Origin of the sequence: Herpetosiphon sp. (genome assembly GCF_003512625.1) — a bacterium.
GTDB lineage: Bacteria > Chloroflexota > Chloroflexia > Chloroflexales > Herpetosiphonaceae > Herpetosiphon > Herpetosiphon aurantiacus.
Genome location: NZ_DOPT01000105.1, coordinates 1 through 57,671, shown reverse-complemented (window position 1 = coordinate 57,671; position 57,671 = coordinate 1). Strand labels below are relative to the sequence as shown.

The window sequence follows — 57,671 nt, the reverse complement described above, 5'->3', positions numbered from 1 at the left end:
GTTTTACTTGGAGAATAGAATGAGCACAACTGCGAAGGCAATATTTAGCATTTTAGAATGGGATGAAAAATCGTTTCATGAGCAAGCAGGCGAAGGCAAAATGACTCGTGCCCATGTGCGCTATCGCTATGAAGGCGATTTAGCTGGCGAAAGCACGGTTGAATATTTAATGGCTTACCCTGAAGTTGGCGATGCCAGTTATGTTGGCCTACAGCGTTTTGTTGGCACGCTGGCGGGTAAAACTGGTAGTTTTGTGTTGCAACATATCGGCACTGCCAATCAGGTCGATGTTTTTGATCAGATTGAGGTTGTAGCTGGCTCAGCTACCGGCGAATTAGCAGGTTTGCGCGGCCATGGCAAACTGGCGATCAGCGGCCATGCCGAGGGTTATCCATTTGCAATTGAATATGAATTTGTTTAATTACTTGCAACCTTGCTGAACCACGCTGCGTACTGTGTTCCAGAAGGATTGATATTCAATCAAAAGCAGTGCCTTGCATAGTTCTTTTGGCAAGGCGAAAGGAACATAAGGTCATGGATTGTGCAGCATGTGGCCGTCACAACGAAACAGCAGCGGTATTTTGTGTCTATTGTGGTATTCGGCTTGAAACCGCCAATCAGCGCAAGCCAGTTCAGCCAGCCCTCGGCAAGACAATAGATTTACGCCGTGAGTCTGGGCCTGCTGTGCAATCAATTCCGGTTACGCCCAAGCTTGAGCCAGTTGTGCCACCAATGCCTGTCGCCCAGCCAATCGTCCAGCGAGAACGCTCAGGCAAATCGTCAAATGATGGGTTGGTCGTGCTTGGCTTGCTTGTGCTCGGCTTGCTTATGTTTAGCAATGTTGCAATTGAAAGTTGGCAGCTGATTATGATGGGCTTTGGGGTGCTTGTATCGCGCCAATCACACCAAGCAGCAGTGTGGCTAATTGGGATTCCAATTCTGGCAATCACTAATTGGTGGTGGGGCATCGTACTACTCGTTATTTTCAGCAATCATAAATCGCATGGTTGTGGGATGAAACATTCCTACAAACATTAATCAACGAGAACCCTGCGGTATCAACCAAGCGCTCTGCCTGCGGGCAGGGCGCTTGTTTTTAATTTGGCGGCGATCTATACTCACTAGGTTTGTTAGCAACTTAGAGGAGTGAACAATGGCCCAATATCTGTATGGCGATCGCATCGCTGCCCAAGGCCGCTTGATGCTTGGTTGCTCGGCAACCCTCTTCGATGCGACGCGCAGCAAGCTTTTATTGACCCGCCGCACCGATAACGGACGCTGGTGTTTGCCTGGCGGAGCGGTCGATGCTGGCGAATCGGTTAGCGAGGCCTGCGTTCGCGAGGTGTTTGAGGAAACTGGGCTGACGGTGCAAGTTGTGCGCTTGCTGGGAGTCTATAGCAACCCACATCGCATGGTGCGCTACGCCGATGGCAATCAATATCATGTGATTAGCATGAATTTTGAGGTGAGCTTGATTAGCGGCGAACTTGGGCTAAGCAACGAAACCACCGAAGTGGGATATTTCAGCCAAGCCGAAATTGATACTATGGATCTGATTGATCCGCACCGTGAGCGCATGCCAGCGATTTGGAGCAACGATCCAATTCCAACAATTGCTTAAATGAAATGGCCCCGCAGCCTAGGATAAAGCTATGGGGCCATTGTTAACCATGCAGGTTATTAGCCAACTTGTTTATGTAAACCTTCGCCTAATTCTTCAATAAATTTGCGATTGAAGGCCGGAATATCTTGGGGATTGCGGCTAGTCACCAGGCCATTATCGACCACGACTTCGCGATCAACCCACTCGGCTCCAGCATTTTTCAGGTCGTTTTGCAAGGTTGGGTACGATGTGAGCATGCGGCCTTTGGCGATTCCAGCATCGATCAGCGTCCATGGGCCATGGCAAATGGCGGCAATTGGCTTGCCAGCTTCAGCCATGGCTCGTACAAAATTCAAAACGCTGGTTTCGCGCCGCAGTTTATCGGGGTTCATCACGCCACCAGGCAACAACAACCCATCATAATCAGCAGGGTTGACTTGTTCAAGCGTGTAATCGACAGCAACCTCGCTGCCCCAATCTTGCTCTTTCCAGCCGCGAATCGTGCCAGCCTTGAGCGAAATGACATGGGTTTTGGCTCCGGCTTGCTCTAAGGCCGCTTTGGGTTCTTCAAGCTCGCTCTGCTCAAAGCCATCAGTTGCAATAATCGCTACCCGTTTACCATTTAAATGCTGACTCATCCGTTGCATACCTCCTGTTACACCACTATTCTATGCCTAGGTTAAGGCAAGAATCAGGCCACAGAAGCTATGCTACGCCTCAATCAACCGTGATCAAGGCGCATAGTTGGTTATTTATCGGGCGCTGCTGGCACGCTACTTGGTGGTTGCGAACGGAAAAAGCGCGAGGCGGCAATCAATACGTTGGGCGTAAATAAGCTCGCAGCTGAGCCGATCATATGAATCGCGCCAACCATCGCGTTGGTAGCAGCGCGATTGCCTGCCGCTGCTAAATTCACTTTATCGCTATACCATTGCAGCACGCGAATTGGCAAAATTGGGCGATAGGTCGGCGTATCAGCCAGCCGTGAATCCTCGCTTATGGTGGTGAGCCAGCCCGATTTGTTGCGGCGAGCCAAGGCTTTTTGGAAGATCAAGGCCCAGGGGGCGCTGCCAATGCCCTCGCGTTGCAGATGCTTGGCTAAAACCTGAACGCTCATGGCAGTATTGGTAATGCCTTGGCCATAAATTGGATTCAAGGCACACACGCTGTCGGCAATGGCAATCAGGCCAGCGGGCATTACTGGTAGTCGTTCGTAATGAACCCAACGATTTTCGGTTTTGGCATAACCATACACTTGGCTGGCAGGCGTAAATTTTTGGGTAATTTCAGCAATCAATGGTGTGCGCATCCGTGCCAACCAAGCTTCAAACTCGGCGCTATCGGTTGGTGGGCGTTGGCTGCCAACTCCGCCAATTGTCAAGAGCCATTGATCGTTTTCAACTTTAAGGAAGGTCGCGCCATGGCGAATATGCGGCGGCATCGGCATCACAAAGATCGCTGGCCAGCCTTGCCAATCGGCTGGCGCAGTGTACATTCTGGTGGCATAGCCCACATCCGATTTGTAAATGGTCTCTTTGACGCGCCCAAATTGATGCTGTTCCAGCCATTCGGGCAGCTTGGATGGACGGCCTGCTGCATCGACAACCAAGTTGGCGTTGAGTTCATGCTGCTCACCAGTATCACGATTGCGCAGCTTGACCCCGACAACTTGCCGCCCGTGAAAGAGCAAATCCGTCACTTCTTGGCGCGTTTGAATTTCAATATTGGGAATTTGGCGAATCCGCCCAAGAATCGCTGCATCGAACAAGGGGCGGGTGGCGATGATGCTGCGATAATCCGAGGGTCGTGGTTCGGCCCAACCCGCTGCAAATAAATAGCGACAATCGTTCATCAGATCCAGCTCGTTGCCGCCAAGCGCCTTCATATCTTCGCGCAATTTGGGGAACAGTTTTTCTAATTCGAGTAAGCCGCGCATCAGTAGTAAGTGTAATTGACGACCTTGCGGCACGCCCGCGCGAAATTGCACCCCATCGGGCAGTGTATCGCGCTCCAAAATCGTCACTTTGGTATACACCTCGCTCAACACACGGGCGCTCAATAATCCACCGATGCTGGACCCGATCACAATCGCATGGTCTCGTCTCATAGCACACCTCCCAAATCTGAAATGTACTCCTGCCTATTCTAGTAGTATAGCAGGGCTTGATTCAGTTGCCTATGCTATACGTTGACCTGCAAGGGCAAGTTTGGCACTGCATCGGAATATTTAGGCCGAATTTTGCTCAGCAGCACGGGAATAAATACCCGTGGATGAAACAATGCATTCGGATTGCCGATCATATGAATTGTTTTGATAAACTCGCTAAACACCACGTTGCTATTCAAGCTGGCCTGATTAATTTGATCAAAATAGGGTGCAATCAGCTTGCTGAAAAATGGGCGTTTGAACGATGAATCGTAACGCGAATCCTCGCCGCTCGCCATTTCCCAAGGAAATTGATTGTTCTTGGCTAAGGCTTGTTGGAAACGCTGGCCCCATGCTGCCGAGCCACGATCTTGCTCTTTTAAATGGGTACCAAGCAAGATTGCCCCCAAGGTGGCGGTGCTAATACCTTGCCCATACACCGGATTAAAGGCACAAACGGCATCGCCTAAGGCAATTACTCCGGCTGGCAGTTGCATACGATCGTAGTGGCGTTGGCGATTTTCGGTACGCCCATAGCCACTGGTTGGGCTAAGCGGCTGCGATTTACTCAATAAATCGGCCAAAATTGGCGATGGCAATTCGCGCAGCCATTGCATAAAACCGTCTTCATCGGTTGGTGGTTTGGCATGATTGACCCCGCCGCCAGTCACAATCCAGCGATTGCCCTCAACTTCGAGCAAAATCGCACCTTTGGGAATGGTCGGTGGCTGTTGCATCACAAACAGGCCTTTCCATTCGTTCCAACCTTCGGGTTTGGCATAGAGCCGCGACGTATAGCCAAGTTTGGCATCAAGCACGGTTTCGCTTACCTTGCCACAACCAAGCTCGACCAACCATTCCGCCAATTTGGAATTACGCCCGCTGGTATCGACAACCAGATCAGCATGCAAGCTCTGTTCGCTACCATCTTGGCGATTGCGCACCTGCACCCCTTGAATATGACGGCTATTGCCAATCAGATTCAGGGCATCGTGTTGGGCTAAAAACTGAATCTTGGGGTTTTGCAATAAGCGCCGCCGAATTGCCCAATCAAATAAAGGGCGAGTTGCCGAGAGCGTTTTCAAATCGGTTGGCTGAGGCACTGTCCAGCCATTTTTGAGGTAATAGCGACAATCGTTGATCATATCGACGGCTTGCGCCCCAAGATCTTGCAGTTCTTGGTTGATGCCTGGAAAGAGCGTTTCCAGCTCGCGTGCACCGCGAATGAGCAGCAAATGCACATGGCGACCTTGCGGCACACCCGCCCGAAAATCGCCAGCCTCGGGCAAGCTATCGCGTTCAAGCACACTAACTCGGCCATAATGGTGGCTCAGCATGTGGGCGGTAATCAGGCCACTAATACTGGCTCCAATCACAATTGCATGATCTTGCAGCATGGTTAAGCTCCTTGGCTAGCGCTGAGAATGCTAGGGATCGAGGGCGTTGGGTTGGGAGTTGCTGATCGCAAGCGACCTTTGATAACATTCCAGATCATCGCTGGGTGCAGTAAACCACTGGGATTACCAGTCATATGCACAATCGGCGTGAAGCGGTTGAGCACAACTGGATTACTGCTTGATGCTAGGTTAATTTGGTCGAAGTAGTTGCGTAGCAGGGTTGCGCCAAACGAACGCTTAACGCTGGTGTTATAGCGGGCATCTTCGCCCACCGCAATGCTCCAAGGGAATTGATTGCTTTTAGCGAGTGCTTGTTGGAAGCGCTGACCCCACGCTGCTGAAGCCCGATCTTGTTCTTTTAAATGCTGGCTCAGCAAGATCGCGCCCAAGGTGGCATTGCTAATGCCTTGCCCATAAATTGGATTAAAGGCACAAACGGCATCACCCAATGCCACTACTCCCGCAGGCAAGCTAATTCGCTCATAGTGGCGTTGGCGATTCTCGGTGCGGCCAAAGCCCACCAATGGGCTAATTGGCTGAGCCTTACTCAATAATTCATACAAAATTGGCGAGCGCAATTGGTTGAGCCAATTCAGCCATTCGCTCTCATCAAGTGGTGGCTTGGCCTCGTTGAATCCACCACAGGTCACCATCCAGCGATTACCCTCGATCTCAGTTAAAATCGCGCCGCGTGGATTAACCAACGGTCGCTGGCGCACAAATAAGCCCTTCCATTCATTCCAGCCTTCGGGCTTGGCATAGAGCCGCGAGCAATAGCCTACATTCGAGGCAATCACAGTTTCGGGCACTGCTTGGCAACCCAGCGCTTGCAGCCATTGATCAAGCTTGGATGAACGCCCGCTGCAATCAACCAAGAGTTCAGCTAAAAATTGTTGCTCAACCCCAGTATCACGGCGCTTGGTGTTGATGCCCCGCACATGGCGCAAATCCCCAACCAAGCCAAGCACATCAGTTTGGGTTTCGATCCGAATCTTGGGGTTTTGGCGCAAGCGCTGTAACAGCACCCAATCGTAGAGCGGGCGGCTAGCCGAAATTGTGCGATGGGTTGATTGATGCGGTTTGGCCCAGCCACCAGCCATCAAATAGCGATAATCATTCATCAAATCGACCGACTGTGCGCCGTGAGCCACGAGTTCCTGCCCAATGCCAGGAAAGAGCGTTTCAAGCTCACGCGCTCCGCGCATCAACAACAGATGTAGGTGGCGAGCTTGCGGCAAACCAGATCGAACCTCAATCGAGTCGGGCAAACTATCACGTTCGATAATCGTTACTTGAGCAAAATAGTGGCTGAGGATCTGCGCGGTTGCTAAACCGCTAATGCTTGCGCCGATAACCAGCGCATGATCGTGGCCCATCGTAGCTCCTTCCATACCAAATGGAATTCAACTCACACAACAATTGTGGCTACTAACGTTTGATTCTCTAGCAAACGTAGCAGATTGAAGCATGCTGCTGTGGTTGATGGAGCAATTGATGGGTAGAGTGTGTGGGTGCTTTTGACTCCATGCAGCAGCCAAAAATTTGATTGCTGCATCTTAGCATAATTCAGGTTTTTTGCTAGCGTGGTTGCCAAAATGGGCGATTGGGCCAGCGCTGTTCTTGGGCATAGATCTGCTGGCGCAGTTGGCGATAGGCTTGCCAAGCCTGCTCTAGCTGGTGGCCATAGCCATGCAGCGCAGCCACTGAGCCTTGGTTGGCAGCGATTAAAGATTGGGCGGCATCGCGAGCGCTAGTTAATCCAACCGTAATCCCATGCGCCGCCAGCGGATCATAGCTCATGGCCGCGTCACCGATCGCCAACCAACCATTGCCATAGCAGCGATCCAAACGGCTGCTGCTGGCATCGACCCAATACGGTTGGGCACAAAGCTGATGTTGATCGAGCCATTGTTTGGCCCAGGTGCTACGCTTGAGCGCTTGCCACCAACCCTCGGCCAGAGCAAGCTTTTGGCGTTGGGCAGCGGTTGGTTGACCAATAAAAATTGTTGCCATTTGGGATTGCGGCACTCGCGCCACATACCACCAACCATCAGCCACCGCCTCAACCAAACTCCGCTGATCAGGCCATGGTTGGGCTTGTGGCTCCAGCATCGCCACCAAACCAAGCTGTTTGGGTCCATCAATCTGGGTTTGTGCGCCCAATCGCCGTGCTAGCCAACGTGCTCGGCCAGTGGATTCAATCAGCCAGCGCGTTTGAAATAATTGCTCTCCAACGCCAATAATCCAGCGCTCAGGCTGGCGTTCGAGGTAGCCGATTGACACTGAACTGAACGTTACGCCCAATTCAAGGCAGCGCTGGCGGAGCTGCTGCTCAAAGTGAGGTCGATTGAGATGCCAGCCATGACCATAGGGCGTTGCCAAAAAATCATGATGATAGATCGCATCTGATCCCCAAGCTGCTAGATTGCCCGGGCAAATCGAATGCTCCCGATCAAGATCGAGCCCAAGCTCGTGCACCAACGGACGAGCGGCAGGCGCTAAACTTTCGCCAAAGCGCTGTGGCCGCACAGGCGGGCGTTCGAGCACAAGCACCTGCCACCCATGCCGTGCGAGATGCACGGCACAGGCGCAGCCAGCAATTCCGCCGCCAACGATCAAACAATCAATCGTTATTGGCTTCGGCGGCATTTTTGCGTCCTCGCTTGAGGCGTTGTTGCGGCCAATTGAGGTCGCTATCAACTAGATCAGTTTCTGGCTCGGCGGCTAGGCTACGGGTTAATTGGGGAGCCTCGGATTCAACGTGTCGGCCTGTTTCAACCCAAAGCGTTTGCGGGAAGCTAGCGCTATGTTCAGGCCCAGTTTGGGCGATGATAATGCCCACGGTATCCCATTCGTTGGTAAATTTAGTAATTGCTGGCACGGTTGGAATGTGGCCTGGTGGAATGCTCTCGGTGTAGACCATGCCGCGCAGCCACTTGCGGCGGGCCGTCGGCGCGAAGGCTTGGGCACGCTCTTCAGGCGTAGCATCAGGGTTCATAATAATCTGGTAGCTCTCTTGGCTAAGCACATCGTTGGGCACACGAGCGGGCCAAAAAGTTGGCAGATAGGTTCCGGCATAGCCCATATAGGCCGAGAGACAGCTTGAGGTATCGGTTTGCCAAGGCACGGCCATCCAACGGGTGATCGCGCCCGCATCGCTGGCATACAACATCCCATCGGGTGCTAAGGCGGTAGCCGCATCGAGCGTATCGCCCCAATCTGGCTCAGGGCTAGTACGACGTTTGAGCCGAAATGGTGCTGCATACATCGAGGTATGGCGTAGCGGCCAAGTGAATTCGCAGCCCGGGTGAAACGGCCCGCCCAAGGTTGCATCAAGCGCCGCCCGCGTTAGGTTGTAGGCCTGTTCAGCAGGATCAAGCTGCGCCCACGGCCTGACCACGGGCAAACCATCGGCAATAAAATCGCCATTGGCCCATTGCTCTAGCCAACGATATTGGCTGGGCAAAATTGCTTGCCACTCTTGGGGATCGGTGGTTTTGGTGTTGAGCGTAATCGCATCGCCATAAAACAATGGCAAGCCTTCGGGATCGATATAGGGATTGCTGGGATTGCGCATTTGAGCCAAAACCGCTTGGCGCAATGGTTCGCTCGCAGCACTAGGATCGCCCAAACGAGCGATCAACTCAGGATTATTGAAATCGCTGGGGCTGCCCCAACCAAAACTCCGCGCAAAGCCAGCATTAACCCATTGCAATTGGCTAAAACGTGAGAGCAACGGGTAAATTTCGCTGCTAAAACGGGGCTTAGCTGGCGCAAGCGTCGGATCAAGCTGCATCGCCACTTCAAACAGCAAATCGTAGCCTGTCATAATCGAATTTGTGCCTGGCGCATAATCAGGCGGCGCAACAATCACCCACGCATGAGTCGCCTGCAAAACACGTCCATCACTCAATTTGACCACGGCCTCAATCGGGCCATCGGCAGTATCATCATGCCAATCATCGTTATCGGCAAAGGTGGTTAAGGGCTTGCCATGGGCCGAAGCTGAGTGACCACGCCCGCCCAGCACAATCAAATTGCCCTGTTCGTCGGTGCGCAATTCGCCCAAATAAACGTGCTTACCAAAGAATGTGCCCTGATCAAAGGCATAGATCGCCTCTTGGCCCTGAGGGTTAACATTCAAACCACAAATGCTGCGTGTGCCACCATCGATCGTCAATTGATCGCGCTCGGTTACATCGGCATTGCGGCGCTTGCTAACAATTTTGCCATCAGCAGAGGCCGGAATATCCAGCGCTTGGATAAATTCATACCACGCGGCTTTTTGATTGGCGAGCTGCGCTGTCCAGACAATTTCTTGCAGATCAGGATTGGTTTGGTTTAACTCGCAAATCACCTCACCAGCGGCATTCAAGCCATAAACTCGAAACCGCGCCGCTTGGCGTTTGATCGCGCCACTAGGATCGCGAAACAAATCGGGGTCAACTTGGGGCGCACCCAGCACTTCGGGGCCATAAAAAAATTCATTTGGGCTATTTCCGACGCGGGCAAAGCCAACCGGAGGATAAATTGCGACGCTGACAATCTCAGCACCAGCCATAATCATATCTCCTTGTAAACCTTTTAATTAATATTTAGATGTACTGGTTTATTGCAGTAACAAACACCATTGTTTCCCCACCCCTAGCAATCTTCTTTCAGGGGTCGGTTATTAACCATCAAGGATCACCACCCTTCCGTCCCGCCTCTAGGCGGGAAACGCAGGGTGCTTTAATCCCCCTGCACCCCCTAAAGTTCATGAAATGGTGGGCAACCATCCACCGATAAACCATGGATTCCATGGTTTGCAGCAGAAACCCCTTATGCGCTAGGTTAAATCGTGACGAGGTTGACGTGGCTCCACAATCGGAATGCCATTGCGTTGGCGACGCAACTCCGCCGAAGCTTGATAGACCACTTTGCGAGCTTCACTGATGCTGCCAACTGGAGCGTGTTCGGGCAGCGCGTGCCAAGGATTGAAGGCCAGATTTTCGACGTAGGCGGCTTGGCCAGGTGCATCAATATCTTGTTGGGGCAGAGTTAGGGTTGCCACATGCAGCGGCGGCGCTAGCTCGCTTGACCATTCGACGGTTGCTGCATCCAACGGCATCAGTTTAGGGTTGGTGCGCAGTTGAATGCTAAAGTGCAAATCAATTGGGCCGGCCAACAAGCGACTACGCAGATCATCGTGCAAAAAGTTGGGGTTGAGCTGTGGGTTGCCGGGTGGCTGTGGATTGAGTGCTTCAAGCGCTAAGCGATATTTGACGTAACGGCCTTGGCCAAATGCATAGGGCAAGCCGCTCCAATAGACTGCATCGAAGACACTAGCCAGATTTTGCTGCATGAGATCGAGAATTTTGCGGGTTTTGGGGTGTTTGGCGAGATATGCATCATAGCCATCACCCACCAAGCCTTCGTAGGTAAATTCGCACATATCCTTGGCGGTATCGACAAAAAAGACTGGATAATTTTGCAAGACCAAATCGTGAGTTAATGCAGCTTCTTCACCAGTTAATAACTTACGACCATGTACGCCAAACAGCTTGATACCTACCCCCAAGGTTGTGCCAAGGTCGCTGGCAAACGGCACGGTATCGCTGGAAAAGCGCAGCCAAGCCGCCAGCTGATCGTAGGCCAACAAGCCAACCCGTAGCTCAGCTGGCAAATGGGGGCGAACCCACCACGTGGCTTTGGCCCCACCGTGCGGCTTAAGAAACACCGCCCGTCGAACCGGATCTTGTCCGGCGTTAATCCGCGTGCCCATAGTTTTGTTGACAAAGAGCTGGCGTAATTGGGTGATAGGATCAGCACATGGACAATCGTGAGCATGATCTGAACTCATACAAGCTCCTCAGTGCAGCGTGATCGATGAGGGCAGCCAATCGCCTAGCAATTGGCTGCTTAGTTAATTAACGTAGGAAGGGCTGGTTAATTAGACTATTTGGGCACTCAAGTTGAGGAATTTGTTGAAACTTATTGTCGTAGAGGCTGCGGCGGAGCTGTTCGCCCAAGTTGGCATAGCTAATTTGAGGATTTTCGCTGAGAATATTTTTCAAAAAGAAGGTCATGGCACCATGGTAGGTTCCGCCAAAATTGGCATCGGCGGCAACTTGCTCGGCCTTGCAGGCTGAAATCAAAATGGTGTTTTCGTGCTGTGGACGTTGACCAAAACTCTGTTTTTGCAGCGAACTGACCAACTCGCCTGCAAACTTGGCAATTTCGCTGGGGTCGGCGCTCCGTTGTTGCAGATCAAGAATTTGTTGCGCTACGTTATCGACCTGTTGTTGTTGATAGGCCTGTTTCTTGGCACGAATTTCATCGTAAACCACTTTGGCGGGAGTTAAGGTGCGATACCGAATATCGGAAAAAGGGTCTTTGCTGATCGTGCCCGAATGACAGCAATCCATCAACAAAATGAGCCGCGTTGTGCCCAAAAAACCTTGGTACAGTTCAGCTAAATGGTCATCGCTCAGCAAGCCAGCGCTAGGATAATCAATTGGCGCAAGGCATTCATCAGCACCATCGGGTTCATCGCCATTTTGATCAGGGTGTTGCACCCCATGGCCAGCATAGTGAAAAATTCGAATTTCGGGTTGACCATCGTTAAGTGGTTCGGCGAGCCAGCCCAAATTATCAATAATCGCTTGGCGCGTAGCAGCAGCATCGGTAACCAAACGCAGTTGATCATCGGCAGCAGCGTGTTGGGTTCTGAATAACTCACGAACTGCAGTTACATCGTTGACACAGCCCTTGAGTGGCCGCTCGCTATAACTATTGATTCCCACAAATAAGCCACGAATACCCATAGTGCAAACTCCTCAGCGCTAATTTTCTTGGGATGATTGCAGCGTGGCTCTACAGTAGTAGAGCGTTTAGGCCATGTCAAGCCTAGATTAGGTTAATACCTTTGAACGATGTTAGAGAGATTCTCAACATTGGACATGAAATTTAATCGCCTGAATGACTCTTAATTAACAAAAGCTTATTGGATCGAGCGTTTTTAGATACTATGAGGAGCCATCATGCCCAAATCTGATTATCGGCGTGGTGTTCGTGATCAGTATTATGATAGTCCACCCACAATCAATGATCTTCTGAATCCTGATTATGAGCGTGGGCGATCTAGAATTGTGCTGGTTTCGCAAGAATCTAACGATCTATCAGGATTAATCGATATAGCCTTTTTACTGCTTGGTCTATTGCTTAAACCAATTTTGCATACCATTGTTGTCTGTTTTTTAGCCTACTCACTATCTATGCCCTATTAAGCCAGCAATTTCCGCTGGCTGCTGGAGCCTTACCGACTGCAATTACTAGCGGTATTTTAAGTGCAATCCTAATTTGGCTGGCATTTCGGCACTATCCTATCCGATTCTCAATACTTGTACTATTGCTTGTTGGGATGATTGGAATAGAGTTGTATGCAAATTATCGTCAAGGAAACCTTAATTTCGCCGAGGTTATGGCAATTGGTGATAATAGCATGACCGCTATTGTTCAGGCATTTATTGGCTTGTGGAACGATACGATTCTCCCAAGTATCAAACAGCTGCTTCGGCAACTTAATTTAGGCTAGGTTTTAAACAAAACATTATCCAAGCTAGTGGTATTGTAATAACCAAAAAGGCCACTGACTCCAACTTCTGAGGGCAATTCTGTTAATTTGATTGAAACTGAAATACCCATGCAGCAAGCGAATCAGATTGCGACCCAAACTGCTATCTCAATAAGCCAATCCCGATTGCAAATATTTAAACCGTTTCGTTAAACATACAATTGAGCCTATACCATCCATAATCAAGCATGATAAACAACATACAAAACCAGCATAATCAGGTACAATAGGCGCAGATGGGGGCAAAGAACTAGTTGTTCTTTGCTCCCCTTTTGCGAACAATGGAGGACAAACGGCGTGAGCGCAGAGCAACGACCAATTGTGATTGGGGTCGCTGGCGGAACTGGATCAGGCAAAACTACCGTTTCCCAAGCGATTCTTAGTCGCGTCGGGCCATCACGAATTGCATTTTTACAGCACGATTCCTATTATCGTGATTTTGCTGAGCTTTCGTTTGAAGAACGCTTGCGAGTCAATTTCGATCACCCTAACTCGCTCGATAGCAATTTGCTGGCGCAACATATCGAGGCTTTGTGCAATGGCACAACGATTGAAGTGCCAATTTATGATTTTACGCACTATAGCCGTCGGCCTGAGGTGATGCATGTACAGCCGCGTCCGGTTATTTTGGTCGAAGGCATTTTGATTTTCGCCGAAGCTGTGTTGCGCCAATGTATGGATGTAAAAATCTATGTTGATGCTGATGCCGATTTGCGCTTTATTCGTCGCCTCAAACGTGATATTGCCGAACGGGGCCGCTCAATCGAATCGGTGATCGAGCAATATACCAACACCGTGCGCCCGATGCACCTTGAATTTGTCGAGCCAACCAAGCGCTATGCCGATATTATTATTCCACGCGGCGGCTTGAATGCGATTGCCATCGATATGGTGATCGCCCGCGTCGAGTATTTGCTGGCTGAAAGCGAGAAGGTAAGTATGAAGGCTGAGGAATGAAGGATGAAACAGAGGATTGAGTTTTAACACAGAGAAGCAAAGGATGAATGGCTATTGTTGCTGGGCTAGCGGACAATATTTGGAATGACAATGACTTCAAAACCAAAAGCCAATAGCCCACAGCCAATAGCCTCATTCTTCTTCGTGATCTTCATGGATTTGGCCTTCGTGTGCCTTCGTGCGCTTTGTGGCTCTAACCGTCCGCTCCCTGATACCCAACCAGCGCCCCCCAACCTATATGGAGGAATGTGAATGCAGCGCCGACGATGGATATTAATCTCAATCAGCCTGACGCTGCTGCTGGCAAGCGTTGGCTTGAGCATGGCTCGCACGACAGGGTTTTTGAATGAGCCTGATTGTGTGGTAAGCGATTGTACATTTTTGCCACTGGCTTTGAAGAACTCCAGTGAGATTACGCCATTACCGACAACTGCGGCAACCGCAACCAGCGCGATGCTCTCGCCAACTGCCACATCAAGCACAACGCCAACCGATACACCGTTGGCAACCAATACGCCAACTGATGTGCCAACTGCAACCAGTACCCCAACTGATGTGCCAACTGCGACCAGCACTCCAACTGATGTGCCAACCGCAACCAGCACTCCAACCGATGTGCCAACTGCAACCAGCACCCCAACTGATGTGCCAACTGCAACCAGCACATCAACCAATACCGCTACCCCGACGAGCACGTCAACCCCAACCAGTACACCAACCAACACGGCGACGGCAACACCACGCCCGCCAACCACCACCCCAACCACCATCGTTGGCACGGCGACCCCAACCACACCGCCCAACTTCACGCGGATCGTTTGGTCTACAGCTGTGCCAACGCCATTTAGCTATCCTTTTGCGGCGGTTGAAGCTCAAGGAGCAGTGGTTGGCGGCAAATTGTATGTCTTTGGTGGCTTCGGCCAGCCTGGCTTATCGGGCGATACACCCTCGCGCTTGTCGAACGTGTATGATCCAGTGGCCAATACCTGGACAGCGATTGCGCCCTTGGAACGGGGTTTGACCCACGTTGGCACAGCTACCGATGGTCAAAAGATCTTCTTGGTTGGTGGCTATATTGAAGATTTTGATGGAGTTGGCCAGATTTTTGGCTCACGAGTTTCGCGCTATTACGACACCGCCACCAATACCTACACCAACTTGCCTGTGATTCCAATCCAACGGGCGGCGGGCCAGCTGTATTATCTTGATCGAAAGTTGCATTATGTTGGCGGAACCTACTACAAACAGGTTGATGTAGGCACGCATTTTGTGCTCGATTTGAATGATTTGGCGACTGGTTGGGTGACTCAAACCAACCAATTAACCTATGCCGAGTTGCCCAATCCACGTCAACATGCTGGCGGAGTGGTGCTTGATGGCAAACTCTACTATATTGGCGGTCAGCATGGCCACGATGGTAGTTTAACCGTCGATAACGATGTGCATCGTTATGATCCTGCCACCAACATGTGGGAACAAATGGCCGATATTCCGTTGGCCTTGAACCATATTAGCCATTCGACCTTGGCGCTTGGCGGTAAAATTTTCGTCTTTGCTGGCCAAACTACCAACGGAACCAAACATAACACGATTTATGTGTATGATCCGGCCACGAATACTTGGGCACAAATGCCTAACAACTTGCCAGCAACCCGTTATTCGGGCATTATTGGCGAGATTAATGGCACGTTGTATTTCACGACTGGCGGCGGAACCAACAGCTATCGTGGAATTCCCACACCATAGCATTATTTTGCAGGGCGTTGGTCGCGTTTGGCGGCCAACGCAAAATTATGAGTATCACGATCTATCCGATTCCGCGTTTACTGGCAACCAACCCATATCTTGATTTGTTGTATGCGCCATTTGCCGCCTGGCCTGATGTGCAGATTGCACGTCAGCCGTTTGCCCAAACCTTGCGTCATGGCTTGTTGCATGGCGGTCAGCGGGTGTTGCATTGGCATTTTTTCGATGAACTAACCCAGCAGCCTAACCAAGCGGCAACGGCATTGCGCAGCATAAGCTTTATTGCGCTATTGCGTTTGCTGGCTTTGCGTGAGGCAAAATTGGTTTGGACGGCTCACAACTTGGAGCCGCATGAATTGCGTTACCCTCAATGGGCGCAGCGTTGTTATCAGGCGATGGCGCAGGCGGCTGGGCAAATTATTGTACATTCGCAGCCCGCTGCCCAACTGCTCGATCAACGTTATCAGGTTGCTACAAAAACCCAAGTAATTGCCCATGGCTCGTATATTGGTGTCTATGGCGAAGCTTGGGAGCAAGCGGCAGCCCGTAAGCATTTGCAACTAACGCCCGAAGGCTTTGTTGCGCTCAATCTTGGCACATTGCGACCCTACAAAGGTGTGGAATTGTTGCTTGAAGCGTGGTCAGCCGAGCTTGGCCGTTTGCTGATCGTGGGCGCGGCCAAAGATCAACGCTATGCTGAGCAATTGCAACAACAGGCAACCAACCCCAGCATCACGCTACGGCCCCAGTTTATTGCCGATTCTCTCTTGCCTGCTTGGTTTGCCGCCGCCGATGTGGTAGTGTTGCCCTATCGCAAAACCTTGACCTCAGGCATGTTGCTGGCAGCACTTTCGTATGCAGCACCTGTCGTTGCGCCTGATTTGCCGCCAGTCCGCGAATTGATTCGCGATGGAGAGAATGGCTTTTTGTTTGAGGTCAATAATGCGGCTAGTCTAAGGGCCGCGTTGCAACGAGCCGCTGCTCATCCCGACCGACAAGCTTTGCGCCAAAATGCGCTCCAAACAGTTCAAGCGCTTGATTGGGGCCAGATTGCCAACCAAACAGCGGCAGTCTATCGCCGTTTATTTGAGAAACCCGCATGATTCCAGGCCAAATTTCGATTATCATCGTGAGCTATAACAGCGCCGCCCTATTGCCCGCTTGTTTTGCCAGCCTCGCCATGACCAACGACGACAATTATCAATTAATTGTGGTTGATAATGCTTCGAGCGATGGGTCTGCCGAGTTGGTGCGTCAGCAGTATCCGCATGTTCAGCTGATTGCCAATCAGCATAATCAAGGCTTTGGTGCGGCCTGTAATCAAGGTATGGCGGCAGCGACTGGCGAGTATTTTTTATTGTTCAATCCCGATGTACAAATAACGCCCAATTGGCTAACTCTTTTGCGCCAACATCTAGCAACCAATCCCCAAGCAGCGATTATCTGCCCAACCACCTTGTATCCCAATCAAGCGCTGCCAACCCGTCAAGGTGTGGCGATCACGGCGGCTGTGCCAGGCTGTGCAATGCTTTTGCGGCGTAGTGCATGGCAAGCGATTGGCGGTTTCGATCCAGCTATTTTCTTGTATTGGGAAGATACTGAATTGTGCTGGCGAGCGTGGTTGTTAGGTTGGCAGGTGCTCGAAGATTTCGAGGCGCTGGTGGTACACGAGCGTGGCGGTAGCGGCGGCGGCCAGCGCTGGCTGGTCGAAAGCAGCAAAAATGGCTTGTATTGCTACCTAAAGTTACGGCCATGGTCGGCGGTTTTGGGCTATAGCCTGCGCATGCTGGCCAAAACGGCGATTGTAAGTTTGCGCCAGCGCAATCTGGCAATGCTGAATATTTGGCTCTGGCATGGCCGCAATCTCAAGCAAACCCTCGCCACGCGCCGTGCAATTCAAGCCCAAATCACCGCTGATCGCAGCGAAGTTGAAGGGTTGATCAAGCAGCATTTGGCGCGTGGCAAGCAGGAACGGAGAGCAAGTCAAAAGTCAAAAGTCAAAAGTCAAAAAGCTGAGACTGAATAGAGCATCGGTATTTAACACAGAGACGCAGAGGATTCAGGGGTCAGGATTCAGGGGTCAGGATTCAGGGGATGGAAATTGAAGCATAATCATATAAATCTGGGTCAATCTGTGGCTAAAAATAAAGCTTCGCGATCTTCGTGCCCTTCGTGGTTTCAACCCTCGCGCCCTTCGTGGCCTTCGTGGATCAACCCTGACCCCTCGCCTGCAAATATGCTATGATTGCCAATCATTCAAGGGAGTTTTTGGTATGCTGAGTCGTGAACAGCTTGAAACAGAAAATGCTAGCCTTAAACGTGAAGTTGAGTTATTACGCCATCAATTGGCAACCCAACCAGCCGAGCCGCTTTTTCAAAGTTTGTTAGAGGCGGCTCCTGATGGCGTGGTGATTGTCAATGCCCACGGCATTATTAGCGTGGTCAATGCCCAAGCCGAGGCTATTTTTGGTTATGATCGTGAATCGATGGTTGGTCAACCAATCGAATTGTTGATTCCCGAGCGCGTGCGTGGCGTGCATGTGGCCTATCGCAGTAATTACACCCGCGAGCCACGCACCCGCCCAATGGGCATTGGCTCAGATTTATTGGCGCGGCGCAGTGATGGCACTGAGTTTTACACCGAAATTAGCCTTAGCCCATTGAAAACCGCTGATCAATTGTTAATTATTGCAGTGGTACGCGATGTGACCGAGCAAAAGAAACTTGCCAAAGAGCATGAACATCGCTTAACCCAACGGGTCAGTGCCGCTGAAGCCGCCTTGTTACAAGGCGCACGCTTGGCAGCGGTAGGCCAGCTTTCAGCCTCGATTGCCCACGAAATTAACAATCCGCTGTATGCGGCCCGCAATGCCTTGCTATTGCTCGAAGAAGATTTGCCCGAAGAAGTGCGCGAATCAACTGTGATGCAATTAGCCCGCGATCAATTAACCCGCATCGCCGGAATTATCGAACGCATGCGTGATTTTTATCGCCCGATGCGCGGCGAGATGGCTCCCACCGATCTGAACGCCGTGATCGAAGAAACCTTAGCGCTAGCTGGCTTGCACGCCCGCCATAACAACACCATGATCACATTTACGCCTGATATCCATTTGCCAGCGGTGGTTTGCAACGCCGACCAACTACGCCAAGTCTTTTTGAACTTGGTGTTGAACGCATTGGATGCGATGACCAACGGTGGTACATTAACCGTCACAACCGAAGCTGCCACCAGCTTTGTTACAATAGAAATTTGCGATACGGGAACAGGCATTCCTGATGATATTCGGGCACACCTGTTTGAGCCATTTTTTACCAACAAACCCAATGGAACCGGTCTTGGTTTGCCGATTAGTGCCCATATTGTGACCCAGCATGGTGGCCAAATCGAGGTTGACAGCACCGTTGGGGTTGGCTCGACCTTCCGTGTTGTGCTACCCTACCAACCTAACTAGGAGTATTCTTCGATGAGTCAAGCTTCGATTTTATTAGTTGATGATGAATTTCCCATTCGCGCCACCCTCGGCGATTTACTGCGGCGACGGGGCTACGATGTGCAAACTGCCGATAGCGGAGAGGAAGCACTCGACCGCATTGCCCAACGGCCTTTCGATTTGTTTCTTTTGGATTTGCGCTTGCCTGGCGTTGATGGCATTACCGTGGCGCAACGGGTACGCGAACGCTATCCCGATGCAGCAATTTTGATTTTGACCGGCCATGGCTCGCTCGATAGCGCGATCGAAGGCATTCATTTGGGTGTGTTCGACTATATGCTCAAAACTTCTAGCCCGCAAGATGTGCTGGCGCGAGTCAAGAGTGCGCTTGAGGCTCAAGCCGATCAACGGCATAAAAAAAGCCTCATGAATACGCTACAAACGGTGGTTAGCGAGCTTGGTGGCAAACAACAAGAGCCAAGCGAAACCCCAACTCAACAGCCAGCTGGCGATCAATGGATTCGCGTCGGTGAGCTAGAAATTGGCTTATGGCGACAAATGGCGCGGCTTGGCGACCAAACCCTGAATCTCACGCCAACCGAATTTCGTTTGTTGAGTTGTTTGGCTCAGCAAGCAGGATTGGTGATGAGCTACGCCAATTTGTTACGTTGTGCCCAAGGCTACGAGGCCGAAAGCAGCGAAGCCGCCGAATTGCTCAAACCGCATATCTACCACTTGCGCCAAAAGATCGAGCCAGATCCATCAAATCCACGCTATATTTTGACCGTGCGTGGCACTGGCTATGTCTTGGCAGTCGAAGCACCCCAAAGTAAGTAATCAAGCCAGCGCCCAAGCCTTGAAACTTGGGCGCATTGTTTATTGCCCAATTTGCTGCAAAACCTTTTCCTCAAATTTATCGCCAATAATGCTGCTCAAGGCATAGCTTGTCAGCAACGAATAGATCATCGAATTGCCACAGAGCAGGCCTACGACCGCTGCTGGAGCCACATTCGAAAGCGTCACGTTAACTGGGCCAAGCGCCAAACCCTTGGGCGTACCAGCACCATGCTTGGGCGTATCGCCAAGATACGAGCCAACCTGCGCAGCAATCAGCACTCGCGCTATCCCAAAAATTGGTTTCAACATCGTCACAATTCCTTCTAATAAACCACAATCGCTAGGTTTATTTGAGCAAATTGCAGACCACGAGGAAGAACATAGAGCATAGGCTCAAGTCAGAAGGCAAAAATCAAAAGGCAAATCGAGAGCGCCATGTAACGCAGAGCGGATTTAGGGGTCAGGGGCCAGCGATCAGGAGTCAGATTTGAATTACCTAGTCACTGACTCCTGCCCCTCACCCTTCGTGCTCTTCGCGTTCTTCGTGGTTTCGTCTCCTTCGTGCGCTTCGTGTCCTTCGTGGATCAACACTTCCTCAACGCCACAATTTGCGCAAAGCCAAGGCCTATGCTATACTCGGCAGTGCCTTGAAGGCAATGGGCTGTTAGCTCAGTTGGTTAGAGCGCGTCGTTCACACCGACGAGGTCACTGGTTCGAGTCCAGTACCGCCCACCAAACCCAAACCACTCCTGTTTGCAGGGGTGGTTTTTTGTTGTGCCATGACCAAGCAATTAGATGCAGATTGATACTTCAGCTAGACCATAAGAGGTATTGATTTAACATAACCTAGCCTGCTAAGATGATTAAACTAAATTGAGCAAGATTAGAGTTGCCAATCATCACAAGGAGTAGGCGATGAGCATTATGATTTTACTTGTGCTAGGTTTATGTGTTTTGGGTTTCTATATTCATGTGGGCATCATTTTTAATCGGGTGGTGCAATTAGCTCAACAGCGCTCAGATTTGCGCACTTCAGCTTGGCTACTGCTGGTTAATTTAGCCGAACCCTTTATCATGGGGGTTTGGCTGCTGATTCAATTAATATACTTCGATTTCGAGTCGCTGATTGGTTCAGTTGGCGAGCCTTTGGCAGCAACCTCAAGCTTTTTTACCTACTACTGGCCAATGGCCCTGTTGCTGATTGGAATTCCAGTAATCGCCTTATTATTTATCCCTCAAGCGCAAGTGCGGGCAACTGCTATCCGCAGCCTCTGGACGGGAGCAATGCGCTTAGTCATGGTCTGGTTGTGCTTCAATTTCATTATGGTTGGAGCGACGATTTTGATTGCGATTGGCTTAAGCATCTGGTCGTTGCGGCTGATTAATAGCTATTACAAATCATTAATGGCCCAATCGTCACTTGCCGTTGTGTTCGATCAGCATGGCCTTGCGATTCAAGCGATTGTTCCATCGATTGAGTAAACCCCACGTTCTCTCTAGGTTTGTTTGCAGGGATTTTTGGGCTAAATCGCTATACTGGCCTGCTTTTGAACAACCTATTTGAGCATTAATGTACGCTGACACCAAACTTAACCACTTCTGCAAACAGGAGTGGTTTTTTATTGTGCTCAATCCAATTTACATCCATTTGAAGAACAATTTCCGCAATCAAGCGCCACTTTTTCGCCATTTAGCCATGTCACCATGTTATTAGCGTTTTTTAATCGTTAAGGAGACAAGGTTATGCATTTACTATCGGTAAGTGTTGGCGGATGGGGCATATACATATCATTAATTACGTTTGGCATAGTTGGCATTTTAATCGTCGTGATGAATCTATGGCTGCTGGTCTTGCTTGGTCGTATTCAAAAGATGCCTAGCAGTCACGCAAAGGGTTCTTGGTGGTTAATCAACATCAATTTGCTTGAACCAATCACAACAAGTTGTTGGTTAGTTAGTCTCACTTTGATTACAGGTGATGATTTTTATCGATCCCTTTGGACTATCTCAGAAACCTTGTGGCAATGGGGATTTTTAACTGGATCGCTAGGTCAAAGTAATATTGAGATGTTACTGTTTTGCTTAAGCTTCTATTGGCCAATGCTGCTTTCTTTAGTGATTGTGCCAATGTTTGGTTTGCTGGGCCGTCATATAACCCGCCAAACTGCCCGATTAAGCTTAAAATATGGATTATTACGCATCTATGGTGTCTATATTGCACTCATTGCGGTACAAGAGGCTACCTATTTCCCACTTTTATTTGGAGTATTTGGGCTAAGCATGTATGTTTATCGCAAAATGTATGACCATGCAAAAACCATTTTGCAACACCCAAGCCAAGCAGTAACCATTCACAACCAACAACTGGCGATTGGATCAGTCAATCCAGAAACAAGCCAAATTTCAACAATCATGGAATAGAATGATTGCGCTATCTATTAAATGAGTAAACCCGATGGACTATCTAGGCTTAATCGCTTTATTTGCAGGGATTTTTGGGCTGACTGGCTATGCTGGCCTGCTTTTGAGGCAGGCAATTGGGCTATATCGCCAACGCCCTGATTTGCGCCGAACGTTACGACCGGTATTGCTCAACCTGATCGAGCCATTTGTCAGCCTGCTCTACCTGATTCCTTGTATGCTCTGGTGGGATTATGGCTACCTTTTGAGTTTAGTGGGCAGCGATTTTGCGGCTGGCTCAATTGTGTTTGCCTACCACTGGCCAATGCAGCTCTTGCTGGTTTATGCCCCATTTGGCTGGATGTTTGCTCGCCAAAAAATGGTTGCACGCACGGCTTGGCTATGCTTTGCGCTTGGAGTGATACGCGTGACCATGCTCTGGCTCTGTTTCAATTATTCTTTAGGTGGCGGCATGATTGTTTTGGCCTTGATCGTTGGAGCAGCAACATTCTGGCTGCTCGGGCGTTATCTTCAATGGCAGGCGATACCACCACCACAGATCCCAATCATGGTTAACATTGATGAACAAGGCTTGGTGCTCATTCAGCCGATCGAGCCAAATCAAGCGCATCAAGCCGAATTGTGACGCAAACAAGGATAAATCAGGGGACAACATTAAGGACAAATCGGGCGTAGAATGGGTACAGCTTGACAGTAACAACGCTGTACTGATTGCTCGAAAGGACTTTATTTTTATGGCTACATTTCGCACGATTACGCCACAATCCATCGATGCCGCTACAACGCTCGGCGTAACTACCCTGCGTGTCGCCGATGCTGGCCGCTCATTAGTGTTTTATCGCGATTTACTTGGTTTTCAGGTTTTAGAACAAACTGAATCAACAATTTTGTTGGGTTCGCCCAATCAGGTTGTGCTACGTTTGGATGTTGAAGCTGGCTTAAAGCGCCACCCGAGCCATACCACTGGCTTGTATCACGCCGCAATTCTCTTGCCAACCCGCCTCGATTTGGCCTATGTGTTGCAGCGTTTGTTAGCGGTGCGCTATCGCTTTGGCGCTTCGGATCATGCGGTCAGCGAAGCTTTGTATCTCGATGATCCCGATGGCAATGGCTTAGAAATTTACCGTGATCGACCGCGCAACGAATGGCGCTGGGGAGCGAATGGCGAAGTGCACATGGTCACCGAATCGCTTGATCTGTATGGAGTTTTGGCCGAAATAACCCCGACTGCACCCGCTTGGGCAGGCATTCCTGCTGGCACGAAGATTGGCCATATGCATTTACAAGTAGGTAATTTGCGCCAAGCCGAAGAATTTTATCACGGGGTGTTGGGGTTTGATATTGTGGCCCATTATCCCGGGGCACTATTTGTCAGCGCAGGTGGCTATCATCACCATCTCGGCTTGAATGTGTGGCAAAGCCAAAACGGCCCACAGCAACCCAACGATGCCGCAGGTTTAGGCTATTTTGAAATTATTATGCCCAACCAAGCGGCGCTTGAAATCGTGCGTCAGCGCTTGCAAGTGGCTGAAGTCGCGGTTCAAGAGCAAGTCGATGGGCTGGTTGTGCACGATCCATGGCAAACTGAATTGCGCTTTATCGTTGCCGCCTAAAATAATCATCCCTACGAACGAGCAAATGTTAAACTGGGCTATGCTATGCTATAGCCCAATTTTGTTTTAAGCGATAGGAGAGCAGATTCGTGCAGTACGTTGAGAACATTCCAATCTGGGGCGATCCAATCGATCAAGGAGCCTTGAGCCAGATTAAAACCTGTGCGCTTGAGGCCGATGCAGTGGCGTTGATGGCAGATCATCATAAGGGCTATGCGGTGCCAATTGGCGGCGTAGTCGCTTATCGTGATGCAATTAGTCCTTCCGGCGTTGGCTACGATATCGCTTGCGGCAACAAAGCCGTCTTGCTCGATCTGCCAGCCAGCGAAGTTCGCGCTAAAATCAAGCCGATTATGGACGACATCTGGCGTTCGTTGTCGTTTGGGGTTGGCCTGAACAACCGCCAAAGCGTTGATCACGACTTGTTTGACGACCCAGCTTGGCAAGTTCCAGCGGTCAAAAGCTTGAAACAAACTGCCCGCAATCAGCTTGGCACAATTGGCTCAGGCAATCATTATGTCGATTTATTCGCTGATGAGCTTGATCGGACATGGATTGGCGTGCACTTTGGCTCGCGAGGCTTAGGCCACAAAACCGCGACCTATTTTTTAGAGGCAGGCGGGGCCAAAGATGGCATGGATGTTGCGCCGTTGATTTTGCCAACTGCCTCGGATTTGGGCGAGCAATATTTGAGTTGTATGGCCTTGGCTGGGCGCTATGCCTACGCTGGCCGCGATTGGGTTTGTGCTGAGGTTGCCCGCATTTTAGGCGCAACTATCCTTGAAGAAGTGCATAATCACCATAATTTTGCTTGGCGCGAAACTCACAACGGCGTGGATTTGTGGGTAGTCCGCAAGGGTGCAACGCCCGCCTTTCCTGGTCAGCGTGGCTTTGTTGGCGGCTCCATGGGCGATATTTCGGTTATTTTAGAAGGCGTTGACTCGCCCGAAGCCCAAACTGCCTTGCATTCAACCGTGCATGGCGCTGGTCGGGTGATGAGCCGCACCGCTGCTCGCGGCAAAATTAATTATCGCACGGGCAAAGTGATTGCACCTGGCAAAATTTCGCGCGAGATGATGAATGAGTGGATTCAACAGCAAGGGGTTGAATTACGTGGCGCAGGCACTGATGAATCGCCCCATTGCTACAAACGATTGCCTGAGGTGCTCAACCACCACGCCAATACAATCAAGATTGTACATACCTTGCAGCCGCTGGGCGTAGCAATGGCTGGTGAAAACGAGTTTGATCCGTATAAGGATTGATCGTTAGTTTTTAACCACGAAGGACACGAAGGGCACGAAGAAGTAGGGCTATTGGCTATTGGCTATTGGAATATTTCAATGGTCGATAGCCTTTTTTTAGGGCTTTGATATTAGAAATACTATATTGACTTAGCAATAATCCTTTGTTAGGATAAGTTAATTTTATAATCTGAGTTTGGATGGAGTTTCTATGTATCCTCAGGCAAACTTTACTCCTAGTAGTACTCAAACCAATACGAACTCAAATGAATCGTTAATACTCAAGAAAAATACGGTTCAAGAAATCCGTACCGATATTATTCAAATTCAAGGAAAAAGGCTTATATTTGGGAATACTGTATACCAAATACCTAATATTGCAGGCTTTTCAACAGCTAAGATCATTAATAAATTCCCTTGGATGTGGTGTCTAATTATTATGATTTTACTCCTTATCAACAAAGATATTTTTTTCAGTGATTTTGGCAGAAATGACACAGAATCTATATCTACAATAATAAATTCATTACTTGTATTATCATTATTTGGATTAATTTTCTATTGGGCTTCTATGCCTAATAAGTATGGATTATTAATTATTTCCAGTGCAGGATCAAATTTATCATCAATAATAATCCATGAAGACAAGAAATTCATTGATAAAGTCATAAAAGTACTATCTTTAAATATTGACAGTAGCTACGAAAAATATTATATTATAAACTTTAATAAAAAAACAATTCACCAATCTAATACGAGTATGCCTAATATAAATTTCACCGATACTACAATTAACGATTCCAATCTGAGTATGTTCAATGACATTGATGGCAATCAAGAACAATCAAATACTAATTATACTAAAAAACGTCGTTCCATTCGCCGAGGCCCCAGACAACGAAAAAATCAAGAACAATCAAATAACAATTATACTAAAAATCCTTAATAATTATAAATGATTCTTCTAAAAAGAAACATAATATCATCAATCTGTGCTAATCTGTGGCTAAAATTAAGCTGAAGGATGCCAGCCTAAAACTTAACATCCTTCGCGATCGTCGCGTTCTTCGCGGTTTCAGCCTTTACGCCCTTCGTGTAACTTCGTGCTCTTCGTGGATCAACCAAAGCTCAGGCTCTATTCATCGACCAGTAGCGCATGCAACTCATCCATGCTCAGCACTTTTACGCCTAAACTTTGGGCTTTGGTCAATTTCGAGCCAGCTGCCTCGCCTGCCAGCAAATAATCAGTTTTCTTGCTGACGCTACCGCCAACCTTGCCGCCATGGGCTTCGATCAAGGCTTGAGCGGCTTCGCGGCTAATGCCAGGCAAGGTTCCAGTGATCACAAAACTTTTGCCCGCCAAACGATCACTCTGCAATTCAGCAACTTCGCTAGGCTCGGCTTTGAGGCCTAAAGCCAATAATTCGGCGATTAATTGTTGGTTGGCTGGCGTATTGAAGAAATCGACCACGCTTTGGGCGGTGCTGCCACCAATCCCCTCAATCGCGGTCAATTGCTCAATCGTGGCTTGGGCTAAGGCTGGCAATGAACGGAAATAGCGGGCTAAATCCGCCGCCGCCACCGTTCCAACTCCGTTAATCCCCAAAGCGGTGATGACACGATCAAGCGGGCGTCGCTTGGATTCTTCGATCGCATTCAGCAAATTAGCGACGCGCCGTTCGCCATAGCCTTCACGCCCCCCAAAGCTATCAACCGTCAAACGATAAATATCAGGAATCGATTTGATCAAGCCCATTTCGACAAATTGGCTGGCTTGGCGCTCGCCCATGCCCACAATATCCATCGCGCCACGGCTGACCCAATGTTCGATTGAACGAATCAAACGCGCAGGACAAGTATTATTGACGCAATAAATATCAACTTCATCGCCAATTTGCTCGACTGGCTGACCACAAGTTGGACAATGAGTTGGCGCTGGCCAAACTCGCTCGTCGCCAGTGCGAGCCTCAACGATTGGCCCAATCACATAGGGAATCACATCGCCAGCCCGTTTGACCACAACCCGATCGCCAATGCGAATATCGCGGCTGATGATGTAATCGGCGTTGTGCAACGAGGCATGCTGCACCGTCGTGCCGCCCAAACTGACAGGTTCGAGCACAGCATTGGGAATCAATTTACCAGTGCGACCAACATTGATCACAATATTGAGCAAGGTGGTGGTTTCTTCGCGAGCTGGAAATTTATAGGCAATCGCCCAGCGTGGATCACGACCAACCACGCCCAATTCACGTTGCATGGCAAAATCATTAATTTTAACTACCACGCCATCAACTTCGTAGCTTAGCGATTCACGGCGGCTCATCCACTCGTGGCAATATTCGATTACCGCCTCAAAATCAGCAAAAAGCCGCGTATCGGGATTAACGCTAAACCCATAAGTGCGCAAGGTATCAAGGGTTTGGGCTTGGCTTTTGAGTTCAACGCCGCTGAAAGGGCCGACAGCGTAGGCAAAAAAGCGCAACGGACGGCTAGCAGTAATCGTTGAATCGAGCTGACGCAACGATCCAGCGGCAGCATTGCGTGGATTGGCAAAGACTTTTTCGCCAGCATGGGCTTGGCGTTCATTCAATTGATTAAACGATTCGATAGGCAAATAGACCTCGCCACGCACTTCGATGCGTTCGGGCAAGGCTTGGCCGTCGATTGGTTGCAGCCGCAAGGGCACATCGCGAATTGTGCGTAGGTTGGCGGTAATATCCTCGCCAATTTCGCCGTTGCCACGGGTTGCGCCAACGCTAAATACCCCATTAATATAGGTTAATGCCACGGCCAAGCCATCAATTTTTGGCTCAACGGTATAGCTCATCGGCTGCGTACCAATAATTTGTTCAGCGCGTCGTCGCCACGCGGCCAAATCATCGGCATTAAAGGCATTGCCAAGGCTCAACATTGGCACAGGGTGCTGCACTTTGGGAAATTTGCTCAACGGAGCACTACCAACCCGTTGGGTCGGCGAATCGGGGGTGCGTAATTCGGGATATTCGGCCTCAATCGCCCGCAATTCATTTAATAAACTATCGTATTGAGCATCGCTGACCAGCGGTGCATCAAGCGTATAATAATGATGATTGTATAGATTCAATTCATCGCGCAAGCTTGCGGCGCGGGCAACCGTCTGCTCTGACACGGCCATGCATGCATCCTCCAATTTAATCGAACAGATGTATTATAACGGGTGTCTGTGTCAAATCTAGCCACAATTTTGAATCGTTTGATGTTGCTAAACCTTAACCCATTTCATGGCTCTTTTCACTTCGTGCTGGCAAGAAATCGGTCACAATAGAGATGTAGCCGAGGCTACACCAACCAACGATTTAGGGGGCTTAGTATGCGTTACGTTTCAGCGAACGAAGCTGTTCAAGCGATTAAATCACACGATCGTGTGTTTATTCATAGTGTTGCCGCAGCACCTCAACAATTAATTGCGGCTTTGGTTGCTCGCGCCGATGAATTACGCAGCGTCGAATTGGTGCATATTCATACCGAAGGGCCAGCACCATATACCGATCCCAAATATCGCGAAAGTTTTCATACCCGCGCGTTATTTATTGGCTCGAATATTCGGAGCGCCGTGGTAACTGGTGAAGCTGATTATGTTCCGGTCTTTTTGAGCGAAGTTCCAGGCTTGTTCCGGCGGGGAATTTTGCCGCTTGATATGGCATTAATTCAAGTTTCGCCACCTGATCAACATGGGTTTTGCTCGTTGGGCGTTTCGGTCGATGTCACCCGAGCAGCCGTCGAAGTTGCTCAATGTGTAATTGCCCAAATCAACCCGCATATGCCCCGCACCCATGGCGATGGCCACATTCATATCAATCGGATTAACTTTGCGGTTGAGGTCGATGAGCCAATTTATGAACATGCGCCAGCCGTTTTGAGTGATGTTGAACGGGCGATTGGCCGCCATATTGCGGGCTTGGTCAGCGATGGCGCAACCTTGCAAATGGGTATCGGGGCGATTCCTGATGCCGTGCTAGCTTCATTAACCACCCACAAAAATTTGGGCATTCACACCGAAATGTTTTCCGATGGGATTATCGATTTGGTTGAACGCGGCATCATCAACGGACGCATGAAGAAAACCCACCCCGGCAAAATCGTTGGTGGTTTTATGATGGGCACGCGGCGATTGTATGATTTCGTCGATGATAACCCGCAGATCGCCATGCTCGACATCACCTACATCAACGATACCAGCGTGATTCGGCGCAACCCCAATGTTACGGCAATCAACAGTGCGATTGAAGTGGATCTGACGGGCCAAGTCTGTGCTGATTCAATTGGCACGTTCCAGTATTCAGGGGTGGGCGGCCAAATGGACTTTATGCGCGGAGCAGCGCTCTCCGAGGGCGGCAAGCCAATTATTGCCCTGCCTTCAGCTACCCGTCGTGGCGAATCGCGGATTGTGCCAGTGCTGCACGAAGGCGCTAGCGTCGTGACCACTCGTGCCCACGTTCAATATATCGTCACTGAATATGGCGTAGCTTATTTGTATGGCAAAACCTTGCGCGAACGCGCTAAAGCCTTGATCGATATTGCTCACCCTGACCATCGCGAAGCGCTCGAACGGGCCGCTTTAGAGCGGTTTCACGGCGAAGCCAGCCTGAAACATTAGTTAAAATCCCTCATCCCCGACCCCTCTCCCACTGCGGCGGGAGAAGGGGCGAACTTAACTGCGCACCACCAATTCTTTGGTTCATCGGTAGATGTCTGTTCACCGCCAAATGTCCTTGAGGGGGTGCAGGGGGATTAAAGCCCCCTGCGTTTCCCGCCTTGAGGCGGGACGGAAGGGTGGTGATCAATGGATTGGTAACAACCTACCCTTGTAAGGGGGTGAGGGAATTTTACGAACCATGATTTTTAGCCAGTCGTGCGTAGGCCGCTAGCAATCGCATTGACCGTGAGCAACAACTGGGTTAGCAATCGCTCACGCTCTGGAATTTGCTCGCTGGGCAGGCTGCGCCATGTATGCAGCAAATTGATTTGTTGCTGATGCAATTGGCTTAATCGTGACTGACGACCTTGCAACATACGATAAATCCGTGGGCGACGTTCGGCCAAACTCCCGCCAAAAATCAGCTCTAGTTGCTGTTGGGTTTGCTTAAACTCAGCCTCAATGGCCGCCATAATCGGCTGGCGCACGCTTGGATCTTCGACCAACTGGCTATAGGCTTGCATGGTTGCCAGATCAGCCGAGAGCATGCTGGTGCTGACATTGGTTAATAAATATTTCAACGGATACCATTCAAAGGCCGCTTGTTTGAGTTGGTCAAACTGTTCAGGATGTTGCTCGGCGAGCCATGCCAAGCTGCTGCCAACCCCATACCAACCAGAAAGAAAAAAGCGGGCTTGGCTCCAGCTAAATACCCATGGAATTGCCCGCAAATCGCCAAGGGTGCGTTGGCCAGTGCGGCGGGCAGGGCGTGAGCCGATTTTGCCTTGCTCAATCACATCAATCGGCGTGGCTTGACCAAAAAACTGAATAAAACCAGGTGTTTGAATCAAGGTTTCGTAGCGTTGGCGGCTGTAGGCAGTCAGTACATCCATGATTGGGGCAAGGCTGTGGGGCGTTTGATCACGCTGCGAGCCAAGCAAAGTGGCTTCGGTTACGCCCGCCACCATTAATTCTAAATTATAGACCGCCGTGATATGGTTGGCATATTTTTGGGCGATGGTTTCGCCTTGCTCGGTCATGCGCAAATCGCCTGCCAAGGCCGCTGCTGGTAGCGCGTTCAAGAAACGGTGGGTTGGACCAGCGCCACGGCTGATTGTGCCGCCACGACCGTGGAAGAAACGTACTCGCACATGATGCTTGGCTCCGACCGCTGCTAGCGTGCCTTGCGACCGATACAAGCTCCACAAACTGGCCAAAATGCCGCCATCTTTGTTGCTATCGCTATAGCCAACCATCACCTGTTGCACGCTAGTTTGGCGCAACGCTCGGCTCGCTTGGCTGACCGGATGCGCCAAAAACGCATCGAGAATACCAGGGCTAATTTCCAAATCTTCGATCGTTTCGAATAATGGCACAACTGGCAGCACACACGCCAAACCAGCCTCAGTAACGTATAACAAGCTAGCTTCACGTGCCAACAAATACACCACCAGCAAATCCGAGAGGCTGCGGGTCATGCTGATAATCAACGAGCCAAGGCCTGCCGTGCCATGCTGGGCAATTTCATCGGCCAACACACGATAGCAATCGCGCACAGCGCTCGCTTCGTTGCCCAACTCAAGGCTAGGGTGGGCAAATGGGCGGGCACTTTGCAACTCGCGATTGAGCAATTCGAGCCGTTGTTCCTCGGGCCAACTACTAAATTGATAATCGCTGAATCCAGCAGCTTGCAGCAATTGTTCTACCGCCAAATCGTGGAATTTGCTGTTTTGGCGAATATCGAGCACGGCGCTGTGAAAGCCCAAAGTTTGCACACTGCGAATCACAGGCTGAAGATCATTCAAAACAAGCCGTTGTGCGCCAACAGCATGCAGTTGCTCGGCCAAAAATTGCAGGTCAGCCACAGTTTCGCTGCTACTGCGATACTGCCAAGGCTGGCGTAGTTGGCCTGATTCGGGCAATCGCGCTATGATTAAGTTGATCCATTGTCGCCATGGCTCCTCGGGATTCCGTGCCAAGGCCATTTGCCCCCGTTGGCCCAACGCAGCCGCACTAGCATCGAGGGCTTCAAGCAAGGCGGCGTGCGGTGGTTGCAAGCGATCAGATAAGCTTAATTTGATCACTAGTTGAACTAATTGTTCGTGCAAAACCTCAAGCGCATTGCGGCGCAACTCCTGCAAAGCAAAGCGCGTGACCGCCGCCGTAACCAAGGGATGTCCATCGCGATCGCCGCCAACCCATGTACCAAACTGCACATGCGGTAATTGCTCGGTTGTTGGTAACAACCGCCGATCAAAGCCTTGCAATTGCCAAGCCTGTTGCAAACGCAAATCGAGCGTTACCAAACTGGCGGGAAACACATGACGCAAATAATGCAAAATATTGCGCAATTCATCGGCGACGCTCGGCTTTTCAAGGAAAATCTCACCAGTGCGCCAAAGCCGCTCAAGCTCAACTTTAATCTCATCGCGCAGCGCCTGTTGCTCCAGCGGAGTCCAAATGGGGTTTTCGCGCTTGACCAACAGCAAATATAAACGTCGATAATGCTCAAGCATGGTCGCCCGTTTGGCCTCGGTGGGGTGGGCGGTCAGGACTGGTTCAACATAAATCTGGCCTAAGGCAGCGCCAATCTGCTCGGCGCTGAAGCCAGCTTGGCTCAGGCTTTGCAAGGTATTGCCCCAAAGCCCAACTTCAGCATTAAAGCCTTCGGCAGCTTCGCGGATGCGGCGTTGTTGGGCAGCGGCATTTTCCTCGACCATATTCAGCAATTGAAAGCTGAGCGATGCCGCTTGAATCGCTCGTTCAGGCGTAATTGTTTGGTTAATTGAGGCGGTTGTGGGCAACCCAAGATAGGCAGCGAGTTCAGCCTCGCCTAATTCTTGTAATACTTCAGCGAAACATGTCAAAACAAATTCAGCATCATGGTCAGCTTTGATTAAATCGGCAAAATCGTAGCTTGGCAAATTGGCCATGGCAAATACCTCGAACTACAGGAATCTTCGCTCTCGTGGTGCAACGCTGCACGCCAAGTATAGCAAAGATCGCCACTGTGGCTAGCCCAAAAGAACTATACCTTTCACTGCAAAGTACCTTGCATTACAAGGTATAATAGCAACCAGCAAAAACATAGCTTAGCTGGAGGTCATATGGCAAAAGCAATTGAAGAACGCAACGTCCACTACTCCGAATATTCCGCCGCCGAAGAATTAGCCAATGCAATTACCCATGGGATTGGGGTTGCCTTGAGCGTGGCTGGCTTGGCGATTTTGCTGATTATGGCGATTAACACGGGCGATCCATGGCGAATTGCTAGCTTTACGGTCTATGGAGTCAGCCTAATTTGTATGTATTTGGCTTCGACGCTCTACCACAGCATTCGCAACCCTCGCGCCAAATATTTATTGAAAATTTTCGACCACTGCGCTATTTATTTATTGATTGCTGGCACCTACACCCCGATTTTGTTGGTGAGCATGCAAAGTAGCTTGGCTTGGACGCTCTTTGGCTTAATTTGGGGCTGTGCCTTCGCCGGAATCTGCTTTAAAATGTTTTTTATCAAACGTTTTGAATTGCTTTCAACCTTGATGTATGTTGGCATGGGCTGGTTATCGGTGATGGCCTGGGATGATTTAGTGGCGAGCTTGCCGACTGGAGCCTTTGCCTTGTTGGTGGCTGGTGGTCTGACCTACACTGCTGGCGTGGTCTTTTATCGCTGGGAAAAATTGCCCTACAACCACGCAATTTGGCATGGCTTTGTGATGGGCGGCAGCGTTTGCCATTTCTTGGTAATGGCGCTGTATCTCGGTTAAACTCCAAGTTTAATTGACCGAATTTGGCTCAGCATGCAGTAATCTGCTTGGCTGGGCTATTTTTTTGCTAGGCTTTTTGCCAATTTGCCAGTATTATGGCGCACAACAGCATTTTGGTGTGGGGGAATTTAGGCATGTTGCGACGTTTTCGGCGGCGACGCTTAGCCTTGTGGGCAGTGATTGGGGCAGTTTGTGGCTTGATTGTAATTTTACGAATGCCACTGCATCAACTGCCACTGGAGCGCGACGAGGCTGCCTATGCCGTCATTGCCCGCGATTGGGCTGATGGGGCAATTCCCTACCGCGATCGATTTGATCATAAACCACCGTTTGTTTATGCTGCCTATGCTCCGCCAGTTTTGTTAGGCACTGAGCCAATTCAAACAATTCGGGTTTGGGCGACGCTCTGGCTGGAAGCCACAACTTTAGTGATGTGGCGAGCAGGTCGGCGTTTGTGGCGCTCCGAAGCGGCGGGCGTGCTCACCGCAATTTTAGTCGCCAGCTGGAATAGCGCAGTTTTCTTGCAGGGCGTGACCTTCAACAGCGAAGCAATTATGCTCTTGCCCAGTTGCTTGGCCTTGCTTTTTGGCCTCAAAGCGCTTGATAGCCAACAAAAAGCTTGGTGGATGTTGGCGGGCGTGGCAGCAGCCTTAGCATTATTATCCAAACCTGTGGCTTTGTTAATTTTGCCAGCGCTAATTATTACCACGATTGCCTTCAAAGGCGATGTCAACGAACGGCTTGGCCGCGCAATTTTGGTGATCGACGGCTTGGCGCTGGTGTTGATTCCAACTTTGCTCTATTTTGCCTTAGCTGGTGGTTGGAGCCAATTTGTTGAAGCACTTTGGACGTATAACACGGCTTACCTCGACCAAACCGATGCCACAATCAGCCAGCTTTGGCCGATTTGGCGCTCGCTCCTGTTGCTGCTAGTGGCGGGGATTGTGGGCGCAACCATGGCTTGGCGACGGCGGCGCTACGGGCCGAGTTTAACTCTGGCTGGCTTATGGAGCATCGGCTTGATTGCCAGCGCCTTTGTAAGTTTACGCGCTTATCCGCATTATTATCAGGCGCTTGTGCCCGCTTTGGCTGTCTTTGCAGGCGGCTTGGCCAAAGTTCGGCTGGGATTTTTGCAACAATACAAAGATTTTTCGATTGTTGTGATCGCGTTTTTGCTAGCGATTCAGCCATTAGCCAGCCTCTGGCCGTTGTATAATAAAACACCCGAAGCCCAAATTGAACAACTCTATGGCGTTGATGGCCGTGAATTCTTTGCGCTCGCGCCCAAAGTTGTCGAATGGATCGATAGCAATGTGGGCCAGCAGGCCAGCGTCTGGGTTTGGGCGGCTGAGCCAGAAATTTATTTGTATGGCGATTACGCTGTGCCAAGCCGATTTCCCTACGATTACCCCTTAGCGATTTTGCCCAATGCCCTCGACCAGACCTTGCAGCAACTGCGCAGCCAGCCACCAAAGGTCATTGTGACCTATGGAGCCGTGCGCCCAATCGGCTTTGATGCTATGTTGCAAGTTGCGCCCTATCGTTTACGAGTGCATTTGGCTGGTTATGATATTTGGGTGCGTTAGCGCTGGGAGTTTCGCATGAGTTTTTGGCAAATCTGGGGTTGGGGTCTGGCGGTGGTAATGATTCCATTAACCTTGGCGTGGTTGTGGAGTGTCAAAATTACCAATGCCAGCATTGTGGATATCTGTTGGGGCATGTGTTTTGTGGCCTTGACCTGGTGGTATTTTAGCCAAGCTCAGGGCGATGCTCAACGCCGTTTGATCATCAGCAGTTTGGTGACAATTTGGGGCTTGCGTTTATCAATTTACATTGGTTGGCGTAATTGGGGCAAGCCTGAAGATTATCGTTATGTTGAGTTTCGTCAGCGCTATGGAGCTGAACGCTATTGGTGGTTTAGCTTTTTCCAAGTGTTTTTGCTGCAAGGCGTATTGGCGTTGCTGATCTCGTTGACCTTACTTGGTGCCCAAATCGGCCCAAAAAGCTGGAATTGGCTCGATTATCTAGCAATTGGGGTTTGGCTGATTGGCTTTGGTTTTGAGGCGATTGGCGATTGGCAGATGGCACGGTTCAAGGCCAATCCGGCCAACAAAGGCCACGTTATGCGCTCTGGCTTATGGCGCTACACCCGCCACCCCAATTATTTTGGCGATGCGACGGTGTGGTGGGGTTATGCGCTCTTTGCGATTGCCGCTGGTAGCTATTGGCAAATTATCGGTGCCTTGCTTATGACCTGGCTGATTATTCGAATTTCAGGTGTGCTGCTGTTAGAACGCACAATGATCAAAACTAAGCCGCAGTATGCCGATTACATTGCTAAAACCAGCGCCTTCTTGCCGTGGTTTCCCAAAAGCTAAATAAATGACGGAGCAGAGCTAACGTTTTGATCCACGAAGGACACGAAGCGCACGAAGAGAGTAGGCTATAGGCTTTTGGCTTTTCGAAATCATTGTCATTTCACAAATTGTTCCGATAGCCTAGCGCCAATAGTCATATCCCCTTTGTGTCCTTCGTGTCCTTCGTGGATCAATCTGCATATCTCATACTTACGATAATGGTACAATAGCAGCGGGCATTCGCCCCTTGCTGATTGTATATACCCAATGGTGCTGACAATCTATGTCCACAATATTGCTTGTAGAAGATGAAGCCCTGCTCGCCGATACGCTCCGTTACAACCTTGAACGCGAAGGCTACACCGTGCTTTCTGCTTCCGATGGAGTTACCGGGCTGGATTTAGCCCGCGCCGAACAGCCCGATTTGCTGATTTTAGATGTGATGTTGCCCAAACTCGACGGCTTTTCAGTCTGTCGAATTTTACGGCGTGAAACCAATATCCCGATTATGATGCTGACTGCCCGCCAAGATGAAGTTGATCGGATCGCTGGCTTGGAATTGGGCGCTGATGATTATGTGATTAAGCCATTTAGCCTTGGTGAATTACTGGCCCGCGTTCGAGCGATTTTGCGTCGTACCGACCGCCAACCAACCGGAGTTGAACGCGAATTGCTGACCGCCGCCAATCTTAAGGTCGATACTGGCAGTCGTCGGGTGTTTCGTGATAACAACGAAATTACGCTCGCTCAGAAGGAATTCGACTTGTTGGTGTGTTTGATGCGCAACCGTGGCATGGCGCTTTCGCGCGATTTGCTGCTCGAACGAGTTTGGGGTTACGATTTTCCAGGCGATTCGCGCACGGTCGATGTGCATGTGCGTTGGCTGCGTGAGAAAGTTGAAGTAGACCCCAGCAACCCAATTTATATTCAAACTGTGCGTGGGATTGGCTATCGTTTTAATGATCAACTTAGCCGTAGCGAGCGCAAAAACTAATGACTTGGATTGTGTTGTTGGCGTTGACAACGATGATCGCGTTGCTTTGGGGTTGGCGTGGTCAACGCAATCTCCGCCGTGAACTGGCCTATTTACGCAATCGGCCTGTGGTTGCCCCAACCCCATCAGCCGATCCATTTAATCAGTTGTTTCGCACGCTCAGCGCCGCGCTTGATGCAGGCGTGATTGTCGTCAATGATGGCCGCACCATTCGTTATTGTAACGATGTTGCGGCTAAATTATTTGGGGTTAGTGCCAATGCGGTTGTCAATCATAGCGTGATTACGTTGGTACGCGATTATCAGGCCGATACCATGATCGAGCAATCGATTAGGCGACGCGACCCGCAGCAAGTAACCTTGCAACCAGTGCTCTCGAATCGTACAATTCGGATTTGGTGTGAGCCATTGCCTGAAAGCGGCGCGTTAATTCTAGCCCGCGATTTAACCCAACTGAGTTTGCTGGAGCGGGCGCGGCGCGATTTGGTGGCCAACGTTTCGCACGAATTACGCACACCACTAGCCTCAATCAAACTCTTGGTTGAAACTTTAGCAACCCAGCCACCACCCGAATTAGCCCAACGCATGCTGGGCCAAGTCGATACCGAGCTGGATGCGGTGATGCAGTTGGTTGATGAATTGCACGAACTTTCGCAGATCGAATCTGGGCGCACGGCCTTGCAATTGCAGCCAACTCCAGTCGAAGATATTGTTGAACGGGCTAATGATCGGATTCAGCCGCAAGCCAAGCGCAAAGATCTGCGAGTGGCGGTGACAATTGCCCCTGATCTGCCCGAAGTCTATGTTGATCGCGACCGAATTAGCCAAGTGCTGCTCAATTTGTTGCATAATGCAGTTAAATGGACTGATGCTGGCGGCACGATTACAATTGAAGCTGGCTTGCGTTCGCGTAGCGAACTGGGCCATCATCTTAGCCGCATGCTTGAGCCAAGCAATCGTTGGGTGATTATGGCAATTCACGATACTGGCGCGGGCATTCCAGCCGAGGCGATTCCGCGAATTTTCGAGCGTTTCTATAAAGTTGATCGGGCGCGGACGCGCGGGGTTGGTGGCACAGGCTTGGGTTTGGCAATTGTCAAACACTTGGTCGAAGGTCATGGCGGTGTGGTTTGGGTTGCCAGCAGCGAAGGTCGCGGTAGCACTTTTACCGTAGCCCTGCCAGTCGTCGAAGATGATTAATTGTGTGGTTTGAGGGAAATCATGACGGGATTAAACATTCAAGCATGGGCTGAACAGTTACGTCGGCAAGTTGGGCAGGTGGTGGTTGGCAAGCAAACGAGCGTCGATTTATTACTAACCGCGCTGTTGTGCGAAGGCCATGTGCTACTGGAAGATGTGCCAGGCGTGGGCAAAACCACCCTGATTCGAGCGCTAGCCCAAAGCCTTGATTGCCAATTTCGGCGAGTGCAATTTACTCCCGACTTGTTGCCCAGCGATGTAACTGGCCTGAATTTTTATAATCAAAAATTGAGTGAATTTCAGTTTCGAGCCGGACCGTTGTTTGCCAACATTGTGTTGGCCGATGAAATTAACCGCGCTACGCCGCGCACGCAATCGGCCTTGCTCGAAGCTATGGCCGAAGCCACGATTACGATTGATGGCGAAACTCATCAATTAACGCGGCCATTTTTGGTGCTCGCCACCCAAAACCCGATCGAATTAGAAGGCACTTTTCCCTTGCCCGAAGCCCAACTCGACCGCTTTTTGCTGCGAGTTAATTTGGGTTATCCCAGCGAAGCCGAAGAACATGCGATTATCCAACGCTTTAATCAAGGCGATCCATGGATGGCGATGCAAGCTGTGAGCGATCAAAGCCAGCTGTTGGCGGCAATTCAGGCAGTGCGCACTGTGCATCTGAGCGATGCAGTGCGTAATTATGCAATTGCGATTGTGCGAGCAACCCGCGAGCATAGCGAAATTGAGTTGGGTGCTAGTCCGCGTGGCTCGTTGGCCTTAACTCGCGCCGCTCAAGCTTGGGCATTAGTTCATGGCCGCGATTTTGTGCTGCCTGATGATGTAAAGCAACTTGTGCCCAGTGTGCTAGCCCATCGGCTGATTTTGAATGCTGAAGCGCGGTTGGCACAACGCAGCCCTGAAAAAATTCTAGCCGATATTGTCAAAAGCATTGCAACTCCAGTTGAGGAACGGGCATGAAAGGGCGACGAGCAGGCTTATTTGTTTTGGTCTTGCTCTTGATCATTGGCTTGCTAAGCGATGTAACGTTGTTGCCGTTGGTCGCGATGCTGGGGATTATGGCCTTGCTCGCGGTCGAATTATGGGAATGGCGCATGTTTAAGCATGTTGATTATCAACGTGAACTAGGCCATACCCATCTGTTCCCCGACAACCGCACAACCCTTAGCATTACCCTGCGCAATCGCAAATTTTTGCCCTTGCCATTTGTTAATTTGCACGATTTGGTTCCAGTAGGCATCACGCTTGAGCAGATTGAAACCCAACCTGCTGCTAGCCCCAATTATCGGGTGCTAGCGCGGGCATTTGGCATCAGCAGTTATCAGCAAGTAACCCGCCAATATACAATTTTGTGCCCACAGCGCGGTTTGCACCGTTTTGGCCCAGCCAATTTGAGTGCTAGCGATCCGCTTGGGCTGAGTATTAGTCGCGCAACAATTAATGAGATTGATCGCTTGATCGTCTACCCTCGCTTGTTAACTGAGCCAGAATTAGGCTTGCCGTTACGCGAGTTATTGGGCACGATTCGCGCCTCGCAGCGCTTATTGACCGACCCTGTTGTGCCGATTGGTATCCGCGATTATACCCAAAGCGACCCGCTCAAAAGCATTCACTGGACGGCGACAGCGCGGCGCGGCCAATTACAAACTCGCATTTATGAGCCAGTTACGGCGCTGACCGTGATGTGTATTCTTGATATCGAAACGATTGTGCCATCCTATCTTGGGGTGAATAAATTTCAGGGCGAACGTTTAATTAGTATGGCGGCAACGGTTTGTAGCGCTTTACACAAAGCTGGCCATGCGATTGGTTTATGGTCGAATGCCGCGCTGGTTGAGGGCAACACGGCCATTCAGCTGCCGCCCAATCGTAGCCCCAAACAGGCCAGCGCCATCTTGGAAGTATTGGCCCAAATGTCGCTCTACTCGCGGCTAGAAATTGCCAAATTTATTGGGCGTGAACAATCACGCTTACCGCTAGGCGCGACGGTTTTGCTGATTAGTGCGGTGGATACGCCGGCTCATCGCAGCGCCTTGGCCCGTTTACGCGAATATGGCTATGCCCCCGTTTGGCTCTATTTAGGCCAGCATGCACCAAAAGTTGCTGGAGTTAAGTTGATTCATAGTCACCAGAGGGAGCCATGATCAATCGTCAGAGCGCCAAATTAATCGTTTTGCTCAGCGCATGCATCGCCTATAGCAGCTTGATCAGCGTTGTACTGAATAGCCTTGATAGCGCTGGCGAGCAGCCAAGTGCGGTTTGGCGCTGGCCAATTTTCGTGTTTGGCACGATTACCATGGTCAGTTTGCGAATGCGTTTGCGTCAGCGCGGCGCGATCATTACTGCTGCCGCTGCGATTGGCATCGCCATGGTTGGCTGGCTCTGGATTCGCAGCGAACGCAGTGGCCAAGAATTGGTCTTGAGTGGGTTTGGGGTGGGCTTTTTGATGTCGCGGGCGATCAATTCAGATCAATGGAATCACGATTGGTTGCAACAGCTCTTTTGGCGGGGACTGGGCGTATTGGTGGCGTTTGTGGCGCTTGGCCCAGTTATGACTCGTGGCGCATTAGAACAGCCAGGTTTGCTGCAACTTTTTATTATTCAAGCCTTGGCGTTTGTAGCGGCATGTTTATTTGCGATTATGCTTGATCAAAGCAACCAAGCTGAGTTGCAAACCCCGCCGATGTTGGGTTGGAGCAGCCTATTTACCTTGGCACTCGTAGCGATTCCCTTGCTGTTGTTTGGGGTTGCCGACGGTCAACGCAGCATCTTAGGCCTAATTTTCGGCGCATTTATGGATGGTTTGGTGCTGATTGCTGGCGGTTTAGCTGTTGCTTTATCGTGGTTGGTTGGCTGGCTGATTCCCTCATTCAAGCCCAATCAACGCCCACCAATCGAGCCAAGCATGCCTGAAGCGGTTGATCCTTCAACATTAATGCCTGAAGAAACCAGCCAAATCAGCTCGTGGCTCGGCGATCTGCTCAATATTGGGGTGGCAATTATTCTGATCATGATGATTGCTTGGCTGATTTATCGAGTGGTACACTGGCTGCGCGATTTTGAAACTAAGCCGATTGCCCAAGGCGAAGTCGTCATCGAACAATCGATTTGGTCGTTCGATAGCCTGCGTGAGCAAATTTTGGAGCGTTTTCGGCGCAAAAAACCATGGAAGCTTGATACCAACGATCCCCAGGTACAAAAAGTGCGGCGAATTTATACTCAATTTTTGGAGCTGGGCGAAGATCATGGCCAACCACGCAGCAAGCATCAAACAGCTCACGAATATGGGCGTGGGTATGCGCAACAACAGCCAACTAACGAGCCAGCGATTGCAGAACTAACAGCTATCTATACCCAAGCCCGCTATGCCGAGCAACTTGATGCCGAGGCCGTAGCTCGGGCTGAACAAGCCCTAAAAACGATCCAAAAACAGCAGCCCTAGAAACGCCATTGCACGCTATGCCACAAGGCAAATTGATGGGGAATTGTTTGCGGTTTGCTGGTTGAAAGCATCATCGATAACGCTGGATAGCGTTCGAGCCAACTGCTGACCCAATGTGACCAACGTTGTTGATCGCTTTGATTGAGTTGATCCCAGCCTTCGATCAATAACAACCATAAACCAGCGGCTAAGCCACGTTTAACAGCCAATTCAGTCATGGCAAAGCCAAGCTTCTCAATCTCTTGGTGCAGCAAATGCAACGGCTGAGTTAGGCGGCTTAGCGGCTGTTGCACCTGGTAGAGCAACGGCAAATAGGCGGTTGGTAATTGAGCGCCGCGTGCCCATTGCAAACACAATTGGCGCATTGCCAACGACCGCGAACCAGGCTCGATCAAGGCCAAACGCGGCGTTTCGCGCAGGGCATCGCGCAAGGTCATCGATGGGCCGCCCTCAACTTGTTGAAATTGCAGCGGCAAACGTTGCAAATGGGGCAGCAATGGTTGGGAACCAACCAAACTCTCGCCCTCAAGCAAGTGGTGACGATAACGCCGAATCTGCCGACCATCACGGAGGCGCGGGAGGAAGTTAAGTCGAAAGGTTGCTAAGGCCATATGCCGTCCCTCCTAAAACGATAGCTGTGAGGTTTAGCCTAAGGCTTGCCAACCATGGATTCAATCGGTTAAGGTTACAAAGCGATGACATATGAAAGTCAAAAGGCAGAAGTCAAAAGCAAAAGGGGATCAGTGGTTGAGGGATGGGGATCAGCATTTAGCGCAGAGGATTAATGGCAATGGGCTATGGGCTATCGGAATATTTTAGAGCAAACAAAAGCCCATAGCCTACTACCTTCGTGATCTTCGTGTCCTTCGTGGATCAAAATCCAGATCCCTTATCCCTGACCCCTAACCCACACATTACAATGAGGTAAGCTTGTATGCAGTATATTGCGGCACTCGACCAAGGTACAACCAGCACGCGCTGTATGGTTTTCGACCATAATGGCAATGTTGTCGGCGTTGATCAACGTGAGCATACCCAGATTTTCCCGCAGCCAGGCTGGGTCGAGCATAATCCCGCCGAGATTTGGCAACGAACCCAGGGCGTGATCGCAGGAGCACTAGCGGCTGCCAACATCGAAAAAAGCGATCTGGCGGCGCTGGGCATTACCAATCAGCGTGAAACAACCGTCATTTGGGATCGCCACACCGGCAAGGCAATCTACAATGCTTTAGTTTGGCAAGATACCCGCACTGATGCGCTGGTGCGCCAATTTGCTGCTGACGGTGGACAAGATCGTTTTCGGGCGCAAACTGGATTGCCCTTGGCGACCTATTTTTCAGCCACCAAAATTCGTTGGCTGCTTGATCAGGTTGAGGGTGCGCAAGCAGCGGCTGAAGCAGGCGATTTGTTGTTTGGCACGATCGATTGTTTTGTTGCTTGGTGGTTGACGGGTGGCCCCCATGGTGGATTGCACATCACCGACACAACGAATGCCTCACGTACCTTGCTGCTCAACCTCACGACTGGCGATTGGGATGCTGAATTATTGGAGATTTTTCGCATTCCGCGCAGCATGTTGCCAAATGTGCGCTCCTCAAGCGAGGTGTATGGGACATGTCGCGGCCAACTCGATGGCGTGCCATTAGCAGGAATTTTGGGTGATCAACAAGCTGCAACGGTTGGGCAAGTATGCTTTGAAGTTGGCGAGGCCAAAAATACCTATGGCACTGGCAATTTTATGCTGCTCAATACTGGTGAGCGCTTGGTGCAATCGCGCCATGGCTTAATTACCACGCCAGCCTATCATTTTGGCAAGCAGCCAACGTGGGCCTTAGAAGGCTCAATCGCAGTAACTGGCTCGTTGGTGCAATGGCTACGCGACAATTTGGGGATTATCCACAGTGCGGCTGAGGTCGAACCGTTGGCTGCCAGCGTAGCCGATAACGGTGGCGTATATCTGGTGCCAGCCTTTTCGGGCTTGTTTGCCCCGCATTGGCGCTCCGATGCGCGAGGCGTGTTGGTTGGGCTAACGCGCTATGCCAATAAAGCTCATATCGCGCGAGCGGCGCTTGAAGCCACTGCCTACCAAACCCGCGAAGTCGTCAGCGCCATGGCCCAAGATTCAGGGGTTGAGTTGACGGCGCTCAAAGTTGATGGCGGAATGGTGGCGAATGAATTGCTTATGCAGTTTCAGGCTGATATTTTGGGTGTACCAGTTGTGCGGCCCAAAGTTGCCGAAACCACCGCCTTGGGGGCTGCCTACGCCGCTGGTTTGGCTGTTGGCTACTGGGCGAATCCAGCTGAATTACGCGCCAACTGGAGCGAAAGCAAGCGTTGGGAGCCGCAAATGAGCAGCGATCAGCGTGATAGCTTGTATGCACAATGGAACAAAGCAGTGCAACGCACGCTCAATTGGCAAGAATAAGCTGGCAAATCCGTCTTGATACTAGCCAAATCAGCGGTTGGTTTGGCTACCAAATTGCTACTTTAGAAAACCTACAATCGGTGGTATTGTGGGTATATCCAAAAATACATTGATTGGTTTGTGATATACCCAGCTCACAATTCACTCCAGACGTTTGGCAAAGATTCAAAGACGCTTCATATTGTGGTCCTGGCTTTGGCAACTCCTGCTAACTCCGCAGCCAACCGCGATGAGTGCGTTAGTTTTGGCTATTGACCCAACTTGCGGAGGTAGTGGCATGGCGCTTGACCAGCCAACAGTTGCCTTAATTGTCGGAATTGGCTTGTTGCTCCAAGCATTGGTGATTGGGGCTTTTTTAGTCTTTGTGCGGCGCTATCAAGGGATTCGCTGCTTCTTGATTGGCACAATTGGCTTGGGTTTGGGCTTTTTAGCCTTGGCGTTATTGCCTCAAACCTCAATCGTAGCAATCACAAGTAGTTATATTCTGATTCTCAGTGGCTTGTTTGGGCTAAGCAGTGGCATTTTACGCTTCATTGGAGCCGCCAGCTCAGCCAAAATTTATGCGATCTGCTGGCTAATCGTTGCTAGCATGCTCAGTCTGTGCGCATGGTTGTTTGCCGATTCAGGCTTAATTATCAATTTGGCGATGCTGATCGGGAGTGCTGGCATGGCCTATACTGCGCTCCAGGTGTTTTTCCAGCGTACCATCCCGTATCAAAGTGCTAGCCGTTTGTTGGCTTTAGCCTTGACCCTCAAAATGGCATTTGTTGTTTTGGGATTGGCCTATTTTTGGTATAGCCAACGCTGGCCTAGCCTGACGACGTTGAAATTAGGCTATAGCGTGTTGATTTTGCTGCTTTCGTTGCTGTGGACTGGTGGCTTTGCGGTAATGATTACCCAACGCATGCAATGTGATTTATCGGCCTTAGCCAGTATTGATGTCTTAACTGGCATCGCCAATCGCCGCGCAATCAACGAATATTTAGAGCAGGCAATTGCCAAATGGCGGCGCAACCAGCAGGGTTTTGCGGTAATCATGCTCGATATTGATTGTTTTAAGCAGATTAATGATCGCTATGGTCACCACGCGGGCGATTCCGTGTTACGCCATATTGCCTTGGTGCTGAGCGAACAAGTGCGTATTAATGATCTGATTGGGCGCTGGGGTGGTGAAGAGTTTCTATTAATTGTTGATGCCGACACGATTCAGCAGGCAACACTGATGGCTGAACGCTTACGTCAAGCTATTCAGCAACAGCCAACCGTCTGGAATGATCAGGTGATTCAGCATACAGTCAGCATTGGGATTGCGGTCTGTGGAATGCATGGCTTCAACGAAGCCCAATTGCTGACTGCTGCCGATTTAGCACTCTACGAGGCCAAGGAAACAGGTAAAAATCGCTGGATTGTCTATGAGCGCCGTTTGTTGAACCAACTTGATCCAACCCTAGAACTGGCCAACGAAGGACTTATTTTCGATGTTGATTCATCGATTTATGCCTAATGCGCTGGCTGGGCTTGCGGTTCAGGGCTAGGCAAGCCAACCGCAATTAATGCGCCTGCCACAACCAACACGCTGCCCATCAGGTAGGGCGAGGCTTCGCCAACGTTCGAGAGCATCCAGGTGGCATAGAGCGGGGCAAAAATCCGCGCCAAACTGCTCATCGACTGATACAAGCCCATATTCTCGCCGCGCTCGCTAGCAGGTGAATTGCGGCTGACCAACGACGAAAGCGATGGCGTGAGCAAGCCCTCGCCAACTGCCAGCACAATACAAATTGCCACCAAATGCCACACATTTTGAATAAAGCCCAAGCCCGCCAACGAAAGCGCGAGCAGCAACGAGCCAGACACAATCAGGGTTGCTTCGCCAAACCGCGCCGCCAAACGGCGAATTAAGCCGCCTTGCACAATCGCGACCACAATCCCAACCCCGGCCAAAGTATAGCCTGTTTGATGCGAGCCAAACTCCAACCGTCGCGCCGCAAACAAGGCAAAAGTTGTTTCAAAGGCCACAAATGCCAAGTTGATCAACAAGGTAATACTGAGCAAACGGCCAACATTGGGCTTGCGAACTGCCGCCAGCAGTTTCATTGGGTTAAAAGTACGGCCTTGTTGAGGTGCATGGCGCTCTGGCTCAGGCAATACCACAATCGTTAAAATCAGGCTGAGCACTGCAATGCCTGCGGCTACGAAAATTGGCAACTGATAATTGCCATCTTTGCTGAGCAACGCGCCGATGGCTGGGCCAGCGATAAAGCCTAAGCCAAGTGCCGCCCCAACCATGCCCATCCCGCGAGCACGATCTTTGTCGGTGGTGATATCGCTAACATAGGCTTGGGCAATCGAGATGTTACCGCCAGTTGCGCCATCGAACATGCGCCCGACGAACAGCCAAATCAGGCTATTGGCAAAACCAAATAGCAACAAACTACAAACCGTGCCAATCAAACTTAAAATCAGCAGTGGGCGACGACCATAGCGGTCGGATAATTGGCCAAGGATCGGGGCAAAGATAAATTGCATCAAGGCATAGCTGCCTACAATCATGCCCACCTGAACCTCGGAAGCCCCAAACTCCTGCGCATAAAACGGCGTGATCGGAATCACCACACCATAGCTCATGGTTCCAACAAACGCGATCAAAAAAATGGTCAAAAGTGGAGAGCGTTTCATAGGCGAGTCTATAGCCAAGCGGCTACTGGCTCCTTATCACTAGATTAGCCGTTGCCGTTACGGCGAGCGGCGAGAACATCTTCAACCGCCAGCGAACAACCGCGCAATTCTGCGCCGCTGGCTCGACCAAGCACCTCAAACCCATCAGCCACAACCACGCCTAAATCTTCGGTTTGCAACGCGAGCACCGAATAGAGGTTGGCCAAATCAAGGTGGCGTAATAGCCCAGTTTGGCCAGCGGGCAATGGCACAAAGGTGGTTGGATCGACGATCTGGGTGCGAACCCAGGGCACAATCACTTTATGGCGTGGCTGCCATTCGCGCAGGTAGGCCGAGTGTAACGAGCAATCGTAGAATTGGCTGCCCAACTCGGTCATACCATATTCGTTGACACACATGGTCGATGGAATTCCCAAAACTTCGCTATAGAGCGCATAAAGATCATTGCGGGCAATTTCGCGAACTTTGCCTTTAGAGCCGCCCGTATCCATCAAACGACTGCCTTTGGGCAATTGCCAACGCTTACCATGCTCGGCACACCAATCCAAAAAATAGACGAAGGTATACATTACGCCCATCAAACAAACTGGAGTATTATTGGCAACCGCTGCATCAAGCGACTCGGCGAGGCTGGCTGAATCCAAACCAGCCGCGCTAAACACATAGCGGCTTTCAGCTGTGCCATGCTGCTCAACCGCATCGCTGATCATATGGGCTAGCGACGATTGTGCTAGCTCATTGGGATGCCAAAAAAGCACATAGATTGGCAGGCGTTTAGCATCGGGAAACAGATGATAGGCTAAATTTGGGCGTAACGACGCTTCATACAACGAGCGATCGCGAATATAGTGCGTGCCGCGTTGTTCGCTGCCTTGAGTTGTACCGCTGGTGCGATAAATCGCCTGGGCTTCTTCAGGCGGAAAGGTGGTTAATGGCAGATGTTTGAAGGCCGTGGTTGGCACTGCCGGAATCTCAGACCAATGCTTTACCCGCTCAGGGCTGAGCATGCGGCGTTCACAATAGCGCTGATACACCAGATTATGCTGCCATTGATAGCGAAACGTGCGCAAGGCTAAATCATTAAACAAACTATCGTCATCGGGGTCAATCGGGCGAACACCCGCCTTCATCAAAGCCCGAATTTCAAAATCGAGCGTTTCAATTTCGTTCATTTCCAACCTCAGGTGAGCCAAAACACGCCCTCAGGACGCGCCTTGAATTGTACCACGCTCAATCTGGGTAAGGATGAAGGATGCGGGATGAAGGTTGAAGAACAGAGAGCAAAGGCTAGGCAACTGGGCGATTGGCTCTAGGCGCTGGGCTATCAGGGTATTTTTCGTGCAATTCGTGGATTTCATGGCGAAAAAATCAGTCTTCGTGCGCTTTGTGGATCAAAACCGTCTGGCCCTCGCCCCCGACAACTGATCCTCAGCTAAAACAACAACACGCCATGAAACTTCATAGCGTGTGATTTGGCGGGTGGAGAGGGATTCGAACCCTCGAGAGCTTTGACACCCTACGGCATTTCCAGTGCCGCGCACTCGACCAACTATGCGACCCACCCGTGCGCCGCGCATTATACCAAAGAATAGCTTAGCAGGCAACGCCGATGATTTGTTGAATCAGCCCTTGGATCTGATTGAGGGTAAAGGGTTTGGCAAGGAAGTAGGGTTGTTGATGCAAGGGGAATTGAGCACGCACATCAGCTTCACTATGCCCACTCATCAGCACAACGGGCACATTACTTAGCCGTTGCATCTCGCGACATAAGGCCACGCCAGGCTCGTCGGGCAACTCAAAATCCACTACCACTGCTTCTAATGCTCGTTCATGACAGATGGCACGTGCCGCCCTCACGCTCTCGGCCTCGCAGGTTGCCACATCGATCCGTGCTAGGGCTGCTGCCACAAACGCACGAATAAACGGCGAATCATCGACAACTAAGACCATACACAGGTTCTCCTACATGGAGTAGTATTTCCTGACTATAGTATACCGTAGTTTTGCTCAGCGCAAACAATTAGGGTAGCAGTGTATTTCGTCCCCTCACCCTCGCCCAGCTTCTACTGCGGCGGGCGAGGGGTGCAATGGTAGGCGGTTCTCATATGCATCAAGCTAGGGCGAGGCTGTCAGAGGGTGCGGGCTTACAAATGATTGCCAATCCAATGAACCATTACAAGCAGCTCTAAGAAAGTACAGTTATAGGATAGATGTTCCAGCGCGAGTTGAGCGACGCTGGAACAATTTAATTTAGGCCGACCAACCCCAACCAACACCATCGGGTTTGGCATCTACCCCTGGCATCGTTCGCGTCAAACGCCAAACTTGCCGCGTGGTTGGGTCACGAATTTGAAAAAGTGCTTGGGTTTCAGTCTGATCAATCAATAAATATTCGAGGTTTAAGTTGGATGGTGGAGTATTAAGCCAATGCGCAATCTCTTGGACATAACGCTGGGGCTGCTGTTTGAAAAACTGATCGCCTTCGCTAAACCCAAGCGTTACGGCAGTTTGATCAAGCTCCATCATAATTGCACTATTGAGCATGTCGGCGATTTCGTTGGCAGTGCTTTCCTCACGATTCGTCCGAATACAGACATATTCGCTCAAATCGAATGGCTCGGTGTGTTGTTCAAGAGGGTGCAATGGAAACGTAGCCAAGGGGAAGCCAAGTTGATCAGGGTGGAGGGGTTCCGATACGGCAGTACATGGTTGCGAATCCGTCGCAGCGATCACCAACCAATGGTCGCGGGCCGGATGATGTAACAACATACGTCGTTGCATAAAGACTCCTCTACGCATCGTTGAGAAAGGAGAATCAAAGTATACAGCATGTTCCTCTCAATGCGTATTCTATTATAGCCCAATTTGTAAAAATAATTAATACACCGTTACGTATCTAGCTCGATAGATTAAAATCGTTTTCGTTATGTGTATACCTATTGCCTCGATGCTATTTGATATACGATTCATCGATATTAATAGCAAGAATTGGCGCTTAAATAATAAAATAGCGTGTAATAACACGCTATGTTTAAATATTCATTGGATTGTTTGATTATTGGGCTATAACATCACGACGTAAGCTAATCATCTCGTGTAATAACGTGAAGCCAACGCGTTCATAGACTTTAAGCGCATTAGGATTATCTTGATCAACGACTAATTCTAGTTCTTGAATCGTTTCTACACTGAAAATCCAAGCTAAACAATGCTGCATAATCTTGATTGCAATACCTCGGCCACGGGCAGCAGGCGTAACACCGACAAATTCAATCCCTGCTTCGGCAAACTCTGGTTGACGTTCGGTATAAATATAACCAAGTAGTTGTTCACCATCACGTATAATAAACACCTGGCGATCATGATTGATTCGTTCCAGAATTTGGCTCCCACTGTAGTAGGTTTGAGGAAAAAGTTGGTCATGCAATTCGCAGAAGGCAGCATGTAATTCGGCGGGCAATATTTCAACATCACCAGTCGTTACATGTTCAGTTAATTGTGAACGTTTGTAACTTAAAATTGCGTGGGTATTGCGCTGGTAAAATTGCTGACGCGCAGCCCAATCACGCACAAATTGATTTTGCAAATTGCAAAAAATATCGATCATGGTGACATGCGCTTGGAGTTCTGGCAATAATTCAGCGAGTAAGGCATCGGCCAGTTCAAAGCGATGTTCGCCCAAGGCAATCGGCCCCCACAAAAAAGCGCGGCCTGTATCAGAAATTTGTTCCAAGCCAATCAAGCCGATTAACTGGTCCGCCTCGAAGGCTAAGGCAAATTGCTGCTCAATCGGAAACTCAAGCTCACGCCATGTTTGGGCAATTTGTTCGGCTTGCGGGCCGGCAAACCCTAAATGGGTGCTGGGATCGTGTTGAAATTGGGCCATAAAGGCGGCGGCTTGGTCAATTTGAGTTGCTTGCATACGGCTAATCGTTGGCATCTATTTACCTCACATTCAGCTATTTGGTACTAGGTTATTTTCTTGGTATCATGGCTCAAATAGATCAATCGTTGGATGGATTGGAGCGTACAGCGGTGGGAGCATGGAATATCATCGGAAATGAGTGGGCAGTCGAATTATTACGCTTGGCAATTGCCCGTAATGCAGCCAGCCATGCCTATTTGCTGACAGGTTTACCCAACATTGGCAAAGCGACGCTTGCCTTGCGCATGGCTCAAGCGCTCAACTGCGAAGCCAATAATGGTGATGTTTGTGGCAACTGCCGAGCTTGTAAGCGGATTGCTAAAGGCAATTTTCCTGATGTGCGGATTGTGGGCTTGGCTGAACAGGCCGCCCAACAAAAGGCCAGCGAAAGCGTCAAAACCCGTTTGGGTATCGACACCGTGCGCGAATGGCAGGCTGATATTGCCCTACGGCCTTACGAAGGGCGACGGCGGGTCTTTATTATGCACGATGCTGAAACCATGACCGAACAAGCCGCCAACGCTTTGCTCAAAACGCTTGAAGAGCCACCACCGTTTGCCACCTTGATTTTGGTGGCCAATAGTGCTGGCGATTTGTTGCCGACAATCACCTCACGTTGCCATGTACTCAAATTACGCCCAGTGCCACGCCAACAAGTGACCCAAGCATTAATCGAACACTGGCAGATTGCCCCCGATGATGCGGCGATTGTGGCTGCATGGAGCGCAGGTCGCATCGGCTGGGCCGCAGCAGTTGCCCAATCGCCCGACTTGTTGCAAGCTCGCGCCGAACAACTTGAGAGTTTGATCGAGTTGCCAAGCAAACCGCTGGTTGAGCGCTTCAAATGGGCAGAAGGCTGGAGCAAAGCCAATCGTGAGCGTGATGAGCTGTTTGCCATGCTTGAATTATGGCAAGTTTGGTGGCGCGATGTGTTATTGATTGCCGCTGGCACGCAGCAAGGCCTGATTAATATTGATCGAGTTGAAGATTTACAGGCGTTATCACGCTTGCCATTAACGGCAATTCATAAAACGCTCAAGGGCATTAACGATGCAGTAACCCAAATTCGCGAGAATGTTAGCCCGCAATTGGCTTTAGAAGGCGTGTTGCTGAATTTAGCTGGGGCAAAGTAGCAACGAGGGATCAGGAGTCAGTCGTTAGGGATCAGTAAAGGTTTTTTAGCCACAGATTGGCACAGATTATCCAGATGAGATTCCTGCTTAGCCAAGGCTTGCGCCTCATGCTTCGGTTCTGTAGGCTTTTGCCTTCTGATTTGTTACCTTCATCCCTCTCTCTGCGCCTCTGCGTAAAACCCTAGCCTATCGTCTCTATGTTCTAAGCTCTACGCTCTAACTAGGGAACCCGCGTCATACCGCCGATATCGCCTGGCTCTTCGATTAAAACTGGAGGATTACCGACCAAATCCATCTGCCAAAGGCCTGAGAACGTCCAAACATACAACAGCGAACCATCAACGACGATCCGAGGATCTTCGAAGATTTCGCTATTGACCGGCTTGCCTTGACCTGTCGCCAGATCAACCGACCACACTTGCCAGCCCAAACCATGGGCAGATGCTGGCGTGACAAACCAATCGACCCAGTTTGGTTGATGTTGGCCAATTGTCAAAGGGCTGGCCGCGATATAAATTGTTTTGCCATCCGCCGACCAGATTGGTGCTTCTAAGGCACTCACCAAGTTGGGCTGATCAAACAGCACCCGCTCTTGCTTAGTTTGTAAATCGTAGAGGTATAAGGTTGGGTAAATGCCGTCGCGGGTACGCACGAAGGCCAATTGGCGGCCATCAGGCGACACCGATGGAAATGTTCCGGTCATGACGAGAGTTTGTTGCACACCACTAGCAAGATCAATCGCTACAATCGAGCTGCCTGATTGCAAAAAGACCCCATCGTTATCAAAACGCAAGGTTTGATACACCCCATACAAGGTTTTGCCATCAGGCGACCAAACTGGCGTATCGAGTGAATCGTAAATTTGCAGACCATCGCGCTTGCCGCCATCGGGCACAAACAACGATTTACTGGCTCCGCCATCAACCGCAATTTGGTTGGCATGATTAACGGGCACAACAAAGGGTTGCTCGGCACTAGGAGTTGGCACAGGTGGCCGATACGAATAGACCACGCTTTTGCCATCGGGAGCAATACTAGGGAAGGTTGAGTAGGCATTGGGCGCTTCGTTGGTTAATTGCGTCCACTGTTTAGCGGGCAAATCGAAACGCCACAAATCCCCACCCCGCGAGATAATCAGCGAAATATCGCCAAGCTTGGGGGCAACCGCAGCTGGCGGGGTTACCGTCGCCGAATTAGCCGCCCCACAACTTGACAAGAGAATACAAACAAGAACACAAATCACGAATCGCATGAATTATCGCTCGCGGAGATACAGCGCTATATCAGTGCCTTGATTACTGCGCGGATCAATATAGGCTCGTGGAATAAAGCCAACTCGCTCGAAACCAGCTTGCTCGTAGGCTGCCGGTAACGCCGGATGATCAAGCGGCACATGTCCGATCAATTGGTTGGCAAAATGGTTCGATGGCAATTGGCGCAGCATTTCATTCAACAACACCGAGGCTTGATCCATATGTCCTGCCGCCAAGTAGCAATCGACCAAAAGCTGATGTTGTTGGTAGTAGGGGTTGGGCCATGGGTAAACTGGTGGCATAATGCTACCCCAACCAACAATCGCGCCGCTGGCCGCCGTCAGGCCAGTCAAAACCGCCACATCACCCTCTTGCTGCTCGAAAGCTGGAAAGAAATCGTCGGCTCCAATATTGGCATCGCCCAACATTTGTAAGCCATAATGGCGCACAATCCGATTATCCGGCGCATTGAATAATGATAACAACAACGGCACATCAGCCCGATCCGAGGAGCGCATAAAAACCGCTGTGCTCGGAGCAAACAACTGCTTAAGGAAATTTTCGGGCGAATCACCATCACTAATGCGCCATGCAATCCGATTGCCAGTGCGGCTACTTTCGCTCTCATTAATCGTCACAAAATGATACTGCTCATAGAACGACATGGCACTATCATTATGTTCAGTGCTAATAATCAGCGCTTGGCCGCCGCTGGACTCAAAATCGTTAATCGCCAACTTCAACAATTTACTAGCCAAGCCGCGGCGACGATATGGCTCAGCTGTATAAACCCGATGAATCGAACCCAATTGTGGACAGAATTTTGAACGGCAGAGCAACATCGCGCTCACAGGCCGTCCCTGCACTTGGGCCAAGTACCAAACATCTTGGCTAAAGCGCAACCCAACCAGGCGTAGGTGCATATCAAACGACCAACGCCAAGCGACCGCCGGATCTTCACCCCATCGGTGGTAAAGCTCCTCAAGCGGTTGGGCAAATTCAGAAGCAAGCGGTTGGATGCGCGAGAGGACTGCCTCAGTTCCTGCACCCAGAGCAATCCGCGCAACTTCTTCGTACATCAGCGACCCTCCAAGCTCGATAGCTCGTGTGTAGGTCGCATCATACTCTAGGCCTTGCCGCTTGTCCACTACAGCCCATAGCGCAGCAATTTTGGCCGATTTCATCCGCCTCAACGCGAAAAAGGGGAACTTATTTCAATCACTGACGTTATTGCTCTATTGGCATATGCGGTTTCTTTGATATGCCTTGCAGGTTCACGCTGTTTTGAGCGAAGCACGAGGGGAATTTGGTTGCGGTTAACACCAGATCCTCATTCTTGACGCAGTATTCGGGACATATTGCCTTTGGAGGTACGAGTGGTTCGTCGTTTTTTTCGTTGTAGTTTGCTGCTGATGCTGGCCGTTGGAGCAATCGCTAGCCAGCATGCCACCCCGCTGGCCGCCCAAAGCCCTCAGTCAAGCCCAAGCCAATTGGCAATTCGTGGTCAACTTGGCGGTGATAGCTCAACCATGGTCGTTGCCGAACAAGCTGCTTATGTTGGCATCGGTCCACGGGTCGTAACCTACGATTTGCACAATCCCAATCAGCCAAATCTAGCCAACCAAAGCAGCCTTTTACCCGCCACCGTGCAAGATTTGGCCTTAGGCGAGGGCTATTTGTACGCCGCCTTGGGCTATGGCCGTGAACATGGCTTGGCTACATTTTCCTTAGCCACTCCATTAACACCAACGCTTGTAAGTTTTTACCCGCTTGAATTATCGGCCATGAGTGTTTTCAGCTATCAAGATTATGTCTATGTGCAAGTTGATGATGGCTTGCAGGTGTTCGATTTGAGCAATCCTAGCCAACCACAATTGGTCAATCAACTTAATCAATATGGCATTGCCGCCGCAACGGTTCAAGGCGATCATGTGTATCTCAATATTCAATCGTGGCTTTCGGGCTTCGATAGCTTGAATATCGTCGATTTGAGCACACCCATGACTCCAACGCTCAAAGGTTCGATCGTGCTTGGCGATATTTTAGATATCGAAATTGCCGCTAATTATGCGTATGTCAATACTCAAATGGGCCTGCGGGTGGTTGATATCAGCAATGGCAGCAACCCAAACATTATCAACCAAACCGATGATGTTGCTGGATTACAACTAACCGCAAGTGGCAACACACTCACAATGATTGGGCTAGATTATGCCTTACACACGTGGGATATTACCAACCCAATCACGCCGACCGAAATTGCTGCCAGCTCCGAAACGGTGCTTGGCTGGCCAACAGCCTTAATTGCCCAACAAAACCTTGGCTATGTGCTGACTCGTTCAGGCCAAATTAATGTCTTCGATTGGAGCACTCGCCAAGCTCCCACGCGCATCAGTGCGACTGAAACCCCTGGCTGCAAGGAAAATGTAGCCTTGCAAGTGGTTGGCGATTATGCCTATGTGGCCGATTGGGGCCGTGGTTTGTGCATTGTTGATGTGCGCAATCCCCAACAACCAAGCGTGATTGGCCGCTTCGATTTAACCACCGATCGCAACGCCGTCACCGATATTGCCGTCCAAGGCTCGTTGGTATATATGGTCGATTGGAGCCACGGAATTTATGTGATCGATGTCAGCGACCCAACCGAACCAACTCAAGTCAGTTTCTTTGCAACCGCTGGCTTTCCAGCAGCAATTGCGGTCAATGGCCCGATGGTCTATGTTGGCGAATCGATCAACGATCAAGGCGTTGGTGGCAGTGTACGGATTTTCGATCTCAGCGATTTGGCCAATCCAGTTGAGCATAGTCAGTTCTACACCAGCAAAGTCGCCCAATTAGCCGTGATCGATCAAACCGTGTATGTGGCCGACAACGAAGGCGGCCTGCGGATTCTCGATGTTAGCAATCCTGATAACATTCAGATGATCGGCCAATATGCTGAAAATTGGTTCGCCATGGATTTAGCGATTCAGGATGAGTATGTGTATTTGGCGACGACTAGCGGCTTAGAAATTGTCGATATCAGCAACCCCAGCCAACCAATCCCAGCAGGCCGCCTTGGCGATCGCTTGATTGATGGCATCGTTGTGGCGGGCGATAATGCGTATATTGGTGAAAATGGTAGCATTCGCCAAATCGATATCAGCCAACCGAGCAACCCTCAAGTTGTAGCCGAAACCCTGCTAGCTCGCGATTCATGGATTCTACCAGCGCTGCATGGTGGAGAGATTGTAGGCTTGAGCTATCATGGTGGTGGCATGTTCGTACTTGAGCCAGAATATCAATTATTTTTGCCTGTAATCAGCAAAAACTAATTAAGCATTGAATAACGAACTGCTGGCGCATAATCTGCTATGGATATGCGCCAGCAGTGCTTTTTTAAGCATTTTGCTTAACACTTGCTTATTTTGATTAAAGCTATGTTATAATTGGCCAAAGGTGCCGTTAGGAGGCACTACCACTGTGAAGAACCTCGTCGCTTGATGCACGTATTATCGTTCGGATGTCCGCTGTACTCCCGATCATTCAAGCATGCACTGACGACCCCAACAGTAGAACCACGACCTGTGGAGTAATAATGGAACGTTTACATAAGTTTTTGGCGCGGGCCGGCGTAGATTCACGTCGGGCTTGCGAAGAGTTGATGTTGGCTGGGCGCGTATCGGTTAATGGACGAGTTCAACGCGAATTAGGAACCCAGATCGACCCCGATAAAGATGACATTCGAGTTGATGGCGAACAAATTACACCTCCAACCGAGCTTCATTACGTCTTATTGCACAAACCAAGCAGCGTCATGACCACGTTGCATGACCCTGAAGGCCGCCAAACCGTCGCCGATTTAGTCAAATCGCACAATCGTTTATTTCCCGTAGGCCGCCTCGATTACGATAGCGAAGGGCTATTGTTGCTGACCGATGATGGTGATCTCACGTTCCGTTTGACCCACCCATCGTTCGAAGTCGAAAAAGAATATCAGGCCTTGTTAAACCAAACACCATCAGTTGAGCAATTGCGCGAGTGGCGCAATGGGGTTGAGCTTGACGATGGCAAAACAGCACCTGCATGGATCGAATTGTTAAATGAAACCGCCGATGGAACTTGGGTTCGGGTGGTTATTCACGAAGGTCGCAACCGCCAAATTCGGCGGGTTGCCGAAGCATTAGGCTTAGAAGTCCGCCGCTTGATCCGGTTGCGCGAAGGCCCACTAACTTTAGGTGAATTACAAGCAGGCCAATGGCGAGCATTAACACCCACCGAAATTGATCGTTTGCGTATGCACGGCAAGCAAAGCAAAGCATGGACACCAGTACGCCCACAAGAAAACGCCGAGGGTGGCAAACCACGCCGTCAAGTTCGGCGGATTGATCGGTCTGGACAGTTGGTAGAACGTCGGGCTGATGTTGAACCGCGCTTACAACGAGCGCCTCACTTTACTTCACAGGAAAATACAATGTCATTTGAAGATTTCTCAATCGAAGAAGAACGCTCCACCGATCGCCCACGCCGTCGCCCAGAACCTCGCCGCGAAGGTGGATTTAGCGACCGTGGCCCCCGCCGTGATGGCGGCAGCCCTAGCGACGACCGTGGCCCCCGCCGCGAAGGTGGATTTAGCGAACGCGGTCCGCGCCGTGAAGCTGGCGATTTTGGCGACCGTGGTCCACGCCGCGAAGCTGGTTTCGGCGAACGTGGTCCACGCCGCGATGGCGGTGGCTTTGGTGAACGCGGCCCGCGCCGCGATGGTGACGGCCCGCGCCGCGATTTTGGCGACCGTGGCCCACGTCGTGAAGG

49 protein-coding genes and 2 tRNA genes are annotated in these 57,671 nt (G+C 50.4%); 31 read left to right on the top strand and 20 right to left on the bottom strand.

Annotation, left to right across the window (positions count from 1 at the left end; genetic code table 11):
- Positions 1–19 precede the first annotated feature (19 nt).
- The 3 genes from DEF47_RS24150 (at position 20) to DEF47_RS24140 (ending at position 1,621) form a co-directional block, all read left to right on the top strand.
- Positions 20–421: a DUF3224 domain-containing protein gene (locus tag DEF47_RS24150; protein WP_012188391.1), complete on the top strand. Its 402-nt coding sequence runs from the start codon at positions 20–22 to the stop codon at positions 419–421.
- A gap of 113 nt (positions 422–534) precedes the next feature.
- Positions 535–1,038, top strand: coding sequence for a hypothetical protein (locus tag DEF47_RS24145; protein WP_012188390.1), 504 nt, complete (start codon positions 535–537; stop codon positions 1,036–1,038).
- Positions 1,039–1,153: 115 nt separating this feature from the next.
- Positions 1,154–1,621 (top strand): NUDIX domain-containing protein, encoded by a 468-nt coding sequence (locus DEF47_RS24140; protein WP_012188389.1) that lies wholly within the window; start codon positions 1,154–1,156, stop codon positions 1,619–1,621.
- A gap of 59 nt (positions 1,622–1,680) precedes the next feature.
- Here the strand turns inward: DEF47_RS24140 and DEF47_RS24135 are convergent, their stop codons facing one another.
- The 8 genes from DEF47_RS24135 to DEF47_RS24100 all read right to left on the bottom strand — a co-directional run bounded on the left by DEF47_RS24135 (position 1,681) and on the right by DEF47_RS24100 (position 11,952).
- Positions 1,681–2,241, bottom strand: a complete 561-nt coding sequence (locus DEF47_RS24135; RefSeq protein ID WP_012188388.1) for a type 1 glutamine amidotransferase domain-containing protein — start codon at positions 2,239–2,241, stop codon at positions 1,681–1,683.
- Positions 2,242–2,351: 110 nt separating this feature from the next.
- Positions 2,352–3,710, bottom strand: a complete 1,359-nt coding sequence (locus DEF47_RS24130; RefSeq protein WP_012188387.1) for an NAD(P)/FAD-dependent oxidoreductase — start codon at positions 3,708–3,710, stop codon at positions 2,352–2,354.
- Positions 3,711–3,784: 74 nt separating this feature from the next.
- Positions 3,785–5,146 (bottom strand): FAD-dependent oxidoreductase, encoded by a 1,362-nt coding sequence (locus DEF47_RS24125; protein ID WP_012188386.1) that lies wholly within the window; start codon positions 5,144–5,146, stop codon positions 3,785–3,787.
- A 2-nt stretch (positions 5,147–5,148) separates the two neighbouring features.
- Complete coding sequence (locus DEF47_RS24120) at positions 5,149–6,522, bottom strand: FAD-dependent oxidoreductase (RefSeq protein WP_012188385.1); 1,374 nt, start codon at positions 6,520–6,522, stop codon at positions 5,149–5,151.
- Positions 6,523–6,724: 202 nt separating this feature from the next.
- Positions 6,725–7,795, bottom strand: a complete 1,071-nt coding sequence (locus tag DEF47_RS24115; protein ID WP_012188384.1) for an FAD-dependent oxidoreductase — start codon at positions 7,793–7,795, stop codon at positions 6,725–6,727.
- Positions 7,770–9,707: a LodA/GoxA family CTQ-dependent oxidase gene (locus DEF47_RS24110; protein ID WP_012188383.1), complete on the bottom strand. Its 1,938-nt coding sequence runs from the start codon at positions 9,705–9,707 to the stop codon at positions 7,770–7,772. The genes DEF47_RS24115 and DEF47_RS24110 overlap by 26 nt, the downstream gene beginning before the upstream one ends.
- 267 nt (positions 9,708–9,974) lie before the next feature.
- Positions 9,975–10,988, bottom strand: a complete 1,014-nt coding sequence (locus tag DEF47_RS24105; protein WP_012188382.1) for a catalase family protein — start codon at positions 10,986–10,988, stop codon at positions 9,975–9,977.
- A 67-nt stretch (positions 10,989–11,055) separates the two neighbouring features.
- On the bottom strand, positions 11,056–11,952 hold the full coding sequence (locus DEF47_RS24100) for a caspase family protein (RefSeq protein WP_012188381.1): 897 nt from the start codon (positions 11,950–11,952) through the stop codon (positions 11,056–11,058).
- Positions 11,953–12,168: 216 nt separating this feature from the next.
- Here DEF47_RS24100 and DEF47_RS24095 point away from each other — a divergent pair, with 216 nt between their 5' ends.
- The 7 genes from DEF47_RS24095 to DEF47_RS24065 all read left to right on the top strand — a co-directional run bounded on the left by DEF47_RS24095 (position 12,169) and on the right by DEF47_RS24065 (position 19,735).
- Positions 12,169–12,414: a hypothetical protein gene (locus tag DEF47_RS24095; RefSeq protein WP_012188380.1), complete on the top strand. Its 246-nt coding sequence runs from the start codon at positions 12,169–12,171 to the stop codon at positions 12,412–12,414.
- A gap of 644 nt (positions 12,415–13,058) precedes the next feature.
- A complete protein-coding gene (gene udk / locus DEF47_RS24090; RefSeq protein WP_012188379.1) occupies positions 13,059–13,718 on the top strand; it encodes a uridine kinase in 660 nt (219 codons plus the stop codon).
- A gap of 252 nt (positions 13,719–13,970) precedes the next feature.
- Positions 13,971–15,464 (top strand): Kelch repeat-containing protein, encoded by a 1,494-nt coding sequence (locus DEF47_RS24085; protein WP_012188378.1) that lies wholly within the window; start codon positions 13,971–13,973, stop codon positions 15,462–15,464.
- Between the two features lie 47 nt (positions 15,465–15,511).
- Complete coding sequence (locus DEF47_RS24080) at positions 15,512–16,567, top strand: glycosyltransferase family 4 protein (RefSeq protein WP_012188377.1); 1,056 nt, start codon at positions 15,512–15,514, stop codon at positions 16,565–16,567.
- Complete coding sequence (locus tag DEF47_RS24075) at positions 16,564–17,490, top strand: glycosyltransferase family 2 protein (RefSeq protein WP_012188376.1); 927 nt, start codon at positions 16,564–16,566, stop codon at positions 17,488–17,490. The genes DEF47_RS24080 and DEF47_RS24075 overlap by 4 nt, the downstream gene beginning before the upstream one ends.
- Before the next feature lie 247 nt (positions 17,491–17,737).
- Complete coding sequence (locus DEF47_RS24070) at positions 17,738–18,919, top strand: ATP-binding protein (RefSeq protein WP_012188375.1); 1,182 nt, start codon at positions 17,738–17,740, stop codon at positions 18,917–18,919.
- Positions 18,920–18,931: 12 nt separating this feature from the next.
- Positions 18,932–19,735 (top strand): response regulator transcription factor, encoded by an 804-nt coding sequence (locus tag DEF47_RS24065; protein WP_012188374.1) that lies wholly within the window; start codon positions 18,932–18,934, stop codon positions 19,733–19,735.
- Positions 19,736–19,774: 39 nt separating this feature from the next.
- Here DEF47_RS24065 and DEF47_RS24060 read toward each other — a convergent pair whose 3' ends face one another.
- Positions 19,775–20,044, bottom strand: coding sequence for a hypothetical protein (locus tag DEF47_RS24060; RefSeq protein ID WP_012188373.1), 270 nt, complete (start codon positions 20,042–20,044; stop codon positions 19,775–19,777).
- A 349-nt stretch (positions 20,045–20,393) separates the two neighbouring features.
- Between DEF47_RS24060 and DEF47_RS24055 the strand changes: the two genes are divergently transcribed.
- The 7 genes from DEF47_RS24055 to DEF47_RS24025 all read left to right on the top strand — a co-directional run bounded on the left by DEF47_RS24055 (position 20,394) and on the right by DEF47_RS24025 (position 25,959).
- Positions 20,394–20,470 (top strand) — tRNA-Val (locus DEF47_RS24055).
- Between the two features lie 180 nt (positions 20,471–20,650).
- Entirely contained in the window at positions 20,651–21,217 is a 567-nt protein-coding gene (locus tag DEF47_RS24050) for a hypothetical protein (RefSeq protein ID WP_012188372.1), read from the top strand.
- 261 nt (positions 21,218–21,478) lie between these two features.
- A complete protein-coding gene (locus tag DEF47_RS24045; RefSeq protein ID WP_012188371.1) occupies positions 21,479–22,156 on the top strand; it encodes a hypothetical protein in 678 nt (225 codons plus the stop codon).
- Between the two features lie 34 nt (positions 22,157–22,190).
- Positions 22,191–22,781: a hypothetical protein gene (locus DEF47_RS24040; RefSeq protein WP_012188370.1), complete on the top strand. Its 591-nt coding sequence runs from the start codon at positions 22,191–22,193 to the stop codon at positions 22,779–22,781.
- Positions 22,782–22,890: 109 nt separating this feature from the next.
- On the top strand, positions 22,891–23,769 hold the full coding sequence (locus tag DEF47_RS24035) for a VOC family protein (protein ID WP_012188369.1): 879 nt from the start codon (positions 22,891–22,893) through the stop codon (positions 23,767–23,769).
- 89 nt (positions 23,770–23,858) lie between these two features.
- Positions 23,859–25,034, top strand: a complete 1,176-nt coding sequence (locus DEF47_RS24030) for an RtcB family protein (RefSeq protein WP_012188368.1) — start codon at positions 23,859–23,861, stop codon at positions 25,032–25,034.
- A gap of 190 nt (positions 25,035–25,224) precedes the next feature.
- Positions 25,225–25,959 carry a hypothetical protein gene (locus DEF47_RS24025; protein WP_041304022.1) on the top strand — a complete coding sequence of 245 codons (735 nt, stop codon included), beginning with the start codon at positions 25,225–25,227 and terminating at the stop codon, positions 25,957–25,959.
- 189 nt (positions 25,960–26,148) lie between these two features.
- Here the strand turns inward: DEF47_RS24025 and ligA are convergent, their stop codons facing one another.
- A complete protein-coding gene (gene ligA / locus DEF47_RS24020) occupies positions 26,149–28,164 on the bottom strand; it encodes an NAD-dependent DNA ligase LigA (protein WP_041305384.1) in 2,016 nt (671 codons plus the stop codon).
- Positions 28,165–28,365: 201 nt separating this feature from the next.
- Between ligA and DEF47_RS24015 the strand changes: the two genes are divergently transcribed.
- Complete coding sequence (locus DEF47_RS24015) at positions 28,366–29,652, top strand: acetyl-CoA hydrolase/transferase family protein (protein WP_012188365.1); 1,287 nt, start codon at positions 28,366–28,368, stop codon at positions 29,650–29,652.
- 245 nt (positions 29,653–29,897) lie between these two features.
- Here the strand turns inward: DEF47_RS24015 and DEF47_RS24010 are convergent, their stop codons facing one another.
- The gene (locus DEF47_RS24010) at positions 29,898–32,624 is read right to left on the bottom strand and encodes a phosphoenolpyruvate carboxylase (protein ID WP_012188364.1); all 2,727 of its coding nucleotides are present in this window, start codon (positions 32,622–32,624) and stop codon (positions 29,898–29,900) included.
- A gap of 174 nt (positions 32,625–32,798) precedes the next feature.
- On the opposite strand from DEF47_RS24010, the gene trhA reads away from it, so the two are divergent.
- From trhA to DEF47_RS23970, 8 genes are all read left to right on the top strand, one after another.
- On the top strand, positions 32,799–33,461 hold the full coding sequence (gene trhA / locus DEF47_RS24005; protein ID WP_012188363.1) for a PAQR family membrane homeostasis protein TrhA: 663 nt from the start codon (positions 32,799–32,801) through the stop codon (positions 33,459–33,461).
- Positions 33,462–33,595: 134 nt separating this feature from the next.
- Entirely contained in the window at positions 33,596–35,047 is a 1,452-nt protein-coding gene (locus tag DEF47_RS24000; protein WP_012188362.1) for an ArnT family glycosyltransferase, read from the top strand.
- Between the two features lie 15 nt (positions 35,048–35,062).
- Positions 35,063–35,839, top strand: a complete 777-nt coding sequence (locus DEF47_RS23995) for a DUF1295 domain-containing protein (RefSeq protein ID WP_012188361.1) — start codon at positions 35,063–35,065, stop codon at positions 35,837–35,839.
- Positions 35,840–36,101: 262 nt separating this feature from the next.
- Positions 36,102–36,812 carry a response regulator gene (locus tag DEF47_RS23990; RefSeq protein ID WP_012188360.1) on the top strand — a complete coding sequence of 237 codons (711 nt, stop codon included), beginning with the start codon at positions 36,102–36,104 and terminating at the stop codon, positions 36,810–36,812.
- The gene (locus DEF47_RS23985) at positions 36,812–38,011 is read left to right on the top strand and encodes a sensor histidine kinase (protein ID WP_012188359.1); all 1,200 of its coding nucleotides are present in this window, start codon (positions 36,812–36,814) and stop codon (positions 38,009–38,011) included. Before DEF47_RS23990 ends, DEF47_RS23985 begins: the two co-directional genes overlap by 1 nt.
- A gap of 21 nt (positions 38,012–38,032) precedes the next feature.
- Positions 38,033–38,986 (top strand): AAA family ATPase, encoded by a 954-nt coding sequence (locus DEF47_RS23980; RefSeq protein WP_012188358.1) that lies wholly within the window; start codon positions 38,033–38,035, stop codon positions 38,984–38,986.
- Positions 38,983–40,170: a DUF58 domain-containing protein gene (locus DEF47_RS23975; protein WP_012188357.1), complete on the top strand. Its 1,188-nt coding sequence runs from the start codon at positions 38,983–38,985 to the stop codon at positions 40,168–40,170. Before DEF47_RS23980 ends, DEF47_RS23975 begins: the two co-directional genes overlap by 4 nt.
- A complete protein-coding gene (locus DEF47_RS23970; RefSeq protein WP_012188356.1) occupies positions 40,167–41,468 on the top strand; it encodes a DUF4129 domain-containing protein in 1,302 nt (433 codons plus the stop codon). The genes DEF47_RS23975 and DEF47_RS23970 overlap by 4 nt, the downstream gene beginning before the upstream one ends.
- Here the strand turns inward: DEF47_RS23970 and DEF47_RS23965 are convergent.
- Positions 41,465–42,079 (bottom strand): hypothetical protein, encoded by a 615-nt coding sequence (locus DEF47_RS23965; RefSeq protein ID WP_012188355.1) that lies wholly within the window; start codon positions 42,077–42,079, stop codon positions 41,465–41,467. The two genes, DEF47_RS23970 and DEF47_RS23965, sit on opposite strands and share 4 nt — an antisense overlap.
- A 323-nt stretch (positions 42,080–42,402) precedes the next feature.
- Here DEF47_RS23965 and glpK point away from each other — a divergent pair, with 323 nt between their 5' ends.
- Positions 42,403–43,893: a glycerol kinase GlpK gene (glpK, locus tag DEF47_RS23960; protein ID WP_012188354.1), complete on the top strand. Its 1,491-nt coding sequence runs from the start codon at positions 42,403–42,405 to the stop codon at positions 43,891–43,893.
- A gap of 277 nt (positions 43,894–44,170) precedes the next feature.
- Positions 44,171–45,397 (top strand): GGDEF domain-containing protein, encoded by a 1,227-nt coding sequence (locus DEF47_RS23955; RefSeq protein ID WP_012188353.1) that lies wholly within the window; start codon positions 44,171–44,173, stop codon positions 45,395–45,397.
- On the opposite strand, the gene DEF47_RS23950 is transcribed toward DEF47_RS23955, so the two are convergent.
- The 6 genes from DEF47_RS23950 to DEF47_RS23925 all read right to left on the bottom strand — a co-directional run bounded on the left by DEF47_RS23950 (position 45,394) and on the right by DEF47_RS23925 (position 50,509).
- The gene (locus DEF47_RS23950; protein WP_012188352.1) at positions 45,394–46,569 is read right to left on the bottom strand and encodes an MFS transporter; all 1,176 of its coding nucleotides are present in this window, start codon (positions 46,567–46,569) and stop codon (positions 45,394–45,396) included. The two genes, DEF47_RS23955 and DEF47_RS23950, sit on opposite strands and share 4 nt — an antisense overlap.
- A 44-nt stretch (positions 46,570–46,613) precedes the next feature.
- Complete coding sequence (locus DEF47_RS23945; protein WP_012188351.1) at positions 46,614–47,741, bottom strand: LuxE/PaaK family acyltransferase; 1,128 nt, start codon at positions 47,739–47,741, stop codon at positions 46,614–46,616.
- Between the two features lie 301 nt (positions 47,742–48,042).
- Positions 48,043–48,133, bottom strand: a tRNA-Ser gene (locus tag DEF47_RS23940).
- A 29-nt stretch (positions 48,134–48,162) separates the two neighbouring features.
- On the bottom strand, positions 48,163–48,519 hold the full coding sequence (locus DEF47_RS23935; protein ID WP_012188350.1) for a response regulator: 357 nt from the start codon (positions 48,517–48,519) through the stop codon (positions 48,163–48,165).
- Positions 48,520–48,819: 300 nt separating this feature from the next.
- Entirely contained in the window at positions 48,820–49,350 is a 531-nt protein-coding gene (locus DEF47_RS23930; RefSeq protein ID WP_041304019.1) for a hypothetical protein, read from the bottom strand.
- A 274-nt stretch (positions 49,351–49,624) separates the two neighbouring features.
- Positions 49,625–50,509 carry a GNAT family N-acetyltransferase gene (locus tag DEF47_RS23925; RefSeq protein WP_012188348.1) on the bottom strand — a complete coding sequence of 295 codons (885 nt, stop codon included), beginning with the start codon at positions 50,507–50,509 and terminating at the stop codon, positions 49,625–49,627.
- A gap of 50 nt (positions 50,510–50,559) precedes the next feature.
- Between DEF47_RS23925 and holB the strand changes: the two genes are divergently transcribed.
- Positions 50,560–51,627, top strand: coding sequence for a DNA polymerase III subunit delta' (gene holB, locus DEF47_RS23920; protein ID WP_287045372.1), 1,068 nt, complete (start codon positions 50,560–50,562; stop codon positions 51,625–51,627).
- Between the two features lie 220 nt (positions 51,628–51,847).
- Here the strand turns inward: holB and DEF47_RS23915 are convergent, their stop codons facing one another.
- Together DEF47_RS23915 and DEF47_RS23910 are read right to left on the bottom strand one after the other, a co-directional pair.
- Positions 51,848–52,879 carry a TolB family protein gene (locus DEF47_RS23915; protein ID WP_012188346.1) on the bottom strand — a complete coding sequence of 344 codons (1,032 nt, stop codon included), beginning with the start codon at positions 52,877–52,879 and terminating at the stop codon, positions 51,848–51,850.
- A gap of 3 nt (positions 52,880–52,882) precedes the next feature.
- On the bottom strand, positions 52,883–53,959 hold the full coding sequence (locus DEF47_RS23910; RefSeq protein ID WP_012188345.1) for a GNAT family N-acetyltransferase: 1,077 nt from the start codon (positions 53,957–53,959) through the stop codon (positions 52,883–52,885).
- A 297-nt stretch (positions 53,960–54,256) separates the two neighbouring features.
- Between DEF47_RS23910 and DEF47_RS23905 the strand changes: the two genes are divergently transcribed.
- The gene (locus DEF47_RS23905; protein ID WP_012188344.1) at positions 54,257–56,194 is read left to right on the top strand and encodes an LVIVD repeat-containing protein; all 1,938 of its coding nucleotides are present in this window, start codon (positions 54,257–54,259) and stop codon (positions 56,192–56,194) included.
- A 263-nt stretch (positions 56,195–56,457) separates the two neighbouring features.
- Positions 56,458–57,671 (top strand): pseudouridine synthase (locus tag DEF47_RS23900; RefSeq protein WP_287045371.1); only part of this gene is annotated, 1,214 nt, incomplete at its 3' end.

Coding starts and splice junctions, on each gene's coding strand:
- DEF47_RS24150 (WP_012188391.1), top strand. CDS start 20: ATGAGCACAACTGCGAAGGCAATATTTAGCATTTTAGAATGGGATGAA.
- DEF47_RS24145 (WP_012188390.1), top strand. CDS start 535: ATGGATTGTGCAGCATGTGGCCGTCACAACGAAACAGCAGCGGTATTT.
- DEF47_RS24140 (WP_012188389.1), top strand. CDS start 1,154: ATGGCCCAATATCTGTATGGCGATCGCATCGCTGCCCAAGGCCGCTTG.
- DEF47_RS24135 (WP_012188388.1), bottom strand. CDS start 2,241: ATGAGTCAGCATTTAAATGGTAAACGGGTAGCGATTATTGCAACTGAT.
- DEF47_RS24130 (WP_012188387.1), bottom strand. CDS start 3,710: ATGAGACGAGACCATGCGATTGTGATCGGGTCCAGCATCGGTGGATTA.
- DEF47_RS24125 (WP_012188386.1), bottom strand. CDS start 5,146: ATGCTGCAAGATCATGCAATTGTGATTGGAGCCAGTATTAGTGGCCTG.
- DEF47_RS24120 (WP_012188385.1), bottom strand. CDS start 6,522: ATGGGCCACGATCATGCGCTGGTTATCGGCGCAAGCATTAGCGGTTTA.
- DEF47_RS24115 (WP_012188384.1), bottom strand. CDS start 7,795: ATGCCGCCGAAGCCAATAACGATTGATTGTTTGATCGTTGGCGGCGGA.
- DEF47_RS24110 (WP_012188383.1), bottom strand. CDS start 9,707: ATGGCTGGTGCTGAGATTGTCAGCGTCGCAATTTATCCTCCGGTTGGC.
- DEF47_RS24105 (WP_012188382.1), bottom strand. CDS start 10,988: ATGAGTTCAGATCATGCTCACGATTGTCCATGTGCTGATCCTATCACC.
- DEF47_RS24100 (WP_012188381.1), bottom strand. CDS start 11,952: ATGGGTATTCGTGGCTTATTTGTGGGAATCAATAGTTATAGCGAGCGG.
- DEF47_RS24095 (WP_012188380.1), top strand. CDS start 12,169: ATGCCCAAATCTGATTATCGGCGTGGTGTTCGTGATCAGTATTATGAT.
- DEF47_RS24085 (WP_012188378.1), top strand. CDS start 13,971: ATGCAGCGCCGACGATGGATATTAATCTCAATCAGCCTGACGCTGCTG.
- DEF47_RS24080 (WP_012188377.1), top strand. CDS start 15,512: ATGAGTATCACGATCTATCCGATTCCGCGTTTACTGGCAACCAACCCA.
- DEF47_RS24075 (WP_012188376.1), top strand. CDS start 16,564: ATGATTCCAGGCCAAATTTCGATTATCATCGTGAGCTATAACAGCGCC.
- DEF47_RS24070 (WP_012188375.1), top strand. CDS start 17,738: ATGCTGAGTCGTGAACAGCTTGAAACAGAAAATGCTAGCCTTAAACGT.
- DEF47_RS24065 (WP_012188374.1), top strand. CDS start 18,932: ATGAGTCAAGCTTCGATTTTATTAGTTGATGATGAATTTCCCATTCGC.
- DEF47_RS24060 (WP_012188373.1), bottom strand. CDS start 20,044: ATGTTGAAACCAATTTTTGGGATAGCGCGAGTGCTGATTGCTGCGCAG.
- DEF47_RS24050 (WP_012188372.1), top strand. CDS start 20,651: ATGAGCATTATGATTTTACTTGTGCTAGGTTTATGTGTTTTGGGTTTC.
- DEF47_RS24045 (WP_012188371.1), top strand. CDS start 21,479: ATGCATTTACTATCGGTAAGTGTTGGCGGATGGGGCATATACATATCA.
- DEF47_RS24040 (WP_012188370.1), top strand. CDS start 22,191: ATGGACTATCTAGGCTTAATCGCTTTATTTGCAGGGATTTTTGGGCTG.
- DEF47_RS24035 (WP_012188369.1), top strand. CDS start 22,891: ATGGCTACATTTCGCACGATTACGCCACAATCCATCGATGCCGCTACA.
- DEF47_RS24025 (WP_041304022.1), top strand. CDS start 25,225: ATGTATCCTCAGGCAAACTTTACTCCTAGTAGTACTCAAACCAATACG.
- DEF47_RS24015 (WP_012188365.1), top strand. CDS start 28,366: ATGCGTTACGTTTCAGCGAACGAAGCTGTTCAAGCGATTAAATCACAC.
- DEF47_RS24010 (WP_012188364.1), bottom strand. CDS start 32,624: ATGGCCAATTTGCCAAGCTACGATTTTGCCGATTTAATCAAAGCTGAC.
- trhA (WP_012188363.1), top strand. CDS start 32,799: ATGGCAAAAGCAATTGAAGAACGCAACGTCCACTACTCCGAATATTCC.
- DEF47_RS24000 (WP_012188362.1), top strand. CDS start 33,596: ATGTTGCGACGTTTTCGGCGGCGACGCTTAGCCTTGTGGGCAGTGATT.
- DEF47_RS23995 (WP_012188361.1), top strand. CDS start 35,063: ATGAGTTTTTGGCAAATCTGGGGTTGGGGTCTGGCGGTGGTAATGATT.
- DEF47_RS23990 (WP_012188360.1), top strand. CDS start 36,102: ATGTCCACAATATTGCTTGTAGAAGATGAAGCCCTGCTCGCCGATACG.
- DEF47_RS23985 (WP_012188359.1), top strand. CDS start 36,812: ATGACTTGGATTGTGTTGTTGGCGTTGACAACGATGATCGCGTTGCTT.
- DEF47_RS23980 (WP_012188358.1), top strand. CDS start 38,033: ATGACGGGATTAAACATTCAAGCATGGGCTGAACAGTTACGTCGGCAA.
- DEF47_RS23975 (WP_012188357.1), top strand. CDS start 38,983: ATGAAAGGGCGACGAGCAGGCTTATTTGTTTTGGTCTTGCTCTTGATC.
- DEF47_RS23970 (WP_012188356.1), top strand. CDS start 40,167: ATGATCAATCGTCAGAGCGCCAAATTAATCGTTTTGCTCAGCGCATGC.
- DEF47_RS23965 (WP_012188355.1), bottom strand. CDS start 42,079: ATGGCCTTAGCAACCTTTCGACTTAACTTCCTCCCGCGCCTCCGTGAT.
- glpK (WP_012188354.1), top strand. CDS start 42,403: ATGCAGTATATTGCGGCACTCGACCAAGGTACAACCAGCACGCGCTGT.
- DEF47_RS23955 (WP_012188353.1), top strand. CDS start 44,171: ATGGCGCTTGACCAGCCAACAGTTGCCTTAATTGTCGGAATTGGCTTG.
- DEF47_RS23950 (WP_012188352.1), bottom strand. CDS start 46,569: ATGAAACGCTCTCCACTTTTGACCATTTTTTTGATCGCGTTTGTTGGA.
- DEF47_RS23945 (WP_012188351.1), bottom strand. CDS start 47,741: ATGAACGAAATTGAAACGCTCGATTTTGAAATTCGGGCTTTGATGAAG.
- DEF47_RS23935 (WP_012188350.1), bottom strand. CDS start 48,519: ATGGTCTTAGTTGTCGATGATTCGCCGTTTATTCGTGCGTTTGTGGCA.
- DEF47_RS23930 (WP_041304019.1), bottom strand. CDS start 49,350: ATGCAACGACGTATGTTGTTACATCATCCGGCCCGCGACCATTGGTTG.
- DEF47_RS23925 (WP_012188348.1), bottom strand. CDS start 50,509: ATGCCAACGATTAGCCGTATGCAAGCAACTCAAATTGACCAAGCCGCC.
- holB (WP_287045372.1), top strand. CDS start 50,560: ATGGCTCAAATAGATCAATCGTTGGATGGATTGGAGCGTACAGCGGTG.
- DEF47_RS23915 (WP_012188346.1), bottom strand. CDS start 52,879: ATGCGATTCGTGATTTGTGTTCTTGTTTGTATTCTCTTGTCAAGTTGT.
- DEF47_RS23910 (WP_012188345.1), bottom strand. CDS start 53,959: ATGTACGAAGAAGTTGCGCGGATTGCTCTGGGTGCAGGAACTGAGGCA.